Origin of the sequence: Sphaerisporangium rufum, assembly GCF_016863395.1 — a bacterium.
GTDB classification, from domain to species: Bacteria; Actinomycetota; Actinomycetes; order Streptosporangiales; family Streptosporangiaceae; genus Sphaerisporangium; species Sphaerisporangium rufum.
In genome coordinates, this window is sequence record NZ_BOOU01000101.1 from 1 (window position 1) to 42,766 (window position 42,766).

Sequence of the window (42,766 nt, forward strand, 5' to 3'; positions counted from 1 at the left end):
ATGGCCACCGAGGGCTACCAGAGCAGCGGCAACTCCAACATCACCATCGGCGGCTCCTCCGACGGCGGCAACCCCACGCCGCCGCCGTCCGGTGGTGGCGGGGCCATCAAGGGCGTCGCCTCCGGCCGCTGCGTCGACGTCCCCAACGCGAGCACCACCGACGGCACCCGGGTCCAGCTGTACGACTGCCACGGGCAGAGCAACCAGCAGTGGGCGAGCAGCTCGTCGCAGGAGCTGAAGGTGTACGGCAGCAAGTGCCTGGACGCCGGCGGCTCCGGCGCCGGCGCGGGCGTGCAGATCTACGGCTGCTGGGGTGGGGACAACCAGAAGTGGCGCGTCAACTCCGACGGGACCATCGTCGGCGTCCAGTCCAACCTGTGCCTGACCGCCGTCAACTCCGGCACCGCCAACGGCACCCAGCTGCAGATCAACTCCTGCAACGGCAGCAACTCCCAGAAGTGGACCCGTTCCTGACGACCGGCGGACCAGGCCGGTCACCGGCGCCGCGCGTCACCTCCGCCGGCGTCCGGACCGGCGGGAACGGCACGGGCGCCGTCCCCGCCGGCGGACCGGCCCGCTGATCCTGGCGGCCTCCGGTGCGGCGCTTCCGCCGCACCGGAGGCCGTCCGCGTTCCGGGGCGGCCCACCGCCGACCGGCAGCGCCGGTGCGCCGCCCCGCCGGCCGCGCGAGCCGGACGCGGGCCGGCCGCGGCTCCGGCCGCGGGCCTGCTGTGGCGCCCATCACAGCGGCCGCATGTCACAGATGGGGATCCGCCTCCCATCTGCTGGTGGTCAGCGACATCCGGAGAAGGCGGAACGATGAACATGAAGCACCAGACCGGGCACGACGTGGTGATCCTCGGCGCGGGGTACGCGGGACTGTCCGCGGCGATCCAGCTGGCGTGCCGCACCCGGCGGCTTGCGAACGTACGGGTGACCGTGGTGAACGCGCAGGAACGGTTCACCGAGCGGCTGCGGCTGCACATGACGGCGAGCGGGCAGCGGGTCGCCGAGCTGAGCGTCCCGGACCTGCTGGACGGGACGGGCGCCCGGTTCGCGCGCGGCTGGGTGACGGCGGTGGACGCCGGCGCCCGGACCGTGCGGATCGACGACGAGCACGTCCTGCCCTACGACACGCTGGTCTACGCGCTGGGCGGCGTGACCGACACCGCGGCGGTGCCGGGCGTGGCCGACCACGCCTACACCCTGGACGGCGCCCAGGACGCCGAGATGCTCGCCGGCCGGCTGGCCGGGCTCGGCGGTGGCACCGTGGTGGTCGCCGGCAGCGGGCTGACCGGCGTCGAGGCGGCCGCGGAGATCGCCGAGCGGCACCCGAAGCTGAAGGTCGTGCTCCTGGGCCGGCGGGAACCGGGCGCGGCCATGCACCCGAAGGCCGGGGCCTACCTGCGCTCCGCGCTCGATCGCCTGGGCGTGACCGTGCGGAGCGGCGTCGAGGTCACCAAGGTGCTGCCGCACGGGGTCCAGCTGGCCGGCGGGGAGATCATGCCGGCCGCCGCGGTCCTGTGGACGAGCGGCACCCGGGTGTCGCCGCTGGCGGCCGCCGCCGGGCTGGCCGTCGACGACCGCGGCCGCATCATCACCGACGCCGCGCTGCGCTCGGTGTCCCACCCCGAGGTGTTCGCGGTGGGCGACGCGGCCGCGGTCCGCCAGGGGTACGGCCTCATGCACGGCACCTGCCAGGGCGGCATGCCGACCGGCGTGCACGCGGCCCTGTCGATCCTGCGGGTGCTGAACGGCGAGCAGCCCCGGCCGTTCCGGTTCGGCTACTACCACATGCCGGTCAGCCTGGGCCGGCGGGACGCGGTCGTGCAGTTCACCCGGCCCGACGACAGCCCGCGACGGCTGTTCCTGACCGGCCGCCTGGCGGCGCGGTACAAAGAGACGGTGACCGCCGCGCCGTGGCCCACCTGGGGCCGGATGAAGAAGTCGCCCGCCCTTGGCGCGTTCTGGCCGCGGGGCGGCCGCTACACCCGGAGCGGGGCGGCCCGGTGACCGGCCCGGCCGACCCTGACCAGCAGGTGTTCGTCCGGCATCGCAACCTGCTGTTCTCGGTGGCCTACCGGCTCCTCGGCACCGCGGCCGACGCCGAGGACGCCGTGCAGGACGCCTGGATCAACTGGTCGGCGGCCGACCGCTCGCGGGTGGCCGACCCTCGGGCGTACCTGACCCGGATCGTGTCGAACGTGGCGCTGGAACGGCTGCGCTCCAGCCGGCACCGCCGGGAGACGTACGTGGGACCGTGGCTGCCGGAGCCGGTCCTCACCGGCCGGGACGCCGCCGACACCGCCGACGCCGTCGCGCAGGCGGAGTCGGTGTCGATGGCGATGCTGGTGGTGCTGGAGACGCTGAGTCCGCTGGAGCGCGCGGTCTTCGTGCTGAAAGAGGTCTTCGACCTCGGCTATCCCGAGATCGCCGAGGCGGTGGAGCGTTCGGAGGCCGCGGTCCGCCAGGCGGGGCACCGCGCCCGGGAGCACGTGCGCGCCCGGCGGCCCCGCTACGCCGCCGACCGGTCGCGGCAGCGGGCGGTCACCGAGCGCTTTCTGGCCGCCGCGACCGGCGGGGACATCAACGCCCTGATGGAACTGCTGTCCCCGGACGTCACGCTGTGGACCGACGGCGGCGGCAAGGTCCGCCAGGCCCTGCGTCCGATCATCGGCGCCACCCGGGTGGCCACCTGGTTCGCGGCGGTCGGCACCGCGCCCTACCAGGGCGTCCAGCCCGCCGACATGACCGCCGAGCCGACCGAGATCAACGGCGGGCCGGGCCTGCTCTTCCGCGGCGCGGGCCGGGTGATCGCCACCGTCACCTTCGACTTCGACGCCGAAGGCCGGATCACCGCCGTCCACAACGTCGCCAACCCCGACAAGCTCCAGGCCGTCGCCGGGGGCATCCCCCACGACCTCGGCACCCGCTGACATCCGTGGCGCGGTGGCCGGGCGGCAGGGCGGCCGCCCGCTAGAGGCGGAGCCCGGACTCCAGGTGTGCGAGGGCCCGGTCGATCTCGGCTGGCCCGTCCATCGCGGGGTCCTGGGCCCATTGCAGCCACAGCATGACCACGACACCGATGACAGCGCCGATGATGTTCCGGATGCGAGGGTCGTCCGCGTCGCACCCGGCCCGGTCGGCCAGGATGCCGGCGATCTCGCGCAGCATTTCCGGGCTGCGGCGCAGGTTCGCCACCAGCAACTCCGGAACGGTCACGGCGAAGACCTCCCGGGCATGCGCGGCCGCGATCTCCTCGTCCGTCAGCGAGGCGAACGCCGCGCGGAACGCGCCGCGCAGGGTGGCCACCGGCTCGCCCGGCGGCTGGCCCCGCAGTGCCTGGACGAGCGGCGGGAAGTGGTCAAGCGTGACCAGGTGCTCCTTGGTCGGAAAGTACCGGAAGAAGGTGGCCGGCGAGATCTCGGCGGCCTCGGCGATCTGGTCGATGGTGGTGGCGTGGTAGCCCCGCTCGCCGAACAGCCGGAACGCTTCGCGGAGGATCGTCTCCCTGGTCCTGGCCTTCTTGCGTTCGCGTAGCCCGCCGCCGCTCATGGACCCGACCCTACCGCGAGCCAATAATGAGAGCGTACACTCAAAAGCATGTCGACTCTCAACAAAGATGGCGCTCTCAAAAATTTGCCTCCGCTGCCCGGGCGGCGCGACCCTGGTCGCCCGTTCGCCCCGCCCGCCGACCTCGCGCGGCTCGGCGCGACCGGGCCGATCGTCCCGCTGACGTTCCCGGACGGCCACGCGGGATGGCTGGTCACCGGGTACGACCTCGCCCGCGCGATCCTGGCCGACCCCCGTTTCAGCGCCCGGCCGGACCTGCGGCACTCCCCGATGTCACGCCCGAACGTCCGCCCCGGCGGCACCGCCGCGCCGGCGGCACCCGGCTGGTTCCCCGGCATGGACCCCCCCGAGCACACCCGGTATCGGCGCCTGCTCACCGGCCAGTTCACCGTGCGCCGGATGAAGCGGCTCGAACCGCGCATCGCCCAGATCGTCGACGACCGGCTGGCGGCCATGGCCGCGGCCGGGCCGCCGGTGGACCTGGTGCGGGCCTTCGCGCTCCCGATCCCCTCATTGGTGATCTGCGACCTGCTCGGCGTCCCGTACGAGGACCACGCGTTCTTCGAGGAACAGACCGACATCCTCGTCGACATGACGAACTCCGAGACCACGGCCATGACCGCCATGGCCGGGCTGGCGGGTTATCTGGGCGACCTGGTGGCACGCAAGCGCACCCACCCCGCCGATGACCTGATCAGCGGCCTGATCGGTGCCGGCGGGCTGACCGACGAGGAACTGGTCAACATCGCCATGCTCCTGCTGGTGGCCGGGCACGAGACGACCGCGAACATGCTCGCCCTGGGCACGTTCGCCCTGCTCCGGCATCCCGACCGGCTCCACGCCTTCCGTGCGGACACATCACAGACCGCCACCGCGGTGGAGGAGCTGATGCGTTACCTGTCGATCATCCATGTCGGACCGGGTCGCGCCGCCCTGGAGGATGTCGAGCTGGGCGGCACGACCATCCGCGCTGGAGAGACCGTGATCTTGGCGCTGTCGGTCATCAACCGCGATCCCGGGCGGTTCGCCGAGCCCGGCGCCCTGCGGCTCGACCGCGCCGACGCCGGGCAGCACCTCTCCTTCGGCCATGGCGTCCACCAGTGCCTGGGACAGCAACTGGCGCGGATCGAGATGCGCATCGGCTACCGGGCGCTGTTCGACCGCTTCCCCACCCTGCGGCTGGCGGTTCCGCCGGAGCAGGTCCCGCTGCGCGAGAACGCGATGGTCTACGGCGTATGGCGACTCCCGGTCACCTGGTGACCTGATCGGCCGGCGCGTACCGGCGGCCGGAGCGGGCCTCACCAATCGACGCCGCCGGGCCGGCACCGGTCCAGGCGCGCTCCGGGCCGTCGCCGGCGGCACCGTACGCGACCTCGGGACCCCGTTGGCGGCGGAACCACGCGATTCGCCCTCACTAGGCTGAGCCCGTGAGACCACCGAAGGCCGGCCGGGAGACGGCGTTGCGCGCGGACGCAGCCCGCAATCGCGCGCGGGTGCTGCGGGTCGCCCGCGAGCAGCTGGCCGCGGGCGACGATTCACTGCAGCTGAACACCATCGCCCGGCTCGCCGGCGTGGGCGTGGGCACGGTGTACCGGCACTTCCCCAACCGGCACGCACTGCTGGAGGCGTTGTCGGCGGAACGCTTCCAGCAACTCGTCGACGAGGCGCGGGCGGCGGCGGCCGCCGAGGACGCCCTGGCCGGCCTGCACCGCATGCTGCGCTTCTCGCTCGCCCGCGCGCTGGACGACCCCGGGTTCGCCGCGGTGCTCGAATCGTCCGGTGACAGCGAGGCGCGGACCTCGGTGATGAAGGCCGAACTCGACGGTGCCGTCACCGAACTGCTCGACCGCGCCCGCCGGTCCGGCGCCATCCGGGGTGACATCGAGGCCGACGACCTTCGCCGGTTGATCTGCGGCATCCAGCACGCGGTCCGCTCCGGCGACGGGACCTCCCGGTATGCCGAGCTCTACCTCGACGTCCTCATCGAAGGCCTGCGACCCGCACGCTGAGCGCGCCACGCGGTCGGCCCCATCCCATCCCTGAAAACGTCAAGCGGATAGCCATCCGTTTCGTGCTATGGTCACGAGCAGAGAAGCGGATAGCTATCCGCTTTAGGCTGATCCGGGACGGGAGTGGCTGTGAAACAGGGACGACGGGCAGTGGTGACGGCGGGCACCGGCGGGATCGGCCTGGAGACGGCGGCGGGCCTGGCGGCGGCCGGGTACGCCGTCACCGTCGTCGGCCGGAGCGCCGAGCGCGGCGCGCGGGCGGTCGAGCGGATCGACTCCGCTGCGGCCGGCGCGCGGGCCAGGTTCATCGCGGCCGACCTCGCGTCGCTCGATGCCGTCCGGGCGCTCGCCGCACTGCTGGCCGAGGAAGGGCCGCTGGACGTGCTGGTGAACAACGTCGGAGCGATGTTCGCCGACCGGCAGCGTACGGTCGACGGGATCGAGGCGACGTTCGCCGTCAACCACCTGTCCCCCTACCTGCTGACCGAACTGATGCTGCCCTCGCTCCGGGCCGGCCGGCCGAGCCGGATCGTGAACGTCACCTCCGGCGCCGTCCGGGTCGCCAAGCGCGCCTTCGACGCGGTCGAGCCACCGGGTGGCTACTACGGCTTCCACTGGTACGGCCGCGCCAAGCTCGCCAACCTCGCCTACACCCTGGATCTGGCCGAGCGGCTGCACGACACCGGCATCGCGGTGTTCGCGGCCGACCCCGGCGGCGCCGCCACCGGCATGACCGACGGAACCATGCGTTCACCGAAGATCGTCTCGCCCGCGCTGCGGCTGGTCTGGCCGCTGGTCCGGCGCACCTTCGAACGCGCCACCTCCGGCCCGGCGGCCACGGCCGCCCGATCCTCGATCACCGCCGCGACCGATGCCGCACTCCACGGCCGAACCGGCCTGGTCATCGGTCCCCGCACCCGCCCGGTGCCCCCGTATCCCCCGAGCCGCGACCCGCGGATCGTCAGGAACGTCCTCGAACTCAGCCGGCGGCTGGCACCGCTCACCCCGGCGTCGCGTGCCGGCGAGCCGCTGGGTGCGTGAGGCACCACCCGACCGCGGCCCGGTCACCACAGCCCGGTGCGACGGCGTCGGCGCCGGTCCGGCGCGCGCGGACGGGCGCCGAGCCGTCTTCACGGCCGGACGCCGTCGGGAAAGCCGGTCCAGCGCAGGTCGGGCGGGAGGTGGCTCATGTCGTTGAACATCACGACGGTCGGCGGCAGGCCGTCCCGGTACTGGATGACGGTCAGCGCGGTGTTGGCGCTGTTCAGCCCGAGCCAGCGGGAGGGTGGCGCGTCCAGCGCGTGCCGCACCAGCCAGGCGATCGGGTAGGCGTGGGTCACCAGCACCTCGTGCCGGTCCGGCCGCCGGGGTCCTTCGGTGGCGGCGTCCGGCACCCTGGCGAACCGGGCGACCAGCGCCTCGGCCAGCCGGTGGCCCGAGGCGGCCTCGGCCTCGTCGTAGCCGTCGAAGAAACCGGCCCAGGACCGGGGGGTCTCGGCCGGGGCCGGGACGTAGGGAACGTGGTCGATGAGTTCGGCGGCCTCGGTGACGGGCACATCCGGCAGCCATCGGCCCAGCTCCCGGGCGCACGCCTCGGCGCGGGGCAGCGGCGAGTGCCACACCGCGTCGATCGGCAGCGCGGCGAGCCGCTCGCCGAGCAGCCCCGCCTGCCGGCGCCCGATGTCGGTGAGCCGCCCGAACGCGTCGGCCGCGCCGTGCCGGGCCAGGTAGAGGTGTCGTGTCGCCATGATCTGTCCGGGCCGGGACGTCCGCGCGGACTCCCGGCCCGTCTCCTTTCGGTCAGCGGGCCGCCGCGGTGACGGTGCCGGTGGTGCCGTCGATCGTGATGGTGGTGCCGTCCTGGATCACGCGCGTCGCGTCCGGGACGCCGAGGACGGCGGGGATGGCGTACTCGCGAGCGACGATCGCGGCGTGCGCGAGCACCCCGCCGGTCTCGGTGACGACGCCGGCGGCCAGCCGGAGCAGCGGCGTCCAGCCGGGGTCGGTGCAGGGGCAGACGAGGATGTCACCGGGACGCACCCGCGCGAAGTCGGCGGAGCCGCGGACGACCCGCGCGGTGCCGGTCACCCTCCCACGGCTGCCCCCGGTTCCGGTGAGGGCACCGGCCGGGACGTCCGCGGCCGGCCGGACCGGCGGGAGCGCGGCGGTGACCGGCCGGGCCTGCAGGATCCAGGGGCGGCCTCCGGCGATCGCCCACTCGATGTCCTGCGGCCCGCCGAGCAGGGCGGCGATCCGCCCGCCGAGCCCGGCCAGCCCGGCGGCGGCCGCGTCGTCGAGCACCGGCCGGTTCCGGTCACCGGCGGGCACCTCGCGCTCGACGAGCCGGGTGCCCAGCCGGTCGAGGCGGGTCCGCTTGTCGGCGACGGTGCGGGCGACCCGCCCGCCGGCCTCGACGTGGTAGGCGTCCGGGGTGACCGTGCCCGCGACGACGGCCGGGCCGAGACCGAAGGACGCCTCGATCCGGGTGACGTCCCCGGGGTTCGTGGGGGTGAACATGACCCCGGACACCTCGGCGTCCAGGTGGCGCTGCACCAGGACGGCCATCATGAGATCGCCGGACCGCCGGTGGCCGGCGGCGCGCCGGTAGTCGACGGCCCGGGGGGTGAACACCGAGGCCCAGCAGGCCCGGACCGCCCGGGCGACCGCGCCGGCGCCCCGCACCGCCAGGCGGCTCTCGTGCTGGCCGGCGGCCGACGCCCGGCCGGTGTCCTCGCCCGCCGCCGACGACCGCACCGCCACCGGCGGATCGCCCAGCCCGGCGAGCGCGTGCTCCAGCGCGCCGGCCAGGGCGGGACGGAGCGGCCGGGCCTCGATCGCCCGGCGGGCCGCGGCGGGATCGTCCGGCTCGCCGCCGGGCCGGCCCGGCCGAAGGTCGCGGACGGCGTCGAGATAGCCGGCGAACGGGACGGCGAAGCCGTCCGGGACCGGCAGGCCCGCGCGGAGCAGCGCGCCCAGCGTGCCGGCCTTGCCTCCACAGGTGTCGGGGGCGGCCTCCGCCAAGGGTATGAGCATCCGGCCCAGCCTTTCAACGTTTTGTTGACAACATTTCGTTGATTCTGCATGCTGGACGGCATGGAACGCAAGCACGGGAACGCCGATGGGCAGGCCGACCAGAGCCAGGCCCGGCGCGAGCAGGAGGCACGCGAGCGCCTGCTGCGCCGGGGCGCGGACGCGCTGGAGGCCCGCCCGTGGCGACCCGCGCCCGCCCCGCCGTCGGCCACGGACCTCGCGCAGTTCGCCCTCTGGCGCTGGGCCGACCTGAGCCCCGAGGACATCCTCAGCGCGCTCGCCCTGCTGCCCGCCGCCCGCGCCGAGGTGGACGGGCTCGAGGCCGGGCTGCTGTTCACCGCGCGGAGCGCCGGGCTGACCTGGGCCCAGATGGCCCAGGCGATGGGGTTCAACTCCCCGCAGGCCTGCCAGCAGCGATACACCCGGCTGACCACCCGAGAGGACGCCGACTCATGACGCAGGACTCCCCACCCGACCTGCTGGTCCTGCACGCCGTGCGCATCACCGGGTACGCCGACACCCCGGTGATCGCCCGCCGCTTCGGGCTGGACCCGGCCACGACCGAAGAGGCGCTGCTCGACGCCGAGGCGTACGGCTGGGTGGCGCACACCGCGTTCGGCGGCAGCGGCGGCTGGTCCCTGACCGAACGCGGCCGGGCCGAGAACGAGCGCCGGCTGGCGGCCGAGCTCGCCACCGCCGGCGGCGCCGGCGAGGTCCGGGACGTCTACCGCGAGTTCCTCCCGCTGAACGCCCGCCTCCAGCAGGCCTGCACCGATTGGCAGCTCCGGCCGGTCCCCGGCGACCGGCTCGCCGCCAACGACCACGCCGATCCCGCCTGGGACGCCCGGGTCCTGGCCGAGCTCACCGCCATCGACCGGGCGCTCGCGCCGCTGGCGGCCAGGCTGGGGCGGCTCCTCACCCGGTTCCGCGGCTACGACACCCGCTTCGCCGCCGCCCTGGCGCGCGCCCGATCCGGGGACGGGGCGTGGGTCGACGGCATCGAGGTCGACTCCTGCCACCGGGTCTGGTTCGAGCTCCACGAGGACCTCATCGCCACCCTCAACCTCGACCGCCAGACCACGCCCTGACCGGCGGCCGCCCGGCGTCCGCGTTCAGCTCGCGGCGGCCGTCCGCTCGACCACCGGTCCGGCCGGGTGGCCGGGGTCCGCGGCCTGGCAGTGCCGGCAGGCGCCGCGCCGGCGCAGGGCGTAAGCGTAGGCGGCGGCCCCGAGCGCGACGCCCCACACGACGCACAACATGCTCGGCACGTTGAGGCCCCACGCGGCGGGGTCGACGCCCAGCCGGACGTTCATCAGCCCGGCCGGGATCAGCACGACCGCCACGATGCCGGCCGGGACCACGGCGAGCGCCGGCGGGACCCGCCGGCCCGCCCGGAACCAGACCCACCGCGGGTAGACCTCGCCCCAGCGGTGGACCAGACCATGGGTGAGGATCCCTCCGCAGATGGAGGCGACGGCACAGCCGAGTCCCACCTCCAGCATGCCGGGCGTCTGCTGCATCATCCGCTCGAAGTCCTCCGGGATGCCCAGCGGGATCCCGAAGTACCAGGCGATCCTGGTCACCTCGTACGGCACGGGGGCGGCACACGCCAGGTAGACGGCCCACCGGCCCCAGCGGCGCGCGGCGTCCGGCGTGGCCCACCGCCCGGGCGCCCCGCCGCGCCGGCCGCAGCGCGCGCACGCCCGCCCGGTACGCCGCCGGTACGCGAGGGTCGCCAGGGCCCACAGCAGGCCACCGGCGAAGATGACGATCAGGTTCACCCGGTGCCAGTACAGGATGTCCCCGATGCCGTCCTGCGCGCCGGGCACCCCGGTGAAGGTGAAGACCAGCAGCAGCGGGGCGAAGGCCAGCAGCGCGAGCAGGGTGTAGTCCGGGATCAGCAGGGCGAGCGTCCCGGCCATGGCCCACCCGAAGACCAGCAGTGCCGTACGGGTGCCGCCTCGTCCCCATCCCCGGGCCATCGCCAGTGCGGCGATCGCACCGGCCGCGCCGAGCGCGGCCATGACCGGCGCGACGATCGCCGCCCGGCTCCCCTCCAGGATCGACGCCGAGGCGTGGGCGTCGTCGACCGGCGCGAACGGGAAACCGTCCCCGCCCAGTGCCCAGTAGAGCCCGAGCGCCCCGTACGACAGCGACCACCCGGCCGCGGCGTACCCGGCCCAGGCCGGCCAGTACCTCACCCAGCGGAACATCCGCCCATCACATCCTCACCATCTCGCCGGGGCCCGGGCCGCGCTCGCGACCGGGACATCTCGACGGCGGGCTGCGCGCCGGCCGGGTCCCCTGCACAAGCTTCGGAGGCCATGGGCCACCGGCCCAGGTGCCGAACGGCATGGCCGCGGGCGGGGTCCGGCGGGTCGATGTGCCGTTCGGCACGGGCGGCGGACCGGCACGCTGTCTAGGCTGGGAGGGTGCGTACCGGTGGAGCCCCGCGGCGGCGCGAACGGGCCGGCGCGGCCGTCGCCGTCCTGGTGACGATGGCCGGTGTGGCCTGCACGCCCGCGTACGGCCCGCCGGCCACGCTGCCGGCGTCGGTGACGATGGCCGCCGCGCTCGGCGTGCTCGCCGCCTGGCCGCAGGACGGCCGCCGGGTCGCGGCGGTCACCGGCGGGGCGGGCCTCGTGTCGCTCGCCGCGACCGCGGCCGTCCGGTCGCTCGGCGCGGACGTCTCCGCGCCCGGCTGGCCGGTCGGCGAGTCGGCGAGCCTGCTCGTGCTGATCGTCCTGGTGGTACGGACCGCTCCGCCCCGCCACGCGCCGGCCGCCGCCGGACTGGCCGGGGTGGCCACGCCGGCCCTGCTGCTCCGGTTCGAGCCGGGCCCGCCGACCATCGAGGCGCTGGCCGGATTCGCCGTCTGGGGACTGTCGGCGGCACTCGCCGCCACCATCGGGCTCTACCTGCGCTCCCTGGACGGCCACCGCGCCCGCGCGGTACGCGCGGCGCGCCGGGCGCAGCGCACCCGCCTCGCCCGGGACCTGCACGACTTCGTGGCCCACGACGTCAGCGGGATGCTCGCCCAGGCCCAGGTCGGCCGGATCCTGGCCGAGCGGGACCCGCGGCAGGCGGTGGCCGCGTTCGAGCGCATCGAGCAGGCCGCGCTGCAGGCGCTGGCGTCGATGGACCGGACGGTGCGGATGCTGCACGAGGCCGATGACGCCGCGGACGAGGAGCCGGCGGACCGGGCGCCGCCCCCGGCGCTGGCGAACCTGCGGGAACTGGCCGACCGGTTCGCCTCCTCCGGCACCGCGGTGGTGCGTCTCGACATCGACGCGGGGCTGGCGGACCCGGACGGCGGCGTGCCGCGCGAGGTGTCGGCCACGGCGTACCGGGTCGTCGTCGAGGCGCTGACCAACGTGCGCCGCCACGCGGTGGCGGCGAGCCGGGTGGAGGTGGCCGTCCATCGCACCCGCGTCGTGGGCTTCGGGCCCGCGCTGGAGGTCACCGTGACAGACGATGCCCGGCCCGGACCCGCGCCCGTCCGGCACCTGCTCGGCGGTGCGAGAGGCGGTGACACGAGGAACGGTGACACGAGGAACGGTGGCGGATTCGGCCTGGCCGGGCTGGCCGAACGCGTCGAGGCGCTCGGTGGCCGGCTGGCCGCCGGTCCGCACGATCCGCGTGGCTGGCGGGTCACCGTCACCCTGCCGCTGGCGCCCGCACCGCACGGCGGCGACACCCGGCCGGTCACGGCATGACCGGCCGGCCGATCCGCGTCCTGGTCGCCGACGACCAGGAGGACATCCGCGGCGCGTTCCGGATCATCCTGGACGCCCAGCCGGACATGACCGTCGTCGCCGAGGCCGCCTGCGGGGTCACCGCCGTCGAGCAGGCCCGCCACCTGCGCCCGGACGTGGTGCTCGCCGACATCAGGATGCCGCGCCTGGACGGGCTGGAGGTCACCCGCCTACTCGCCGGGCCCCAGGTGACCGACCCCATCCGGGTCGTGGTCGTCACCACCTTCGACCTCGACGACTACGTCCACACCGCGCTGCGCAACGGCGCCTGCGGCTTCCTGCTGAAACGCTCCAGTCCCACCCTGCTCGCCGAGGCCGTCCGGGCCGCCATGTCCGGGGACACCCTCATCAGCCCGCAGATCACCGTACGGCTGCTGCGCGAGCTCACCGCGGCACCGCCGCCGGCGTCCGGCCGCGCCGATCGCACCCGGCTCACCGAGCGCGAGCTCCAGATCACCCGGCTGGTCGCCCAGGGCCACACCAACGCGGAGATCGCCACCGCGCTGTTCATCTCCCCCGGCACCGTCAAGAACCACATCGCCGGCGTCCAGCGCAAGCTCGGCGCCCGCAACCGGGTCGGCATCGCCGCCTGGGCCTGGTCCACCGGCAACGCCGCCCCGTGACGACGCACACCGTCAGGCCGGCACCGTCAGGCGGGAAGATCTCGGGTGACGTCCGGCCGAGCCGTCCGCAGCCGGGGAGGGCCGGCCACCTCCCGAGCACCGGTCCACGCGGTCAGCTCTCGGCCGCCCGCCCGAGCAGCCCGGCCTCGTAGGCCGCCGCCACCGCCGCGGCCCGGTCCTTGACGCCGAGCTTGGCGAAGACGTGCAGCAGGTGCGTCTTGACCGTCGCCTCGGTGATGAACAGCTTCGCGGCGACCTCGCGGTTGGTGGCGCCCCGGGCGATCAGCGTGAGCACGTCGAGCTCCCGCCGGCTCAGCGTCCGCCGTTCGGGGGCCTCCGCCTTCCGGGCGAGCAGCCCGGACACGGTGGGAGACAGTACCGTCTCGCCGCGGGCGGCCGCCCGCGCGGCGCGGAGCAGCGCCGCCCGCGGGGTGTCCTTCAGCAGGTAACCGGTGGCCCCCTGCGCGATGGCGGGCAGCACGTCCGAATCATCGTCGAACGTCGTCAACACCAGAATCTTGACGCCCGGCCGCTGGTCACGCAGCCGGCGGATCAGCTCGGCGCCGCTCATTCCCGGCATCCGCAGGTCCATGAGCACGAGATCGGGGCCGGTCCGGCGCGCCAGGGCGAGGGCCTCCGGCCCGTCGGCGGCCTCACCGACGACGTCGAAGGCCTCATCGGTGGAGAAGATCTCGCGTAGCCCGTCGCGCACGACCGGGTGATCGTCCACGACGATCATGCGGATCGGCATGTCTCACCCGTTCCTTGGGCCGGCCGGGATGGCGGGCACGGTGGCGGAGACGCCCGTCCCCTGGCCCGGAGCGGTCTCGATCGCGAAGTCACCGGCCAGCCGGGCGACGCGCTGGCGCATCGAGATGAGACCGAATCCGCCGGCGGGCGACGGGTCCGCCACCTGGGGGTCGAACCCGGCTCCGTCGTCGCGCACGTCGAGCACCACCACATCCTCCATGTAGGACAAGGTCACGGCCACCCGGCCGGCGGAGGCGTGTTCGGCGACGTTGGCCAGCGCCTCCTGGGCCACCCGCAGCAGCGTCATCTCCACCTCGGCGTGCAGCGGTCTCGCCTCGCCGGTGACCGAGACCGGAGCCGGCACGCCGGTCGCCCGTGACCAGGTGTCCGCGACATCCTCAAGGACGGCCGCGAGCCGGGCCTCCTCCAGGGCGGCGGGGCGCAACGCCTGCACCGACCGGCGGGCCTCGTCGAGTCCGTCCCTGGCCAGGGTGCGGATGATCTCCAGTCTGGACCGGACGGCGGCGGCGTCGTCGATGACGTTCTCGGCGACCTCGAGCTGGGTGAGCATGGCGGTCAGCCCTTGGGCGATCGTGTCGTGGATCTCCCTGGCCATCCGCTGGCGCTCGCCGAGCACACCCGCCTCGCGGGCCTGGGTCAGCAACCGGGCCTGCAGGCTTCCGTTCTCCTCCGCCAGGTCGACCAGCCTGGCGGAGGCCGCCCTCAGCTGGGTGATCATCTCCTTGCGCTGCCGGTTCTGCTCGGAGACGGTGCGGATGAACAGGCCGACGGTCGAAGCGACCAGGACGGCGAGCAGGAACGAGAAGGCCATCTCGCGCGGCGGCCGGGGATCGGGCCGGACGCCCACCAGGACGGCGGTCGTCGCCGCCACCCCCAGGTAGGCCGTCCACCCGCGCAGCAGGGCGAACGACTGGATGAACGCCCCCAGGCCGGCCACCGTGAACAGCGGATTCATCCTGATCAGTACGGCGATGAGGGCGAGCGTCACCACGAAGTAGACGATCGCCGCCACCGGCCGCTCGATCCGGCTGAACCGCGAGGAGACCATGAACCAGTGCCAGCCTCCGGTCAGCACCGCCAGGACCGCCACCTCCGCTCGCCGGTCCTGCGCCAGGGCGAAGAGCATCGGCAGCAGGATGAAGAGGTACGGCAGGACCGGCCAGGTCCGGTCCCATCGCGAGATGTCGGCCTCGTCGCCGGTCACCAGCGGAACGCCCGGAGACCGAGCCCGCCGGCGACCAGGAAGATCGCGGCCATGGCGGCGAAGGTGAGCGGAGAGACCGGCTGGCCTTCCCAGCCGGCCCGGACGGCGCGGACCGCGGGAGCCATGGGGGTCAGCCCGCCGATGGAGCGCATCGACGCCGGCAGGGTCTCCCAGGCACTCAGGGCACCGGAGACGAAGACCATCGGGAAGAAGAGCGCCAGGCCGACGACCGTGGCGGTGCGGCCGGTGGGCACCAGGGCCCCGACGAGCAATCCGATGGCACCCAGGCTCAGCGCGCCGAGGACCCAGGCCAGGACGACGGCGGTGAGGTCGGCCGGCCCGCCGAGGCCGTAGGCGACCAGGCCGACGACGGTGAGCAGGGCGGTGCCGAGCACGGCCAGCAGCATGTGCGCGGCCCACTGAGCGCCGAGGATCATGCCGGCGGATGCCGGGGTGGCGCGCAGCCGCTTCAGCACCCGGCGTTCGCGGTACTGGGCCAGGGTGGCCGGCAGCACGACCAGGGAGGCCAGGCCGAGCACGAAGACGCTGAGCATCGGGACGAAGGCGTCGATGATGGGCAGCCCGCCGGGCAGCGTGCCGCCGTTGCGCATCTTCACCCACAGGATGACCACCGGGAAGGCCAGCGCGAAGAAGGCGGCCATCGGATCCCGCATCGCCAGCCTGAGTTCGATCGCGATGACGTTGCCGAGACCCCTCATCAGGCGGTCCTCCCGGTGAGCGTGAAGTAGGCGTCGTCGAGAGATCCGGCGTCGCATCTGGCCATGAGCTCATCCGGGGTGCCCTCGTGCACGATCCGTCCCCGGTCGATCACCGCGATGCGGTCGCAGAGGGCTTCCGCCTCGTCCATGAAGTGGGTGACCAGGACGACGGTGACCCCGCGGTCGCGCATGTCGCGGATCAACCCCCAGGTCATCCGGCGGGCGGCCGGGTCCAGACCGGTGGTCAGCTCGTCGAGGAAGACGATCTCCGGGTCGCCGACCAGGGCCAGCGCGATGAACAGCCGCTGCTTCCAGCCGCCGGACAGGCCGGCGAAGCGGGCGCGCTTCATCGCGGTCAGCCCCCATTCCTCCATCAGGGCACGCCAGTCGGCGGGCCGGTCGTAGAAGGAGGAGTACATCCTCAGCGCCTCGCCGACCTTGATGGCATCGGGCAGGGCTGCCTCCTGCAACTGAACGCCGACGCGCTGCAGCAGCTCGCGGCGCCGGGTCCGCGAGTCCAGGCCGAGCACGCGCACGGTGCCGCCGTCAGGACGGCGCAGGCCGGACGCGCACTCCACCACGGTCGTCTTGCCGGCCCCGTTCGGGCCGAGGAGACCGAAGATCTCACCTCGCCCGACGGTCAGCGTGACGCCGTCCAGCGCCCGGTGCGTCCGGTAACTCTTCCGCAGGTCGTTGAGCTCAATTACTGTCACGTCCCGAGAATCCCCGGTCCGCCGGATCTTCGTAATCCACCGAACGGTCGATGGTCCGGCACCGCCCGACGCCGGTCACGGCCGTTCAGCGCCGAGCAGGCGGGACAGGCGGGCGGCGTGCGGTCTCCAGTCCAGCCCGGCCGCCTCGGCCCAGGCATCGTCATGGCATCTGTGCAGGTGACGCTCGCCCGCGTCGCCGATCAAGGTGATCACATCGCCCGGTTCATCCCGGTCCCGCATCCGGGTGACGAGCTCCAGCGCACCCCACAGATTCGTCCCCGCGGCAGGACCGACCGCCGATCCGGTCACCTCGCGTACCCGGCGCGCGGCCGCCACGCTCGCGGCGTCGGGAACCGGAACGACCATGTCGACCACGTCGGGATCGAAGGCGGGTTCCATCCGGGGTCTGCCGATCCCGTCGATCCGCGACGGCATGCCCGTGCCGTAGTCGGCGGCGCCCAAGGTCCAGCCGGGGAAGTAGGCGGAGTTCTCCGGATCGACCACGGCCAGCCTGGCGGGCAGCCGTCGCTCTCGCAGCATCCGGCCGATGGCGGCGGAAGTGGCCCCGGTGCCCGCGCCGACCACGATCCACGCCGGACACCGGTCCACCTGGTCGAGGAGTTCCACGGCGAGGCCGCCACCCTGCCAGTCGACGGTCGCGGCCGAGGCGTAGTAGTCGAGGTAGTGGCCCCCCATCTCCTCGGCCAGCCGGGACGCCTCACCATATACGGCCACCGGCGGATGGACATGCCGGACGCTCCCGCCCAGCCGCTCCACCTCCGCACCGGTGGACCCGCGCGGCATGACGGCGGTGTACGGCAGGCCGAGCAGGCGGGCGAAGTAGGCCTCGGCGACGGCCATCGTGCCGCCGACCGCGTCGACCACCGCCGTGCCGCGCCCGATGCGGCCCGCGGCGAGGGCGGTCCGGAAGATGGCGCGGGCCAGACGATGCTTGAGACCACCCGTCGGGTGCACGGACTCGTCCTTCAGCCAGAGCCGCACTCCCCACGCCGCGGGCAGCGGGAACGGCCGCAATGGAGTGGCCCCCTGCCTTGCCAGATCCTCGTCCAGCCGGGCGATCCCCTCGGCCGCCCACCTATCGATCATGGCCAGGAATGTACTCCGCCCGGTCCGGACCACTGCCGGCGGCACCTGTCCGGCTCCGGTGCCAGGTGGTGATCGTGCCGGCCTGCGGACCCGCGGACCCGCGGAGCCGGCAGGCCAGGTGCGCAGACATCCTTCGGCTCTCCCGCGGCCTCGGTGATGACCGCGGTCCGCGTGACGGTAGCCCTGCGTCACCCTCGCCGACCGGCCGTCCGGCGGATCGGGAACATCGGTGACCGCCGTTTTCTTGACACCCCGCCGGCACGGGCCACAATGACGGTGTCGTCGCGAGTGGTGCCCTCTCGACGCGGACCACATTCCGTTCGTCACGGGTCGACATGGGAGTCCACTCATGCGGTCAGCAGTGTTACGTGCGTTGATGGGCGCGGTCATCGCCGCCGCGGCGGTCCTGATGCCGGCGGGGCCGGCGTCCGCGGGCATCTGGCAGCTCACCGACGGATTCGAGCCGTCGACGAATCCGGCGTCCCGATGGACGTTCACCGCCAACGGCGGGTGCGGCGGGCCCTCGTTCGGCGGTCCGTCGGCGACGCCGCGTACCGGGAGCGGCTGGGCCACCATGTGGGCCTACACGAAGGGCGACTGGTGCGCGCTCGGGCGGACCATCCAGCTCACACCGGTGAGCGTCCATCCGGGGGCACGATGCTCCGCCGGCGTCTGGACGGAACTGTGGGGGGAACAGGCCTCGTTCAACCTCGAGGTGATCGACCCCGACACCTGGACGTACATCGCGCTGAAGTCGATCACCCAGGACTGGGTGCATGGCTGGGAACTGCAGACGGTGAGCTGGACGGCGCAACGCACCGACGTCGTGCTGCGGTTCGCCGTGGGCCAGCGCAACCCGTACTGGCACGCCGCGCAGGTGGATCTGGACGACGTCGTCGTCCAGTGCGCCTACTGATCGCCTGCCGGGAACCGCTACCGCCGGCCGGCCGAGCCGGCCGGCGGCCGCAGGAGGAGGCTCAACTGCGAGCCGAGTTCCCGGAAACCGAGAGCGCGGGCGACTCGCCGCGACGGCTCCGGGCGCGCTTTCCACTGCGGCAACAGCCCTTCGGCCAGGGCTTCGGCCACCGCCGCCGAGGCCACCAGGCGAGCCAGCCCACGACCGCGACGTTCCGCGTCCACCAGGACGGAAAGATGCGCCACCCCATCCGACCATGAGCGATACCCCGCGGCGGCGATCACCTTCCTCCCTTCACGGATCGCCCAGACCGCCGAATCGACCTCATCCACCCCGCTCTCGTCGGCATCCTGGTCGTCCACTGCGGCCACCAGTCGGGCTACGTCGCAGTCGTCCGCCGGTAGACGTTCGACTCCGGCATCGATATGGGCCGAAACGAAATCATCGGCATCGAGGTACGCGAGCGTCGCCGGGCCAAGGACATCGTGGACCGGTAGCCGGGCGGAGAGTCCAGAAAGCTCAACGCCGGTTCCGCCGAGATCGGCGAGCAGGACGCGACGCACCGGATCGACCAGACCGGCCTCGGGCACCGTGGCCAATGCCGCGCCACCCAGGGTGACGATTCCCGTCCATCCCGCCGGACACAACCACGATCCGGGAGAGACCACCACGGTCACGGCTCCGCGCCGGGGGAACGTGACGGGAACACGGGCCATGTTCGCCCATAGCCGGCACGCGTGATCCAGCAAGTACCTCGACACCTCTCCATGATCCGCCATGTCCAGCGGCATTCGCGGCCCCCCGGGCGCGGGACGGGGTCGGGCGATGTTCGGCGGCCTGTGCCGGAGCGTGCGGCGGGGCCACGGGACTAGCGGTCCGGGTCGTGGATGACGACCCAGGTGGCACCGCGCTTGAAGTAGAACATCTCCGTGCTCGTGTACAGGGTGGGGGATGCCTTGCGATCGTCGCTGATCCATAGCCGGCCGACCTTTGATGTGGCGAGATCGAAGATCACTCTGGCCTGCCGTCCCTGCCGGTCGACCTGACGCAGGGTGACGAAGCGCTCGGCCACGACTGATCGGGGGTAATCGCCCGGCAGGTCCAGCACCTGGCGGCCGTCGCGGCGGATCGCCTGGTGGCCGGTGAAACACCAGGTCACCTCGCATCGCGTCTGCGATGGATCTTCGAGCCGCTCCCCGGTGCTCAAGTTGACCGGGCTCGTCAGGCCCCCCGGCCAACCGTCTCGGAAGCGCCCCGCCCAGGGCCAGGAGAAGATGCGCAGCCCTTCCGTGCCCGGGACGAGCGACGGTTCGCCGCCAGCCACCGGAACCCGGTGGACGCCCCCCGATTTGGTCGACGACCAGTAGATACTGCCGTCACCGACGGCCAGGTCCACCCGATGAATGGTGTCCCCGTTCACCTTGTCCACGTCCCGCTCGGCCGGGAACGAGGCCACCGTGCGAGGAGTGCCACCGGTCACCGGAACCGTCATGATGTGGATGTCTCGGTCCGCATACTTGAACCAGGCGATCACGCCGTCGCCCACCGCCGGCGCGTCCACCGGCGCGATGGGCTGGTCGATGGTGGCCAGGTGCCGGAACGTCTGCGATTCCACGTGATAGGCCCACAGTTCAGGCGCAGGGTCGTAGCCCTTCTTCGAGACGTACCCGAGCAGGGTGCGGGAATCGATGAACAGCTTCGGCGTGAACGCCTCACCGCCGGGGACCTTCCGGGGGACCTCCGTGATCACCGAAGGCAGCACCTGCTCCAGTGGCGGCGCGATCTCCGCCACGATCCGTGGTCCGGCCGTGGACGGCGCGGGCTCGGCCGTGATGGCGGGCGACGGCAGGGGAGGCCGCCAGGTCACGACCGACGCGACCCCGATCGCCAGGCAGGTGGCCATCGCGGTCGCCAGCATCGGGCCGAGGCGTCCGCGCCGGATCCGCCCCGCGGTCACCTGGCGCAGCAGATCCGGCGGGGTGGCCGGCATCCGCGCCTCCGCGCCGGCGAACGTGCGGCGCAGCGCCTCTTCGACGTCCTTCATCGCACCTTCCTTAGCGGGGTCACGGTGTCACGCAGCTTGCCGAGGGCGCGATGTGCCTGACTTCGGACGGTCGCCGGAGAGATGCCGAGGATCTCGGCGATCTCGGCATCCGGTAGGTCCTGGTAGTAGCGCAGCACCAGTACGGCCCGCTGCCTCTTGGGCAGCCTGGCCAGGTCGTCCCAGAGGTCCAGCGGCGACTCCGCCACCGGCTGCGGCCGTTCGGGTACCTCCCACGCCAGATGCTCGCGCCTGCGCCGCCGCCAGACCGAGATGTGCAGCCTGGTGATCGTCGTTTTCACGTAACTCTCCGGATCGTCCTTGCGCCGCACCCGCGACCACGAGCCGCGCAGCCGGAGCATCGCCTCCTGGACGAGGTCGGCGGCGTCGTGCGGGTTGCCGCTGAGCATGTAGGCGTAGCGGAACAGCGCGTCGATCCGATCGGCGGCGAACTCCGCGAAATCCGGCACGTCATCCACAGGCAGGGGTCCTCTCGTCCATCCCGGCTGAGACGCCCCAGAACCCCTGAAATGTTGCACCATCCCGAATCCGCCGAAGATTCGGCGGGCCGGGCGGCCGCCCAAGCCCACCTCGACGGACCTCCGCACCTGGTGCAGGGAGGTGCTCAAACCGCCGTGGACGCCCACCGTCGAACGAGGTACACGGCGTGCTGCGACTCATGAGTCCAGCGGGCCGGACCGTCGCGGACGACGGATCAGCGGCCGCGAAGGAACGCGGTGAGCGCCCGGCGGTACGGCAGCACCGTCGCCAGGTCGGCGTACTCGTCCGGGCCGTGCTGGCCGTCGCCGCCGATGCCGAAGATCACCGCGTCCACTCCCCGCTCGTAGTAGAACCGTCCGTCGGCGGCGCCGTGCTTGCGCAGGAAGGGGGCGTCGTAGCCTTGGTCCCTCGCCGCCGCGCGCAGCGCGCGCACCTCCGGGCGGTCGCGATCGGCGTGGTGCGGCGGGTCGACGTGGTCGACCACCGGGGTGACGCCCGGCTCGCAGAAGCCCAGCAGATGTTCGGCGACCTGCTGCGGGGACCGCCCGGCCAACTCGCGGTCCTCCGGCGGGAAGCGGATGTCCAGCCACGCCTCGGCCAGGGCCGGGACCTGGTTCCGGGCGGCGCCCGGCGTCTCGACCCGCGCGAGGTTCACCGTGGTGCGCCAGACCTCCTCGGTGGCGACCGGGTATCGGGCCAGCATGTTGTCGACGCTGCGCATCAGCTTGAGCAGGGCGTTGTCGCCGAGCCAGGGGTAGGCGCCGTGCGCGCCGCGCCCGGTGGCCCGCAGGTTGGCCACGACCATGCCCTTGGAGTCGGTCACCACCCGCAGCCCGCTCTGCTCGCCGATCACCACGAAGTCACCGATGACGCCCTGCCGGAGTTGGTGCAACGTGCCGTTCCGCCCCCCGATCTCCTCGTCGGTGACGAGTTGCAGCGCGACCGGATAGGGCAGCCCGGCGGCCGACTCGCGGAACACCCAGGCCATCACCAGCGCCGACACCTTCATGTCCTGGGCGCCTCTGGCGTACAGGCGATCACCCTCGCGGCGGGGCACGAACCGGTCCGGCGCAGCGGGGACCACGTCCAGGTGCGCGTTGAAGATCACTAGAAACCGCGGGCGGGTCGCCGAGACGGGGTAGACCAGCGCGCTCGGCTTACCGCCCGACTCGAACCGCTCCACCGTGAAGCCGGGCCCGGTGAAGTCGAGCACCAGGTCCAATGCCCGGTGAAGATCGGCCGGGCGGTCGGCCACCGATGGCACCGCGAGCAACTCCTCGGCCAGGGTCACGAACCACTCAGGGACGGCCTCCATGCCCCCATGGTCACCCGCCGACACCACCGGCACCAGAGCCCCCGGCCAAGGAAGTGCGCCCGGTCTCCGTCCGGCCAATTCCTGTCACAAGATCGAGCAGAGCGCGGTGAATCATCGCAGTTCGCCGCGTAAACGACGGCCGGCATATCGACCAGGTTCCATTAATAGAACAATGATCGCCAGACTCCTGTGGCCAAACGGCCATACCGCACTGTATCGATCTGGGCTAAATCAATATTGATCGATCAGCTGCCCGTCCTGCCACAAGGAGAAGCATGCGAAAAGTCACCTGGCTCCGCCGACTCGGCCTCGCGTTAGCCGTGATGGCGGCCGGCCTGGCCACCACGCCCGTCAGCGCGCATGCCGACGGTTACGACACTCCGCGCAGCGCCACTGCTGATGGGGCGGGCAGCACCCAGGCGGCGGGGTGGGCGGCGGCCGAGAATCGAGCCCGGCAGGCCGTCCTCGCGGTCGGCCACGACTGCACCCCTGGGACCTATAACACGTTCAGCATTTATATTTCTCCTGGTGGCGGCACCTGGGTCTACCGGTCCACGCATGAGGCGATGTGCGTCGACTGATCGATAATCCGAGCCACGATCGCCCGGCCCGAGGTCGTCCAGACGGCACGGGCGGTGTCATCGACGGCCCGGCGCGTACGCCCGATGCCGGTGACCGCGAGTTCCGCGAGCCCGGGAGCCGGGCGGCCGAGTGATCACAGGTGCCAGCCGAGCAGGTTCCAGTGCCCGCAGAACCAGAGCAGGGCGAGCAGTCCCGCCAGCACGACCACCTGGTGACCGCGGGCCAGCACACCCGCGCGCCGCCAGGCCCGCGCGGTGGCGGCGGTCCCGGCGACGGTGAGCGCGAGGACCAGCACCGGCAGCACCAGGAGGACCTGGACATTGGCCGGCACGCCGTACAGGATGCTCGTGTCGCCGGTCAGCACCAGCGTGAACAGCACCACGAACGCCAGTCCGGCCGCGGCGGCGAGCCCGGTCATGACACGCCCGGCTCGCCACCCGCGCGGAACGGGACGTTTCTTGGCCCGGTGGACCACCGCGGCCACCGGCAGGCCGAGCACGGCGGTCAGCGCGGTGACGGCGAACAGCAGGATGATGACGACATTGACCGGCGGGGTGTCCCACCAGGGGACGCGTTGGTAGGCGGGGCCGTCCGTGGCCACGTACGCGACACCGCTCCCGCCGGTCACCAGCGCCAGCCGCCGCGTACCGCCGTCCTGCTGGTACAGCCCGGGGCCCAGCGGGCTCCACGTGGACCCGCCGAAGCCGAGCTTCCCACCCGCCACCCGCAATCGCGTGGAACCGGTCAGGGCGACCACCCTCTCGATGCTGGACTCGGCGGACCGGGTGGGCTTGTAGAAGCCTTCGACCGGCGTGGCGGAACCCCCGCCACCGGACATGGCGCGCTTTCCCGGCAGGAAGCGGTCGAAGAAGGCAGGAATGATCTTCGCTGCGGTGTCGGCCTCGTCCAGGCCGTTCATGGAGACGAACAGGCCGAGGTCGGCGTCCGGCACCAGCAGCAACGCGCTCTGGAAACCCTCCCAGCCACCGTCATGCATGATCACGCGATGCCCGTTGAGCGTCTGCTCCTTGAACCCGTGGGCGTACCCGTCGATGCGCGGATCGGCGGCGAACGTCCGCTGGTGCATGAGCCGGGCCGTCGGCTCGTCGAGGATGCGCCGGTCGCCGAAGCGGCCGTCCCGCAGGTGAGCGATCATGAAGTGGGCCATGTCGTTCGCGGTGGCACTGATCGACCCGTCGGGCGCGAGGTTGTCGAAGACGAACGGCTTGCGGCGGTACGCCCCGCCCTCGTATTCGTAGCTGCGCGCCAGATCCGCGGCCAGCGGGGCGGGCACGGGCTCGGCGGCCGTGCTGCGCCGCATCGCGAGCGGGTCGAGGATGTGGTCGCGCACGTACTCGTCATACGGCTGCCCGCTCACCCGCGACACGATGTATCCGGCCAGCGCCGCCCCGTAATTCGAGTACGCCGAGACCTCGCCGGGCGGGCGCACCCGCGCGGGCATGGCGTCGGCGAGATGATCCGCCAAGGGCGGCACGTCGTCCTTGCTCCGCGAACCCACGCCGATCGTACGGTCCTCGAACCCGGCCGTGTGGTCCATCAGGTCCTGCAGCGTGACCGGCCGGGAGTAGGTGGCGGGAATCCGGAACGAGGTGAGGTACCGATTGACGTCCGCCTTCAGGTCCAGCCTGCCCAGCTGAACCTGTTGCATCACCGCGGTCCAGGTGAACAGCTTGGTGATCGAGGCGATCCGGACCAGCGAGGTGTCCGGGTCGAAGGGCCTGCGATTCTCGACGTCGGCCAGCCCGTACCCATTGCTGAAGATCGTCTTTCCGCCGCCCACCACCGAGACGACCGCGCCCGGCACGTGGCCGGCCGCCAACCCGTCCGCCATCGCGGCGTCGAAGAAGTCCGCCAGCGCGCGTTCGCCTGGAATATCAGTAGCCGCCATGGCGGGACGCGACGACCCAAGGATCATCGGCACCGCGCACACCGCCACGAGCATCGAACGGAAGACATACACGAGACGGCTCCTGACCTTGTCCGGGGCCATCCACGATGCGGCCGGCGAGGGCGCGGCCGCATCGCCATCGCGGTCACCGGCGTCTGCGACGAAAGTCGGAGGTCGCCCGGCGTCCGGCATCGACCCTGGTGGGAGGTGTCGCGCCGTCACCCTGGCTACGCTGGACCGATGCTGTCGTACCGCGCGGCGCCGCGGCGGGTGGCCGCGCTCGGGCCGCACACGATCAGCGCGGCCGCCACGGCGCTCTGCCTGTTCCTCACCGTCCTGGCGGTGAAGACGCCGTGGGCGCCGCTGCCGCGGCCCGTCATCGCCGCCGCCGGGCTGGCAGGCACAGGAGCGCTGTGGTTCCGGGGCCGGTGGCCGGTCGCGGTGGCCGTCGCCGGGGCGGGCGCGTACGTGCTGTCCGGTAATCCGGGACCGCTACTGATCAGCCTGTACGCCGGCGCCGGCCCGCGCTTCCTGGTGCTGGCGGTGATCGGCGTGGCGGGGTTCCTGGCCCAGCAGTGGGTGGACGGCGGCCGGTGGGGCACGGACGCGCTGATCTCGGCGGTCGCCGCCACCGGGGTCACGCTGGCGGCAGGGGCGTACGCCACCACCCGTCGTGAGCTGAACCGATCGCTGCGCGAACGCGCCGAACGCGCCGAGACCGAGCGGCGGCTGCGCGACGAGCAGGCGAGGTCCGCCGAGCGCGGCCGGATCGCCAGGGAGATGCACGACGTGCTCGCGCACAAGATGGCGCTCATCTCGCTGCACGCGGGCGGCCTGGAGGTGAACGCGAGCGCGGGGCCGGAGCGCGTCGAGCGCGAGGCGGCGCTCATCAGGGTCAGCGCGCAGGAGGCGCTCGAAGAGCTGCGCAAGATCCTGGGGGTGCTGCGCGCCGGGCCCGAAGATGACGACGGCTTTCCCGACCTGCGGCGACTGGTGGACTCCTGGACCTCGGCCGGCGGGACCGTCACCCTGCGGGGTGACACCGGCACCTGGCCCCCGGAAACGGCCAGGGCCGCGCATCGCCTCGTCCAGGAGGGCCTGACCAATGCGCACAAGCACGCCCGCGGGGCCCCGGTCACGGTCACGGCGACCGGGAGCCGCGAAGAGGGCGCCACGATCGTGGTCGCCAACGGACCATCGCCGCGGCCGGGCCCCGGGACCGGCGCCGGGGTCGGTCTGGTGGGCCTGGCGGAGCGTTTCCGGCTGATCGGCGGAACGGTGCGCGCCGGGCCGGACGATGCGGGAGGCTGGCGGCTGGAGGGCCGGCTGCCGTGGCACGCCGCGGACGCGTTCCCGAGGGAATCACATGATCAGGACACTGCTGGTTGACGACGAGTCGCTGATCCGCGCGGGCCTGCGGTTCATCATCGAGTCCGCACCCGACGTGGCGGTCGCCGGCGAGGCCCAGGACGGCGGCCAGGCCATCGACGCGGTCCGCCGGCTGCGGCCCGACGTCGTCCTGATGGACATAAGGATGCCCCGGTACGACGGCCTGGCCGCCACCGCGGCCGTCCGCCGGCTCCCCCGGCCACCTGCGGTGATCATCCTCACCACCTTCGACAGCGACGAGCACGTCTTCACCACCCTGGAGGCGGGAGCCTGCGGGTTCCTGCTCAAGGACACCTCGCCGCACGACCTGATCCGGGCGATCCGGCTCGCGCACGCCGGCGACTCGATGCTGTCCCCGCAGGTCACCCGGCGGCTGATCCACCGGCTCACCACCGATCAGCCCATCCGGCGCCGCCGTGACGCGCTCGCCCGACTGGAGACCCTGACCGGCCGCGAGCGCGAGGTGCTCGTCGAGGTCGGGCTCGGCCGGTCCAACACCGAGATCGCCGCCCGGTTGAACATGAGCGAGGCCACCGTCAAGAGCCACATCTCTCACCTGTTCGACAAGCTCGCCGCCACGAACCGCGTCCAGGTCGCCATCGCCGCCTACCGCGCCGGCCTGGTCGACTGACCCGGCCCGGCCCGGCACGATCTCGCGACCTGAACCGTACGGACAACGGGCGCCCGCAGCCAGGTGGCGGCGGTCAGTGATCACCTGCTGCCCCGAGACGAGCCGAAGATCAACGACCTGGCGAGTACGGTGTCCGATCGACCCGAGCCACACCGGCAGGCTGGACAGACCCGGTGCTGCCGGCACCCGCTTCAGAGTCTGGTCGCGGTGCGGATCAACGAGGCGAGGGCCAGGGACCGGCTGTGCGGCGGCCAGGCGATCACGGTCGTCACCACCGGCGCGTCCGGTACCGGCACCACGGCCAGGTCCTGGCGTAGCTGGGTGCGGCACGACTCGGGCATGATCGCCGAGGCGCGGCCCAGCGCGATCAGCTGACACAGCTGCGCGAGGTCGCGCACCCGCGGGCCGGGCCCGTCGGCGTAGATGCCGTCCTGGCGGGGCCAGCACGGCTGTGGCAGTCCGGGCAGGTCGGCGACGTCGGCCATCCGCAGTTCGGCCCGGTCGGTCAAGGGGTGTCCGGCGGGCAGCACGGCGACCTGTCCCTCCGCGTGCAGTTCCTCGGTGTCGAACCCGGCCGTCGAGTCGTACGGCAGATGCAGCAGCGCCACATCCGCCCGGCCGTCGCGCAGCAACCGCTCCTGCTCGGCGACCCCGCACAGCATGACTTCGACGGCCACGGAATCCGGCTCGGCGGCGTAGGCGTCGAGCAGTTTGGCCAGCAGCTCGCCGACGGCTCCGGCCTTGGTCACCAAGACCAGGCCCGGCCGGCCGGTCGCGGCTCGCCGGGTGCGGCGCTCGGCGGCCTCGACCGCGTCGAGGGCCGCCCGGCCCTCACGCAGCAGAACCGAGCCGGCCTCGGTCAGCGCGACGGCGCGGCTGGTGCGGGTCAACAGCAGGACACCGAGCCTGCGTTCGAGCTGCCGGATGGCCCGAGACAGGGGCGGCTGCGCGATGCCGAGCCGTTGGGCCGCCCGCCCGAAGTGCAGCTCCTCGGCGACCGCGACGAAATACCGCAATTCCCGCGTCTCCATGCCCTCACCGTACGGCGGAGCAGGCTTGTCCGGCGCCACATTGATACCGCCGAGGTATCGCCGGGTACCCAGGCGGTGTTGGAAGCCGCGGCCGGTGCGCCGCCAGGATCGAGGCATGAGCGAACAGTCGATCGCGCTGGTCACCGGCGCGAACAAGGGAATCGGTTACGAGATCGCCGCCGGTCTGGGCGGCCTCGGCTGGCGGGTCGGGGTGGGCGCCCGGGACGCGGAACGCCGGGAATCGGCCGTGGAGAAGCTGCGCGCGGCGGGCGTCGACGCGTTCGGCGTGCCGCTGGACGTCACCGACGACGCGAGCGTGGCCGACGCCGCCCGGCTCGTCGACGAGCGCGCCGGGCGGCTCGACGCGCTGGTCAACAATGCGGCGGTGACCGGTGGCATGCCGCAGGATCCCACGAGGGCCGACCCGTCGGTGGTGCGGACGGCCGTGGAGACCAACGTGATCGGCGTCATCCGCGTCACCAATGCGATGTTGCCGCTGCTGCGCCTCTCCGCCTCCCCGCGGATCGTGAACATGTCCAGCACCGTCGGCTCCCTCACCCGGCAGACCTCGTCCGCCGACCTGGCGGTGATCGGGCCGCTGTCGGTCGCCTATGCGCCGTCCAAGACGTTTCTCAACGCCGTCACCATTCAGTACGCCAAAGAGCTGCGGGACACGCCCATCCTGATCAACGCGGCCTGCCCCGGCTTCGTCGCGACCGACCTCAACGGCTTCCGCGGCGTGCGCACGCCGGAGCAGGGGGCGGCGATCGCGATCCGGCTCGCCACCCTGCCGGACGGTGGCCCGACCGGCGCGTTCTTCGACGACGCCGGCGTGGTCCCCTGGTAACGCCCCCGAAGTCCGCTCACGGACGCGAGGTCTTCGGGGAGTCCACTCAGGGCACGTGGACGGAGCCGAAGCGGAGTGCGAGCCCTCGCCGGTTTCGGCGTCCCCGCTCGGTCACGCTGCGACGAGCCGGCGCCTCCGGCCGGTGCGGGCTACATCGCGATGGCCGATCCGGCGGCGGACGAGTTCTGCTCGGACCGAACGACGGGGAACTTCACCCCGGTGAGGTCTTCGGAGACGGCCCACAGCCGCTGCTGGACGGCCACCTCGTACGACTCGGGGCTGGAGGTGACCAGCCGGGGGTGGCCCATGACCTCGAAGCGTCCACCGGGACCGTAGTACTGGCCGCCCAGCACGGCAGGGTCGGTCGCGGCGCGCAACGTCGGCAAGGCCCCCATCGCCGGCGTCTGGGTGATCAGCGGCGCGAGCCAGGTGAGCGGAACCCGGAGGGCCGCGGGCGAGTTGCGGGCGAGCTCGGTGCTCGACACGCCGGGGTGGGCGGCCACCGCGACGGTATGGCCGCGCGTGACGAGCCGGCGCTGCAGCTCGTAGGTGAACATCAGGTTGGCCAGCTTGGACTGGCCATAGGCGGCGACCCTGCTGTACGACCGCTCCCACTGCAGGTCGTCGAAGTGGATCGCGGCCCGGATGCGATGGCCCACGCTGCTGACCGTCACCACGCGGGAGCCGGGCACCGGCAGCATCAGATCCAGCAGCAGCCCGGTCAGCGCGAAGTGGCCGAGGTGGTTGGTGCCGAACTGCATCTCGAAGCCGTCGCGGGTGGTCTGCTTCGGGGTGTACATCACGCCGGCGTTGTTGATCAGCAGGTCGATGCGGTCGAAGCGGGACCGCAGCGCCGCCGAAGCGGTGTGGACGGAGTCGAGCGAGGTCAGGTCCAGCGCCTGCACGGTCACGTCGCCGGTCATGCGAGCGGCGGCCCGCTCGCCCTTCTCGACGTCGCGCACGGCGAGGACCACCGACGCCCCGCGTTCGGCGAGCGCCTTGGCGGTCTCGTATCCGAGGCCGGTATTGGCTCCGGTCACCACGGCCACCCGCCGCTGCTGGCCGGGGATGTTCGCCGTCGTCCACTTCTTGTCCATACCGGACTCCCATCTAACGTACCGAAGGTATCTTCTACCCGCAACAGTAAGGTACCCCCGGTACATTGTCAACGTACCGGGGGTACTTAAGCTAGGCTGGAGATCGTGAGTTTCCAGCGGGCGCGAACCGAAGAGCAGCGGGAGATCCGCCGGCGGGCGATCCTCGACACGGCGTCGGCGATGCTCCACGAGATGCCCGTGGCCGCGGTCACCCTGAACGAGCTCAGCCGCCGGGTAGGCCTGGCGAAGCCGAACGTGCTGCGCTACTTCGAGTCCCGCGAAGCGGTGCTGCTGGAACTGCTGGACCGCTTCCTGCAGGAGTGGCTGGCGGAACTGGCGGGCGAGCTGGCCGCCGGCATCGACGAAAAACTGCCCATGGCCGAGCGAGCGGAAGCGGTGGCAGAGATCCTCAGCCGCTCGCTCGCCGGCCGACCGGTGCTGTGCGACCTGTTCGGCGCACAGGGGAGCGTCCTGGAGCACAACGTCTCCGTCGAGGTCGTGGCCCGCTACAAGCGCGCCTCCCTGGACCGCTTGACGACCATGGCCGCCCTGATCCAGCAGCACCTGCCGGAGCTGGGCGAGAACGCGACGCTGTTCAGCCTGCAGACCATGGTCATGGCCGGCGCGCTGTCGGCGTACAGCACACCCCCGCCCAGCCTGCAGGCCGCCTACCAGGCCCAGCCCGAACTGGCCCGCTTCCACTTCGAGCTGAAGGACTCCTTGAAGCTGGCCCTGACCGCCACCCTCCTGGGTGTACTCCCCCGCCCTGACCTACCTTGACCGGGCAGGTCCTGGAGTCTCGATCCCCGGTGGGAACCAGGCACGCGTGGGTTCTGCGAAAGTGATCTGGTCCCACCCGGGGGATGGCCGAGGCGGGTGCGTGCGGCGAATCCGGGTCAGATGGCTGCTGGGCACGACGGTCAGCCGGCGGGGAGCGCGCCGAGGAGGGTCTCGAGAATCTCGTCGGCGTCGGTTCGCCATTTCTCTCGGCTCAGCTGGCCGCTCGCCTCCATGCCCAGGATTCCGTGCACGCTGGTCAGCAGCAGTGCGCCGTAGTGATGGGCCCGGTCCGGACCGACCAGATCGCTCAGGACGGTGAGGAACGGGTCCTGGCTGCGTGCCGCCGCCCGGAGCATCTCCTCGGCGGCCGGCGCGCGGTGCATCAACCGGTAGAGGTGCGGCTTCTCGCGACCGATGGTGAGCATGCCGGAGAGCATGTCGCGCAGCTTGTCGTGCGCCGGACGCGCCGGGTCGGCGCTCAGCGCCACCGCCTCGTCGGCGAGCCTGTCCCAGGCCTCGGCTGCGATCGCCGCGAGCAGGTCGTCCTTGTCGTGGAAGTGCCGGTAGGGCGCACCTCGACTGACCCCGGCCCGTGATCCCACCTCTCGCAGCGTGACCGCTTCCGGTCCGCCCTCGTTCAGCAACGCGGCCGCCGCATCCAGCAGGGATCGGCGGGTGGCGGCGGCGGACTCAACGCGGCTGATCACGGCAGCATCCTATCCAGTTGACATTGTCAACATTGTGGGCCAGGCTTGCATTTCAGATGACAATGTCAACTCTTACGAATGACCTCGAAGGACGCTTATGGACATCTTCCTGACCGGCGGATCCGGTTCCGCCGGTGACGCGATCATCCGGAAGCTGGTGGCCGGCGGACACACGGTGCACGCCCTCGCGAGATCCGACTCGGCCGCGCAGACGGTCACGGCCGCCGGGGCGACCCCGGTGCGCGGCGATCTGGCAGAGCTCACCGGCGCCGCCGCGCCGGCCTGGTTCGACATCCTCGACAAAATGGACGTCGTGGTCCACGCGGCGGCCTACATGGAGTTCTGGGGACCGGACGACCTGTTCGTCGAACGGAATCTGGTGCCCACCCGCGCCCTCTACCAGGCAGCGGTGACCGCCCGAGTCAGGCGCTTCGTGCTGCTCTCGGCGGCCAGCGTCTCGACCGGCACCAGCCGCGCGAGCACCATCGACGAGACCTCCGAGACGGGCCGGCCGAACATCGCCTACAGCCGGGTCAAGCTCCGTACCGAGCAGGAGCTACTCGCCCTACCGCACGGCGACACGGCGCTGGTGATCCTCCGGCCGCCCTTCCTATGGGGAAAGCGCGGGGCCAACAACCTGCAGGGCTTCGTCGAGTCGGTCGAGGCAGGCCGGTTCTCCTGGATCGACGGCGGCCGGCACCTGGTCGACTTCTGCCACTTCGACAACCTCGCCCACGCGATCTCCCTCGCCACGACACGCGGGGAGCACGGCCTCACCTGCTACATCACCGACGGCAGACCCATGCCCGCCCGTGACTTCTTCACCTCGCTGCTCGCAACCCGCGGCCTCGACGTGAGCAAGGCCGGCAGCGTCCCGCGCCTGATCGCATCGACACTGGCCACGCTCATGGAGACCGCCGCCAAGGCCCGGCGCAGCACCACGCCGCCGCCTCTCACCAACTGGATCATCACCTTCATGGGCCGCGACCGGACATACGACATCACCCGCGCCCGCACCCACCTCGGCTACGCGCCTGTCACCACGGTGGACGAAGGCCTCCGCCAGATGTCTCTTTCCGGAAAGGCCCACCGATGAAGCGGTTCCACCTCGCCACCGTGACCCTCACATCCGCCGGGTCAGTTTTCACCCACCCGCCGGTCAACCTCGTCGGGTCCGCGGGGCCTGGTCCACTTCCACGCCGTGATCTGGCTGGACGGACCGGGCGGGCCTGGCGATGCTCCGCCCGGCTGGGCCACCGTGCCCATGCCGGCTGCGGCGATCGGGCAGACGGCGGCGGGGGTGGCGGTGCCGGTTCCGGAGGAAGCCCCGTGGTTCGGTCCAACCCAAGCTCTACGCGGACTGGCCATCATGTCGCCCGGCGGCACTTCCGCTCATACCGATGAGTGGATGCATGACGCCGAGGGACATCGACCACCGCTCAGCCCCGACAATGATCTAATGAACATCGAGATTAGACGGCCCCAGCCAGGTACCGAGGCGGAGTTCGTAAGAGGGCTGGAGTGGCTCTTCGACCCGCCCGGTAGCCGGCCTCCGGATTGGGACCGCGACCGCGCCGTCGAGCGCACCGCCCAGGTCCTCGCGAGCGAGAACGTCGCCCTGTTCGAAGCCCGCTCGCCTCAGGACCAGTTGGTCGGCGTCGCCAGCGTCTACCTGGACATCCTCTCGGTGCGCTTCGGTCGCCGGGCTTCGATCGAGGATCTCGCCGTGCACCCCGAATGGCGCTCCCGAGGTGTCGGGGCCAGTCTGCTGACAGCCGCCAGGACGTGGGCGCAAGAGCATGGCGCCGACTACGTCTTCCTGGAGTCCGGCATCGCACGAACCGAGGCGCATCGCTTCTACCTTCGCCAAGGTGCGAACCACGCGGCCGCAGCGTTCAGATGGACGGTTGGACACAATCGCTGACGAGCTTCGGTCGTGAATCGACTTATCCGCTACTGCAGCGAGGGGTAACCCCGCCTCGGGATTCTCGACTAGAAGGAGGATCTTTTCAGCACCTTCGGTACGGCATCGGGGGCGATTCGCCGGAGATCATCGACCGCCCGGGCGGTGAAGACGACGTCCGACATGGCTATTCGTCATCCGGCATCGCGGCCAGCGACTCCCGCGTCTGCCCGAAGGCGGCAAGCACATCATCGAGCGCGACGCGCTCGCCGGCGTCTGTGACCGAACGTGCCAGCACCAGGGCCAGGTCTCGAAGGTCGGCCGCGGCCTCCTCCAGCTCCTCCAGTCGTCGGATGCTGACCACCGCTGCCACCGGCTGGTGCCGGCGGGTTACCACCAGGTCGGTTCCGTTCTCGGCGTCGGCTACCAGACGGGCTACCCCACGCTGGGCGGCTTCGGTGACGCTCAGTTCGGTGACATCATGCAAAACCGTCATGCGCTAACTATGCAGGTAACTATCTAGACACCATACGTAGCGGCCAAGGTGATCTCCAGATGAGGGGAGGCGGCCGCCGAGCCGAATCGACGATCAGGGAAGGCGGTGGAGTTCCCGTCGTGCGTTTGGGCTGGAGCCCGCCAAGTGCCATCCTCGAGAAGCGAACCCCTCCGCGTTTGATGGGGCTGAGCAGGGCCGGGCGATGAATCTGCCGGTGGCGACGCTCTCCGATCATGTGTCCGTTCCGGCGCTCGTCAAACCTGGAGGCCGACGACCTCTAGTAGCCGCAGCCGCTCGGCGGTCTCGCCGCCCTCCGCCACGGTGAAGGCCATGATCCGCAGATCGGTGCCGAGCGCCGAGAGGATGTCGCAGTCGAGGGTGAGTTCGCCGACGCTCGCGTGCCTGACCGTCTTGGTCAGGGACTTGTGCACACCTACCACGCCGGAGCCCCACAGCGCCGCGAAGTCACCGCTGCGGGCACGGAGCTCATCGATCAGTGCGGCCAGTCCGGCGTCCTTCGGATAGCGAGCCGAAGCCGCTCTCAGGTCGGACATGAAGGCGGCGCGGTGACCCGTCTCCCTGCTCACCGCCTGGGGGTATCCGGCGGGCGGTTCCACGAAGGACCACCACACGGCATTCCTCCCGAAGCCGCGTGACACGGGAGGGTCGCCGAACACCGCGGCCCACAACCGGTTCCACGTGATGAGATTCCATGCGGCGTCGTACACGCTCAGGGGTGTGCCGGTCAGCCGATCCAGCAGGCGCTGGACGCCTGCCGGCACATGGTCGGAAATCTGCCCCGGGCCCGGCACCGCCTGACCGGCGAGCACGAACAGGTGCTCACGCTCCGCCGTCGTCAGCCGCAACGCCCGAGCCAGCGCGGACAATACCTGGGGGGACGGATTCGTCGACCTGCTCTGTTCGAGCCGCACGATGTAGTCGACGGACAAGCCGCTGAGCAGGGCGAGCTCCTCACGTCGCAGGCCTGGCGCGCGCCGGCGTCCGTCGTCCGGCAGGCCGGCCTCGGCCGGTTTCGTGCGATCCCGCCAGGCGTGCAGGGCCCTGCCGAGATCGGTGGATCCGGTCATCTCCTCAGTATGGGCAATCGGCCGCGTCCGGTCGTGGTACTCCGGGTCCACTGGCTGCGGCGGGTGCTGGTCGATGCCCACGGGTCCGCGGAAGGTGGACGTACCGGCCGACGGGCGGTGGCCGGCGGGAGGACCCACTCACCGGTTGAGACCGAAAGAGGCACGTACATGAAGTATCGCAACCTCGGGCGGACCGGGATCAAGGTCAGCCCCTACGCACTCGGCACGTTGATGCTCGCCGGCCAGATGGGCAACGACCCGGACGAGTCGGTCCGGATCATCCACAAGGCGATAGACGCCGGGATCAACCTCATCGATACCGCCGACCGCTACGCCGACTCCGAGGACATCGTCGGAAAGGCCCTCAAGGGCCACCGCGACGAGGTGGTCCTGGCAACCAAGGTCGGCATGCCCATGGGCGAGGACGTCAACCGGCAGGGTGCCTCCCGCCGCTGGATCACCACCGCTGTCGAAAACTCCCTGCGGCGGCTCGGCACCGACCACATCGACATTTATCAGCTCCAGCGGCCTGACCCGGACACCGACCTGGAGGAGACCCTTTCCGTTCTGACCGACCTCGTCAGGGCCGGCAAGGTGCGCGTGATCGGTTCGTCGACGACGCCCGCCTCGGTGATCGTCCAGGCGCAGTGGGCCGCCGAACGCGCCGGCCTGCAGCGGTTCCGCACCGAGCAGCCGCCGTACTCGATCCTGAACCGCGGCATCGAACGGGAGGTCCTGCCGCTGGCGCAGGAGTACGGCATGGGCGTCATGGTGTGGGGCCCGTTCGGCCAAGGCCTGCTGACCGGCCGGGTGCGCAAGGGCGGTGAGAACGACCTCAAACGCGTCCAGTTCTCCCGCCACCTCACCGACGAGCGCCGCATCGACGTCGTCGAACAGCTCATCCCGCTCGCTGAGGAGGCCGGCCTGCCCATGACCCACCTGGCCATGGCGTTCGCCATCGCCCATCCAGGCGTCACCGCCGCGCTCCTCGGCCCGCGCACCATGGAACACCTCGACGACCTTCTGGCCGGGGCCGACGTCGAGCTGTCCGACGACATCCTCGACCGGATCGACAAGATCGTCCCGCCGGGCACCGAGGTCAGCGCGCTCGACCAGGAGTACAAGCCCCCGGCATTGCTCGACCCCGCTCTCCGGCGTCGTCCCGCCGGGCTCCGGTCGGCGGCCTGAGCCAGAGGCCAGGCGGCGGCCTGCCCGGGGAAGTGGTCCGGCCCCTGGCACGCCTCTCGACTCTCGATCGACGCGACTATCTGGTCATCGCTCCCGCCATCTGCGTAAGGAAGAACGGCTCACGATCTTGGCAGATGACTGATCTGCTGTGTTCATGGCCCTATGCATCGCGCGGGTTCGGGGTGCGGAGCCCCTGCCTTAGGGTTTGGTGCGGGAATCCCGATAAGAACAGTCCGAGCGGATCGAGGGCCGTTTCCCGGTGGAGCCGGACACGTACCTGCGGGCCGCACCTGGATTTGATGCGGCCCGTGGTCGAGCGGCTCAGGCTTCGCCGGTGGTCAGGCCGACGGGGCAGCTGACGCCGGTGCCCCTATGCCGCAGTAGCCGTTGGGGACTTTGTGCAAGTACTGCTGGTGGTGGCGACTCGCCTCAGGCAATAGTTCATCATCGCCGTCACCTCGCCGTTCAGGCGTGCGAAGGGTCGACCGATACTCCTCGAAGGACTTCGACTGAAACGAGCGCGTTGACCGCACGGCCGAGCCTCGCATCAGTCGTAAGCAAAGGCAGTTGTCGCTCCAACGCGGCCTGCACGAACAGGGCGTCGAACATCCGCAGCGAGTAATCAACGGCCAGGATCGCTGCTCTCTGAATGCGATCGACACCGCAGACATGAACCACCACAGCGAGGTCATCGATCACACGTGTCGCGGCCAGGAACGTCGCTCTGTCCAGCCGACCAGAACGCAGCCCCTTCTTACGAAGCACTTCGGCCACCTCGACACGCGCGAAGTCGACGGTCTCCAGCCGCAGCCCACCTGTCAGGAAGGCCCGCTGAATCTCGCGGGCGTGCTCGTACCCGTCCTGGTCGACGAACCACCGGAGGAAGACGTGTCAACGATGTATCCCTCAGCCACGCGGCTCGTCCCGCAGGCGTTGCAACTCCTCGTCCAGGCCCGTCACGCCGCTCATCCGCTCCTGGACCCCCGCCAACGTCGCCAGGACGGCCTGACGAGAGCCATGAGCCGGCACACTCCCCCGCACCAACGCAAGGGCCCGCCCGACCTGCTCGTCTGGCAGTTCATCGATCAGATGATGGAGCTCTTCACGTTGCACGCTCACGTGAGCAGTCTAAGCGCTATCGCGCCTAGCCCCTCTTACCTTCCGTGAATCGCTGTGATACCGAACGTTACCAAGGGGCGTCACTCAGGAACTTCCAGGCTGACGGGGACTGATCCCGGCACGCGTGGTGCGGCCGGCGGGAACCGGTCAACCCGCCGGGCGCCTTCTGCTACCGGGCGGGCATGCGAGAGAGAAGGTCTCGCACCTGCGGCACGTCGCTGTGCGGTCTGAGGCGAGCGAGGACGACCCTGGTCCGCTCGGCGGTCCGGTTGCTCGCGACGTCGGCGGACACGTCGAGCATGCGTTCGGTGACCTGCGCGGCTTCCTCGGGCTCGTTGGCGTCGGCCAGCGCGACGGCGAGCCAGGACAGGTAGAGGGCCAGTTCGCGGGCGTGCGTGGCGTCGTAGCGGCTGAGAACGTCCGTCAGCAGCGGCACAGCACGTAGCGGGCGGCGCAACTCGGTGAAGGCACGCGCCTTCATGATCCGGAGTTCTCCCGCGTCGACCCAGTATAGGTACCCGGGGTCATCCCTAGGCGTGTCGCCGGCCAATGCCTGGTCGGCCTCGCCCAGTGCCCGCATAGTCGCCTGCGCCTGGCCGTTGCGCGCGTACGCCCATGCCAGACGGTCCCAGCACAGTGCCCGGGCGCGTGCCGGTGCGTCGGGGCCGGCCGCGTCCAGGGCGGCATGGGCCAGCTCGATGCTCTCGCCCGGGTTCTCGGAGTTCGCCACCTGGTAGGCCAGCGATCCGACGAGGTTGGACTCAAGGACGCCGTCGCCGGCTTCGTGAGCCGCGCTGATCCCGAGCCGGTACGTACGAGCCGCCTGGTCGGGTAACCCGGCGTCGCTGGCCACCCAACCGGCGATCTGCGCGATCTCGCCGACGGCGACCAAAAGGGTGTGCCCCACGGCTTCGGTATGCGTGCTCTCCCGATACAGCCGCACGGCCGTGTCGAGCTCCCGGAACGCGGGCCGGATCAGATCGCCGCCGGCCAGCACGTCATCGGCGAGCCGCAGGCCGTGAGCCCGTGACATCAGATCGGCGACCGCCTCTGAGCTGACGCGCCGCGCCTTGCGCTTGGTGACCCTGCCGAGCGGGTTCTCCTGCCCGAGAAGGTCTTTGAGGACGTCGGCGGGCAGGCGGCGCGGTCGCGGCCCGCCCTCGTTGAACAGTTCGCGCTCGTCCATGTCGAACACCCGGCAGTACAGCAGCGCGTACGGGTCGGCGGGGCGATGGCGGCCGGCTTCCCAGTCCTTCATCAGCCGCACGATGGAATCGCGCTCGGGGAGCCGTACCCGAGTGTGGTCGTCAGCCGCGTCGCAAAGCCGCCGGGCCATCTCCCGTTGCGACCAGAGCCGGTTACGCCGTTCGGCACGGAGGCGAGCCGCCCAGACTGGAACATCCTCCATCGGTACTCCTGTGGGGGAGAACGCGGGATCTGCCTGTCTCCCCCAGTCTCCCCTATCCGGACTGTCGGCGCCCGTGCACTGAGCGCTGTGATGGATGCGACGTCAGAGACAACGGGACCCGCAGGCGCGGTCACGCCGTACGGGTCCCTTGACCGCACGCTGGAGGTGCGATCCATGGCACAGCCTAGGCCCATTCCGCCCCATCCCTACCAGACAGCCACCGGCATCCTGCTGGGTGTCACCGACTTGCCCGGTTCGCCGGAATCGGCGTCCCGCGCCCGCGCCTGGATCCGGGACAGGCTCGGCGAGGATCATCCTGCCCTGGAGGACGTGACACTCCTCGTGTCCGAGGTCGTTACCAACTCCGTGATCCACTCCGCATCACGCGACGGCGGAAAGGTCACGCTCGCTATCGCCGACTGCCATGAGTTCATCCACATTGACGTGGTGGACGACGGCGCCGAGACGGAACCGCGTGTGTGCGGCGACCCCTTCGGCGAGAGCGGGCGCGGGCTCATGCTGGTAGACGTCATCGCCCGGAACTGGGGTGTCTACACCGACCCGGCCGGACGCACGGTGTGGTTTCAGTGCGCCTACCGGCGCCGGGCAGCCGACTCCCCGTCACTGGCCTGTCCCCGGCCCCGAGTGCCGGCCGAACCGACACCCGGCCACGAAAGCGCGCTGCGGCGGACCGCCCGGCAGGCCGCCCAGACCGTGGCCGACAGTGCCCGGCAAGAGCAGGCGCTGCGCCTGGTCCAGCGCTGGGACCTGGATCCCGATGGCCTGAACGAGGCCGCCCGAAGGATCGGCGTCGCCCCCATGGACGGCATGGGGACCCGCCACTGAGCCAGAACGGCGGCGCGGCGGGTTCCTCTGGATGGCGAGGGCCGGAGGTGGCCTCTTCCTCGTGCCGCGCCGCCGTTCTCCCCGTTCCTCGGCAGAAAGGAGACCGATCAAGGTAACCAGCCCCCAAGGGATATGTACCCAGGGATCACAGTCCCCCGGTGCTTCCGTCATCGGGGGCCTTTCCATGTCCCGGGTATCACCGATACCGGTCACCGGTCCCGCGCCCGGCATGGCGTGTCCGGTGGGCTGGTGCTGAGGAACGAAGTACCAGCCCTTCGATCGCCCCCGGCCAGGCGCGAAGATCAGCCGAAACTGGCGATCGTGGCAGCGTCGTGGTGACTGTCTGCTGGTCCTGCAAACCTGCCGCGGCGTGCCGCCGCCCACCTCAGAAAGGCGCGGCCACCAAGTCGCTGTTGGTGGCAGCGTGTACCAGAGGTGGCGGATACGGTCCGGTACGACGGATGCTCGAAGCGGCGGGCGCCGCGACCTGCCCACCACCACCGAGCGGCCGCGGGCCGGCACCGGCCGCCTCCTGACGTCCTGCTTGCACACGAGCGCCAGCCCCGACAACACACCCCTCGCCCTGCTCAAACAGTAGAAGACGACCGCCAGGGTTGAACATGTAAGGCGGCGTTGCTGTACCCACTTCTGTACAGCACCCGGCCGACGCCAGCCCGAGTTCCATGGCAAGGTGAGCCCATACCCTGGCACCACCCAGGCCCGAGGAATGGAAGCCCTGCAGTAGCCCGCAAATCACCTTTTAGGAGAGCGGCGCCCACATCCGGGACCGTAAAACTAATGGCTCGCACAGACCCTCCATCGGCTGACCGGCCTTACGGACCGCAGGATGGAGGGCCACTTCGGCGGTGCCGCCGTGCCGAGGTCGCACCGTAGACGTCGAACAGCCGGAATTCGGGGCAGGTCTCTGAGACCATTCGGCTATGTCGGAGAAAGCACCCACCACCCGTCGGACCACACCTGCTGAACGCCAAGCCCAAACAGGTGGCGGTCTTCCGGCCGACCAAGGGTCTGCCGGTTCATCTTGCGAAGCGGCTGCTCAGAGCGGTCGTTCCATCGAGACCCCAGGACAGATGGATGTCACATACCCGATCCCCACCTCGTGAGCGAGATGTCAGATGCCTGGAAGAGCGACGTGGAGGTGCTCGTAGCTAGGGTCTCGGATCTGGCTACGCGCACGATGAGGTTTGCACGAACGTTGCCTGACAGACCGATCCGTCCGCGTCGGCGCTCCCACGCATACAGGAGTGCGGTAATGGCGTTCCATCGGTCGCGCCGCTCGGTGCTGGACGATCAAGGGAACCTCACGCGAGACGGGCGTGCAAGATTCATCGAACTCGCGAAGCAATATGGAGCCAGCGAGCAGGCTAGGTCCCGCGCGTTCGCGATCGCGATGATCCCGAATGCAGCGATCGGCTTAGTGGGCCCTTTCGTGGTCGGCAACCGACTATTCGGCCTGGGGTTTGTGGGGACACTGGGCTGTCTTTACATCGCGCTCGCGATCCCGGCAGCCATGTACTTCGCGGTCATCGTACGCACGTTCAAGGGGCTGGCGGCGCTCCTGACGCTACCGGTAGCCATGTTCACAATCGGCCTGGCACTCTTCGCTCTAGCCTGGCCAGGCCATGGAGCCTCAATGATTCAAAGCTTTCCATGGATGGAGGTGGGAATAACCTCTTTATCCATCTATGGGTCGATGCTGCTTGGCGCGCTTATCAGTGGCCCTATTCTTCTAATGGCGGAGATCCGGATAACTCGCAGGTGGCCCGAGGCCATGGCATTGCGGCAGATCCTATGGGCACTTGAGACAATGTCCGAAACCCCTTATCTAGGACCAGATGAGCGACAACGTCTCTCCCAGATCTTCGGTCGGATTTCCAATCTGATCGGTTTGCACCTTCCTGCTACCCTGCCTTCCTTCCATCAAGCCGGTCGTGACATGCTCAGATCGCGATGCAGGCTGGCGGCGCGAGCGGTACAGGAGTACGAAATCGACGCTATCCTCGCCACCGGTGTCACCAGAGTGACACTCCAGGAGAATCTGAGGAAATTGGCCACTGTAATTGTATGTGCCGATTACGGGCACCTCCCGCTACCGAAGAACGAAACACACATAACGACGAAGGGAGTGCTCAAATTCCTTGTCCGCATTCTCCGCCTCGTGTGCGTGGGACTTTTGGTCCCGGCGGCCGTATGGGCGACCGGCCAGTTACCGATGCCCGCTTGGTGGGATGCCTACCGTGATGGCGCCACAGTGTTCGCGATCGCGTGGGTGGTTGCCACGATCTTCGTCATGCTCAACCCCCACTACAAAGACCCGCTCCAAGTGGCGCAGGAGTTCCTGTCGATGATCAACCCGAACCGGAGGTCTGAATAAAGACCAGACTGGCCTCCATGTACATGTCTCTTGGCCCCGCTGGTACGCCTCTCTCCCACGTACCTGATACCGGGAAAATTCCGGGTCATTCCGATTGTAATGCTGCGCGGCTCGACGGGCTTGTCGATGCGGCGGGTGGAGACCTCGGACAGATAGGAGCTTGCGACCACCCTGATCAGGGTTTGCTAGGCGCGGCACCGGTGCTGCAGTTTCTTCAAGCGCGTCGGGCGGTGCGTGCCCGGACCGGCCAACGAGCCGCAGCCGGGCACGTAGACCGACCGGCGCGCCCAGCGGGCCGCCTTTAACCATGTAGAGAAGGTCCTCGCCGCTACTGCTCTCTGTAGTCGTCGCCTGCGGCTGCATCCCGGACGACAAGGTCCGCGATACGGAGCAACCGTGCGACGTAGGCCCGGTTCTCGCGTCGGCGGACGCGTGGGAGAAGCGCCCGCAGGTCTCGGGCGCACTCCCTTACGGTCCGAAGCTGCGTAGCCGATAACGCGGCGTGCCGACTCCCGACGTAGCTGGTCAGGCATCCCGCCATGTAGAGATCGAGCAGCATGACGGGCTGCCCGTTGATCTCGAAATCACGTAGATCGTCCGGGCAGAACTGCCCCCTGTGCTCGGCCCACAGCACCGAGACCTCGTTGAAGACCTCCCGGTTCACTCACCCGCAGGCGCGATGCCCTCCGGGCACGAGACCCCGGTACCCCCCAACCCGCAGTAGCCGTTCTTGTTGCGCCAGAGGTACTGCTGGTGATACTCCTCCGCGAAGAAGTAGTCGGGGGCAGGGGTGATCTCGGTGGTGATGTCGCCGTAGCCGGCGGCGGTGAGGACCTGCTGGTAGGCGTCCCGGGACGCCTGGGCGGACTTCTCCTGGGCCGGGCCGTGGGTGTAGATGGCCGAGCGGTACTGGGTGCCGACGTCGTTGCCCTGGCGCATGCCCTGGGTCGGGTCGTGGGCCTCCCAGAAGACCCGCAGAAGTTCCTCGTAGGAGACCTGGTCGGGGTCGTAGACCACCCGCACCACCTCGGCGTGCCCGGTGCGGCCGCTGCAGACCTCTTCGTACGTGGGGT

At 71.0% G+C, this 42,766-nt stretch carries 44 protein-coding genes and 2 pseudogenes; 21 read left to right on the forward strand and 25 right to left on the reverse strand.

Annotation, left to right across the window (positions count from 1 at the left end; all coding sequences use genetic code 11):
- The 3 genes from Sru01_RS32540 to Sru01_RS32550 all read left to right on the forward strand — a co-directional run.
- Window positions 1-474: RICIN domain-containing protein (locus Sru01_RS32540; protein WP_203993931.1), on the forward strand; the 474-nt coding region annotated here is incomplete at its 5' end.
- A gap of 345 nt (window positions 475-819) precedes the next feature.
- Window positions 820-2,013 (forward strand): NAD(P)/FAD-dependent oxidoreductase, encoded by a 1,194-nt coding sequence (locus Sru01_RS32545; RefSeq protein WP_239137938.1) that lies wholly within the window; start codon window positions 820-822, stop codon window positions 2,011-2,013.
- A complete protein-coding gene (locus Sru01_RS32550; RefSeq protein WP_203993933.1) occupies window positions 2,010-2,936 on the forward strand; it encodes an RNA polymerase sigma-70 factor in 927 nt (308 codons plus the stop codon). The genes Sru01_RS32545 and Sru01_RS32550 overlap by 4 nt, the downstream gene beginning before the upstream one ends.
- 40 nt (window positions 2,937-2,976) lie before the next feature.
- Here Sru01_RS32550 and Sru01_RS32555 read toward each other — a convergent pair whose 3' ends face one another.
- Window positions 2,977-3,555 (reverse strand): TetR family transcriptional regulator, encoded by a 579-nt coding sequence (locus Sru01_RS32555; RefSeq protein WP_203993935.1) that lies wholly within the window; start codon window positions 3,553-3,555, stop codon window positions 2,977-2,979.
- A 48-nt stretch (window positions 3,556-3,603) separates the two neighbouring features.
- Here Sru01_RS32555 and Sru01_RS32560 point away from each other — a divergent pair, with 48 nt between their 5' ends.
- The 3 genes from Sru01_RS32560 (at window position 3,604) to Sru01_RS32570 (ending at window position 6,623) form a co-directional block, all read left to right on the forward strand.
- Window positions 3,604-4,833 carry a cytochrome P450 gene (locus Sru01_RS32560; RefSeq protein WP_203993938.1) on the forward strand — a complete coding sequence of 410 codons (1,230 nt, stop codon included), beginning with the start codon at window positions 3,604-3,606 and terminating at the stop codon, window positions 4,831-4,833.
- A 167-nt stretch (window positions 4,834-5,000) separates the two neighbouring features.
- Window positions 5,001-5,582: a TetR/AcrR family transcriptional regulator gene (locus Sru01_RS32565; RefSeq protein ID WP_203993942.1), complete on the forward strand. Its 582-nt coding sequence runs from the start codon at window positions 5,001-5,003 to the stop codon at window positions 5,580-5,582.
- 129 nt (window positions 5,583-5,711) lie between these two features.
- Window positions 5,712-6,623: an SDR family NAD(P)-dependent oxidoreductase gene (locus Sru01_RS32570; protein ID WP_203993945.1), complete on the forward strand. Its 912-nt coding sequence runs from the start codon at window positions 5,712-5,714 to the stop codon at window positions 6,621-6,623.
- A gap of 89 nt (window positions 6,624-6,712) precedes the next feature.
- Here the strand turns inward: Sru01_RS32570 and Sru01_RS32575 are convergent, their stop codons facing one another.
- Window positions 6,713-7,330: a histidine phosphatase family protein gene (locus Sru01_RS32575; RefSeq protein ID WP_203993948.1), complete on the reverse strand. Its 618-nt coding sequence runs from the start codon at window positions 7,328-7,330 to the stop codon at window positions 6,713-6,715.
- A 52-nt stretch (window positions 7,331-7,382) separates the two neighbouring features.
- Window positions 7,383-8,615: a PEP/pyruvate-binding domain-containing protein gene (locus Sru01_RS32580; RefSeq protein ID WP_203993951.1), complete on the reverse strand. Its 1,233-nt coding sequence runs from the start codon at window positions 8,613-8,615 to the stop codon at window positions 7,383-7,385.
- Window positions 8,616-8,675: 60 nt separating this feature from the next.
- On the opposite strand from Sru01_RS32580, the gene Sru01_RS32585 reads away from it, so the two are divergent.
- Together Sru01_RS32585 and Sru01_RS32590 are read left to right on the forward strand one after the other, a co-directional pair.
- Window positions 8,676-9,068 carry a DNA-binding protein gene (locus Sru01_RS32585; RefSeq protein ID WP_203993954.1) on the forward strand — a complete coding sequence of 131 codons (393 nt, stop codon included), beginning with the start codon at window positions 8,676-8,678 and terminating at the stop codon, window positions 9,066-9,068.
- Window positions 9,065-9,700, forward strand: a complete 636-nt coding sequence (locus Sru01_RS32590) for a transcriptional regulator (protein ID WP_203993957.1) — start codon at window positions 9,065-9,067, stop codon at window positions 9,698-9,700. The genes Sru01_RS32585 and Sru01_RS32590 overlap by 4 nt, the downstream gene beginning before the upstream one ends.
- Window positions 9,701-9,724: 24 nt before the next feature.
- Here Sru01_RS32590 and Sru01_RS32595 read toward each other — a convergent pair whose 3' ends face one another.
- Complete coding sequence (locus tag Sru01_RS32595) at window positions 9,725-10,825, reverse strand: hypothetical protein (RefSeq protein WP_203993960.1); 1,101 nt, start codon at window positions 10,823-10,825, stop codon at window positions 9,725-9,727.
- 219 nt (window positions 10,826-11,044) lie between these two features.
- On the opposite strand from Sru01_RS32595, the gene Sru01_RS32600 reads away from it, so the two are divergent.
- Window positions 11,045-12,328 carry a sensor histidine kinase gene (locus Sru01_RS32600; RefSeq protein WP_203993963.1) on the forward strand — a complete coding sequence of 428 codons (1,284 nt, stop codon included), beginning with the start codon at window positions 11,045-11,047 and terminating at the stop codon, window positions 12,326-12,328.
- Window positions 12,325-12,990, forward strand: coding sequence for a response regulator (locus Sru01_RS32605; RefSeq protein ID WP_203993966.1), 666 nt, complete (start codon window positions 12,325-12,327; stop codon window positions 12,988-12,990). The genes Sru01_RS32600 and Sru01_RS32605 overlap by 4 nt, the downstream gene beginning before the upstream one ends.
- 112 nt (window positions 12,991-13,102) lie before the next feature.
- On the opposite strand, the gene Sru01_RS32610 is transcribed toward Sru01_RS32605, so the two are convergent.
- The 5 genes from Sru01_RS32610 to Sru01_RS32630 all read right to left on the reverse strand — a co-directional run bounded on the left by Sru01_RS32610 (window position 13,103) and on the right by Sru01_RS32630 (window position 17,504).
- Window positions 13,103-13,741: a response regulator gene (locus Sru01_RS32610; RefSeq protein WP_203993969.1), complete on the reverse strand. Its 639-nt coding sequence runs from the start codon at window positions 13,739-13,741 to the stop codon at window positions 13,103-13,105.
- A gap of 3 nt (window positions 13,742-13,744) precedes the next feature.
- Window positions 13,745-14,965, reverse strand: a complete 1,221-nt coding sequence (locus Sru01_RS32615; RefSeq protein WP_203993972.1) for a sensor histidine kinase — start codon at window positions 14,963-14,965, stop codon at window positions 13,745-13,747.
- Window positions 14,962-15,684, reverse strand: a complete 723-nt coding sequence (locus Sru01_RS32620) for an ABC transporter permease (protein WP_203993974.1) — start codon at window positions 15,682-15,684, stop codon at window positions 14,962-14,964. Before Sru01_RS32620 ends, Sru01_RS32615 begins: the two co-directional genes overlap by 4 nt.
- Window positions 15,684-16,397: an ABC transporter ATP-binding protein gene (locus tag Sru01_RS32625; protein ID WP_203993976.1), complete on the reverse strand. Its 714-nt coding sequence runs from the start codon at window positions 16,395-16,397 to the stop codon at window positions 15,684-15,686. Before Sru01_RS32625 ends, Sru01_RS32620 begins: the two co-directional genes overlap by 1 nt.
- 75 nt (window positions 16,398-16,472) lie before the next feature.
- Complete coding sequence (locus tag Sru01_RS32630) at window positions 16,473-17,504, reverse strand: pyridoxal-phosphate dependent enzyme (RefSeq protein WP_203993978.1); 1,032 nt, start codon at window positions 17,502-17,504, stop codon at window positions 16,473-16,475.
- A gap of 361 nt (window positions 17,505-17,865) precedes the next feature.
- Here Sru01_RS32630 and Sru01_RS32635 point away from each other — a divergent pair, with 361 nt between their 5' ends.
- Window positions 17,866-18,420, forward strand: coding sequence for a hypothetical protein (locus Sru01_RS32635; protein ID WP_203993981.1), 555 nt, complete (start codon window positions 17,866-17,868; stop codon window positions 18,418-18,420).
- A 17-nt stretch (window positions 18,421-18,437) separates the two neighbouring features.
- Here the strand turns inward: Sru01_RS32635 and Sru01_RS32640 are convergent, their stop codons facing one another.
- The 4 genes from Sru01_RS32640 to Sru01_RS32655 all read right to left on the reverse strand — a co-directional run bounded on the left by Sru01_RS32640 (window position 18,438) and on the right by Sru01_RS32655 (window position 22,277).
- Window positions 18,438-19,097, reverse strand: coding sequence for a GNAT family N-acetyltransferase (locus tag Sru01_RS32640; RefSeq protein ID WP_239137939.1), 660 nt, complete (start codon window positions 19,095-19,097; stop codon window positions 18,438-18,440).
- Between the two features lie 191 nt (window positions 19,098-19,288).
- Window positions 19,289-20,410 carry a hypothetical protein gene (locus Sru01_RS32645; protein ID WP_203993983.1) on the reverse strand — a complete coding sequence of 374 codons (1,122 nt, stop codon included), beginning with the start codon at window positions 20,408-20,410 and terminating at the stop codon, window positions 19,289-19,291.
- 50 nt (window positions 20,411-20,460) lie between these two features.
- Window positions 20,461-20,940, reverse strand: a complete 480-nt coding sequence (locus tag Sru01_RS32650) for a SigE family RNA polymerase sigma factor (RefSeq protein WP_239137940.1) — start codon at window positions 20,938-20,940, stop codon at window positions 20,461-20,463.
- Between the two features lie 236 nt (window positions 20,941-21,176).
- Window positions 21,177-22,277: a M20 family metallopeptidase gene (locus Sru01_RS32655; protein WP_203993987.1), complete on the reverse strand. Its 1,101-nt coding sequence runs from the start codon at window positions 22,275-22,277 to the stop codon at window positions 21,177-21,179.
- Window positions 22,278-22,552: 275 nt separating this feature from the next.
- Here Sru01_RS32655 and Sru01_RS32660 point away from each other — a divergent pair, with 275 nt between their 5' ends.
- Window positions 22,553-22,858, forward strand: coding sequence for a hypothetical protein (locus tag Sru01_RS32660; protein WP_203993989.1), 306 nt, complete (start codon window positions 22,553-22,555; stop codon window positions 22,856-22,858).
- 134 nt (window positions 22,859-22,992) lie between these two features.
- On the opposite strand, the gene Sru01_RS32665 is transcribed toward Sru01_RS32660, so the two are convergent.
- Entirely contained in the window at window positions 22,993-24,840 is a 1,848-nt protein-coding gene (locus tag Sru01_RS32665; RefSeq protein ID WP_203993991.1) for a serine hydrolase domain-containing protein, read from the reverse strand.
- Window positions 24,841-25,008: 168 nt separating this feature from the next.
- On the opposite strand from Sru01_RS32665, the gene Sru01_RS32670 reads away from it, so the two are divergent.
- Entirely contained in the window at window positions 25,009-26,157 is a 1,149-nt protein-coding gene (locus Sru01_RS32670; RefSeq protein ID WP_203993993.1) for a sensor histidine kinase, read from the forward strand.
- Window positions 26,135-26,788: a response regulator gene (locus tag Sru01_RS32675; protein WP_203993995.1), complete on the forward strand. Its 654-nt coding sequence runs from the start codon at window positions 26,135-26,137 to the stop codon at window positions 26,786-26,788. Before Sru01_RS32670 ends, Sru01_RS32675 begins: the two co-directional genes overlap by 23 nt.
- A gap of 191 nt (window positions 26,789-26,979) precedes the next feature.
- On the opposite strand, the gene Sru01_RS32680 is transcribed toward Sru01_RS32675, so the two are convergent.
- Window positions 26,980-27,819 (reverse strand): LysR family transcriptional regulator, encoded by an 840-nt coding sequence (locus tag Sru01_RS32680; protein WP_239137941.1) that lies wholly within the window; start codon window positions 27,817-27,819, stop codon window positions 26,980-26,982.
- Between the two features lie 115 nt (window positions 27,820-27,934).
- Here Sru01_RS32680 and Sru01_RS32685 point away from each other — a divergent pair, with 115 nt between their 5' ends.
- Complete coding sequence (locus tag Sru01_RS32685) at window positions 27,935-28,666, forward strand: SDR family oxidoreductase (protein WP_203993999.1); 732 nt, start codon at window positions 27,935-27,937, stop codon at window positions 28,664-28,666.
- A gap of 149 nt (window positions 28,667-28,815) precedes the next feature.
- On the opposite strand, the gene Sru01_RS32690 is transcribed toward Sru01_RS32685, so the two are convergent.
- Window positions 28,816-29,763 (reverse strand): SDR family NAD(P)-dependent oxidoreductase, encoded by a 948-nt coding sequence (locus Sru01_RS32690; RefSeq protein WP_203994002.1) that lies wholly within the window; start codon window positions 29,761-29,763, stop codon window positions 28,816-28,818.
- Window positions 29,764-29,868: 105 nt separating this feature from the next.
- Here Sru01_RS32690 and Sru01_RS32695 point away from each other — a divergent pair, with 105 nt between their 5' ends.
- The gene (locus tag Sru01_RS32695) at window positions 29,869-30,543 is read left to right on the forward strand and encodes a TetR/AcrR family transcriptional regulator (protein ID WP_203994006.1); all 675 of its coding nucleotides are present in this window, start codon (window positions 29,869-29,871) and stop codon (window positions 30,541-30,543) included.
- Between the two features lie 140 nt (window positions 30,544-30,683).
- Here Sru01_RS32695 and Sru01_RS32700 read toward each other — a convergent pair whose 3' ends face one another.
- Window positions 30,684-31,250: a TetR/AcrR family transcriptional regulator gene (locus Sru01_RS32700; RefSeq protein ID WP_239137942.1), complete on the reverse strand. Its 567-nt coding sequence runs from the start codon at window positions 31,248-31,250 to the stop codon at window positions 30,684-30,686.
- 97 nt (window positions 31,251-31,347) lie between these two features.
- Here Sru01_RS32700 and Sru01_RS32705 point away from each other — a divergent pair, with 97 nt between their 5' ends.
- Window positions 31,348-32,346 (forward strand): NAD-dependent epimerase/dehydratase family protein, encoded by a 999-nt coding sequence (locus Sru01_RS32705; RefSeq protein ID WP_203994009.1) that lies wholly within the window; start codon window positions 31,348-31,350, stop codon window positions 32,344-32,346.
- Between the two features lie 105 nt (window positions 32,347-32,451).
- Window positions 32,452-33,174: a GNAT family N-acetyltransferase gene (locus Sru01_RS36405; RefSeq protein ID WP_203994011.1), complete on the forward strand. Its 723-nt coding sequence runs from the start codon at window positions 32,452-32,454 to the stop codon at window positions 33,172-33,174.
- Window positions 33,175-33,340: 166 nt separating this feature from the next.
- Here Sru01_RS36405 and Sru01_RS32715 read toward each other — a convergent pair whose 3' ends face one another.
- Complete coding sequence (locus tag Sru01_RS32715) at window positions 33,341-33,649, reverse strand: type II toxin-antitoxin system prevent-host-death family antitoxin (protein WP_203994013.1); 309 nt, start codon at window positions 33,647-33,649, stop codon at window positions 33,341-33,343.
- A 254-nt stretch (window positions 33,650-33,903) separates the two neighbouring features.
- On the reverse strand, window positions 33,904-34,737 hold the full coding sequence (locus Sru01_RS32720) for a helix-turn-helix domain-containing protein (RefSeq protein WP_203994015.1): 834 nt from the start codon (window positions 34,735-34,737) through the stop codon (window positions 33,904-33,906).
- A 168-nt stretch (window positions 34,738-34,905) separates the two neighbouring features.
- Between Sru01_RS32720 and Sru01_RS32725 the strand changes: the two genes are divergently transcribed.
- Window positions 34,906-35,925 carry an aldo/keto reductase gene (locus Sru01_RS32725; RefSeq protein WP_203994017.1) on the forward strand — a complete coding sequence of 340 codons (1,020 nt, stop codon included), beginning with the start codon at window positions 34,906-34,908 and terminating at the stop codon, window positions 35,923-35,925.
- A 321-nt stretch (window positions 35,926-36,246) separates the two neighbouring features.
- Here Sru01_RS32725 and Sru01_RS36705 read toward each other — a convergent pair.
- The 4 genes and pseudogenes from Sru01_RS36705 to Sru01_RS32740 all read right to left on the reverse strand — a co-directional run.
- Window positions 36,247-36,353 (reverse strand): annotated as a pseudogene (locus tag Sru01_RS36705) (peptide-methionine (S)-S-oxide reductase MsrA); the annotation flags it as partial.
- 37 nt (window positions 36,354-36,390) lie between these two features.
- Window positions 36,391-36,804: pseudogene (locus Sru01_RS32730) on the reverse strand (type II toxin-antitoxin system VapC family toxin); the annotation flags it as partial.
- Between the two features lie 27 nt (window positions 36,805-36,831).
- Window positions 36,832-37,044: a hypothetical protein gene (locus Sru01_RS32735; RefSeq protein WP_203994019.1), complete on the reverse strand. Its 213-nt coding sequence runs from the start codon at window positions 37,042-37,044 to the stop codon at window positions 36,832-36,834.
- A gap of 169 nt (window positions 37,045-37,213) precedes the next feature.
- On the reverse strand, window positions 37,214-38,452 hold the full coding sequence (locus Sru01_RS32740; protein ID WP_239137943.1) for an NsdA family TPR-like regulatory protein: 1,239 nt from the start codon (window positions 38,450-38,452) through the stop codon (window positions 37,214-37,216).
- Between the two features lie 174 nt (window positions 38,453-38,626).
- Between Sru01_RS32740 and Sru01_RS32745 the strand changes: the two genes are divergently transcribed.
- Both Sru01_RS32745 and Sru01_RS32750 read left to right on the forward strand, forming a co-directional pair.
- Window positions 38,627-39,298, forward strand: a complete 672-nt coding sequence (locus Sru01_RS32745) for an ATP-binding protein (protein WP_203994022.1) — start codon at window positions 38,627-38,629, stop codon at window positions 39,296-39,298.
- A gap of 1,273 nt (window positions 39,299-40,571) precedes the next feature.
- Window positions 40,572-41,693, forward strand: a complete 1,122-nt coding sequence (locus tag Sru01_RS32750; protein ID WP_203994025.1) for an ATP-binding protein — start codon at window positions 40,572-40,574, stop codon at window positions 41,691-41,693.
- Window positions 41,694-42,021: 328 nt separating this feature from the next.
- Here the strand turns inward: Sru01_RS32750 and Sru01_RS32755 are convergent, their stop codons facing one another.
- Entirely contained in the window at window positions 42,022-42,357 is a 336-nt protein-coding gene (locus Sru01_RS32755; RefSeq protein WP_203994028.1) for a hypothetical protein, read from the reverse strand.
- Window positions 42,354-42,766 (reverse strand): peptide-methionine (S)-S-oxide reductase MsrA (msrA, locus tag Sru01_RS32760; RefSeq protein WP_203994031.1); only part of this gene is annotated, 413 nt, incomplete at its 5' end. The genes msrA and Sru01_RS32755, both read right to left, overlap by 4 nt.

Excerpts from the sequence above, each read along its gene's own strand:
- Sru01_RS32545 (WP_239137938.1), top strand. The coding sequence starts at position 820 with ATGAACATGAAGCACCAGACCGGGCACGACGTGGTGATCCTCGGCGCG.
- Sru01_RS32555 (WP_203993935.1), bottom strand. The coding sequence starts at position 3,555 with ATGAGCGGCGGCGGGCTACGCGAACGCAAGAAGGCCAGGACCAGGGAG.
- Sru01_RS32560 (WP_203993938.1), top strand. The coding sequence starts at position 3,604 with ATGTCGACTCTCAACAAAGATGGCGCTCTCAAAAATTTGCCTCCGCTG.
- Sru01_RS32575 (WP_203993948.1), bottom strand. The coding sequence starts at position 7,330 with ATGGCGACACGACACCTCTACCTGGCCCGGCACGGCGCGGCCGACGCG.
- Sru01_RS32580 (WP_203993951.1), bottom strand. The coding sequence starts at position 8,615 with ATGCTCATACCCTTGGCGGAGGCCGCCCCCGACACCTGTGGAGGCAAG.
- Sru01_RS32585 (WP_203993954.1), top strand. The coding sequence starts at position 8,676 with ATGGAACGCAAGCACGGGAACGCCGATGGGCAGGCCGACCAGAGCCAG.
- Sru01_RS32590 (WP_203993957.1), top strand. The coding sequence starts at position 9,065 with ATGACGCAGGACTCCCCACCCGACCTGCTGGTCCTGCACGCCGTGCGC.
- Sru01_RS32595 (WP_203993960.1), bottom strand. The coding sequence starts at position 10,825 with ATGTTCCGCTGGGTGAGGTACTGGCCGGCCTGGGCCGGGTACGCCGCG.
- Sru01_RS32605 (WP_203993966.1), top strand. The coding sequence starts at position 12,325 with ATGACCGGCCGGCCGATCCGCGTCCTGGTCGCCGACGACCAGGAGGAC.
- Sru01_RS32610 (WP_203993969.1), bottom strand. The coding sequence starts at position 13,741 with ATGCCGATCCGCATGATCGTCGTGGACGATCACCCGGTCGTGCGCGAC.
- Sru01_RS32620 (WP_203993974.1), bottom strand. The coding sequence starts at position 15,684 with ATGAGGGGTCTCGGCAACGTCATCGCGATCGAACTCAGGCTGGCGATG.
- Sru01_RS32630 (WP_203993978.1), bottom strand. The coding sequence starts at position 17,504 with ATGATCGATAGGTGGGCGGCCGAGGGGATCGCCCGGCTGGACGAGGAT.
- Sru01_RS32645 (WP_203993983.1), bottom strand. The coding sequence starts at position 20,410 with ATGCCGGCCACCCCGCCGGATCTGCTGCGCCAGGTGACCGCGGGGCGG.
- Sru01_RS32655 (WP_203993987.1), bottom strand. The coding sequence starts at position 22,277 with ATGGAGGCCGTCCCTGAGTGGTTCGTGACCCTGGCCGAGGAGTTGCTC.
- Sru01_RS32660 (WP_203993989.1), top strand. The coding sequence starts at position 22,553 with ATGCGAAAAGTCACCTGGCTCCGCCGACTCGGCCTCGCGTTAGCCGTG.
- Sru01_RS32670 (WP_203993993.1), top strand. The coding sequence starts at position 25,009 with ATGCTGTCGTACCGCGCGGCGCCGCGGCGGGTGGCCGCGCTCGGGCCG.
- Sru01_RS32675 (WP_203993995.1), top strand. The coding sequence starts at position 26,135 with ATGATCAGGACACTGCTGGTTGACGACGAGTCGCTGATCCGCGCGGGC.
- Sru01_RS32680 (WP_239137941.1), bottom strand. The coding sequence starts at position 27,819 with ATGGAGACGCGGGAATTGCGGTATTTCGTCGCGGTCGCCGAGGAGCTG.
- Sru01_RS32685 (WP_203993999.1), top strand. The coding sequence starts at position 27,935 with ATGAGCGAACAGTCGATCGCGCTGGTCACCGGCGCGAACAAGGGAATC.
- Sru01_RS32690 (WP_203994002.1), bottom strand. The coding sequence starts at position 29,763 with ATGGACAAGAAGTGGACGACGGCGAACATCCCCGGCCAGCAGCGGCGG.
- Sru01_RS32705 (WP_203994009.1), top strand. The coding sequence starts at position 31,348 with ATGGACATCTTCCTGACCGGCGGATCCGGTTCCGCCGGTGACGCGATC.
- Sru01_RS32715 (WP_203994013.1), bottom strand. The coding sequence starts at position 33,649 with ATGACGGTTTTGCATGATGTCACCGAACTGAGCGTCACCGAAGCCGCC.
- Sru01_RS32720 (WP_203994015.1), bottom strand. The coding sequence starts at position 34,737 with ATGACCGGATCCACCGATCTCGGCAGGGCCCTGCACGCCTGGCGGGAT.
- Sru01_RS32725 (WP_203994017.1), top strand. The coding sequence starts at position 34,906 with ATGAAGTATCGCAACCTCGGGCGGACCGGGATCAAGGTCAGCCCCTAC.
- Sru01_RS32740 (WP_239137943.1), bottom strand. The coding sequence starts at position 38,452 with ATGGAGGATGTTCCAGTCTGGGCGGCTCGCCTCCGTGCCGAACGGCGT.
- Sru01_RS32745 (WP_203994022.1), top strand. The coding sequence starts at position 38,627 with ATGGCACAGCCTAGGCCCATTCCGCCCCATCCCTACCAGACAGCCACC.
- Sru01_RS32750 (WP_203994025.1), top strand. The coding sequence starts at position 40,572 with ATGGCGTTCCATCGGTCGCGCCGCTCGGTGCTGGACGATCAAGGGAAC.